Genomic DNA, 56,844 nt, shown 5'->3' on the forward strand with positions numbered 1-56,844 from the left:
CCGACTCGCTGACCCCGCCGTCTCGGCTGGCGCGGACCGGGTGGGTGTCCTGCCTGGCCCAGGACGGTGCCACCAGGACGGTCGTCGGACCGGGCTCCACCAGCGCGCCGGCCACGGGCCGCGCCACGGTGGTGCGCACCGCCGACGGCCTGTTCGTCGTCACCGGCCGGTACCGGCTCCCGATCTCCGGCAAGGACGCGGCGGCAGTGCTGCGCCAGCTGCGCCTGGACGCGGCCACCCCCGTGCCCGCGCCCGCAGCCTGGACCGGCCTCTTCCCTCAGGGCCCGACCCTCGGCCCCCTCCGGGTGGACGGGGCGGGCAAGGCCCTGCCCGACCTCCCTCCGGGTGCGGTCGTCGGCTCGGTCCTCGCGGTCAAGGACTCGGGCGAGACGCCCCGCCGCTACGTCGTGACGCCCACGGGCGAGCTGGCCCTGCTGTCACCGTTCGCCTACGCGCTCTACCAGATCGGGTCCGGTCGAGCGCTGGGCGCGGACCTGCAGGTCACCCCGGCCGAGATCGCCGCCCTCAAGACCACCGACCGGTCGATCGTGCCGTCCCAGTGGCCCGAGGAGCTGCCCGCCCCGGTCGACGGGCAGGCCTGCGCGACGCTCACGTCCGGTCCGAGCACGCTGCCCACCACGGCCCTCAGCACGTCGAAGGACGTGCGCGCGACCGACGGCACCGTGACCGAGGTGGCTGCCGGGTCCGGGGCCCTGGTCCGAGCCATCGGCGACAACATCGTCAACCGCGGCCCCGTCTTCGTCGTCGACCCGACGGCCACCGCCTACAGCGTCGACGGCGGTGACGACACCCTGGGCCGACTCGGGTACGCCGCCGCCGACGTCGTCCCCGTCCCCCAGGCGTGGGTGGACCTGTTCCGCTCCGGCCCGACCCTCAGCGTGGCGGCGGCCCAGCAGGCCGTCACCACCGGGAAGAAATGACCCGCGCCCGGCTGGCCGCCGCCGTGGTCGCCGGCCTGCTCGGCGGTGCGGGGCTGGTCGCCACCTCGGCGGCACCGGCCGCCGCGGCGAGCTGCGACAAGGACAAGACGACCTATGTCAACGAGGAGCCGCAGGCACTGCAACGCCTCAACGCGCGCTTCGCCTGGACCCTGGCCACCGGCCGTGGAGTCACGGTGGCCGTGGTCGACTCCGGCGTGGAGGCGAAGAACGCCCACCTCGGACCGGTCCTGGTCGGTGGCAGGTCGTTCGTGCCTGACCTCGGGGCCCGCGGTGACGCCGTCGGCCACGGCACGGCCATCGCCGGGCAGATCGCGGCCCGGCCGGTCAAGGGGTCCGGGGTCATCGGGCTCGCCCCCGACGCACGCATCCTGCCGGTCCGCGTCTTCTACGCCGACGACGAACAGTCCCGCAGCGCCGGGGTCGGGCCGCGACCCGACCGGATCGCGGCCGGCATCCGGTACGCCGCCGACCAGGGCGCCAAGGTCATCAACGTCTCGATGAGCACCCCCTCGGACGACAGCCGGTTGCGGGACAGCGTCGCGTACGCCACGAAGAAGGGCTCGCTCGTCGTCGCCTCCGCCGGCAACCGGAACGTCTCGGAGAACAAGTCCGACGGGCCCCGCTACCCCGCGGCCTACCCCCAGGCCGTCGCCGTCGCCGCGGTCGACACCGCGGACCAGGTCGGCGAGGGGTCGATCCACGGACCCCACGTCGACGTCGCGGCACCGGGCACCCGGATCCTCACCACGTTCTACGCCGCCGGGGACTGCCTCCTCGAGGAGGAGGCGGAGTCGACCAGCTTCGCGACGGCATACGTGAGCGCCGCGGCGGCGATGCTCGCCGAACGGTTCCCGGGCGAGGGGCCGGCCGGGTGGAAGCACCGCCTCGAGGCCACCGCCTCCCGCGACCAGCGCGACACCCGCGACGACTCCGCGGGCTGGGGACTGATCCAGCCCTACGAGGCCCTCACCGCGCTGACCGACGGGAGCGTCAGCGGTCCCGTCGCACCGGGCGCCACCAGGCCGCCCGTGGTCGCCGCGCCGGCCACCCGGCTCGACCTCACCCCGGCGTCGGACCCCCGCGCACCGGAACGCACCGCCGCCACGTGGTGGTCCCTGCTCGGGGTCAGTGCACTGGTCGCCCTCGCGCTGGGTGGCGTCCTGCGCCCGGGTCGGCGCCGCGCCGCCACCTGAGGGTCCGCGGCGGGCACTGCCCCGCGGCAACCGGTTGGTCAGCGCACGAGCCGGGATGGGAAGATCACGCCATGACCGACGCACCCTCCACGCCCCGCGCTGCCACCATCCCCGACCGGCCCTCCATCGACGGGCTCGAGGACACGTGGTCGCAGGTATGGCGCGAGCAGGGCACCTACGCGTTCGACCGGGCGTCCGCCCACGAGCGCGGCCGGTCCTCGGTCTTCTCCATCGACACCCCGCCGCCGACCGCGTCGGGTTCGCTGCACATGGGGCACGTGTTCTCCTACACGCACACCGACTGCATGGCGCGCTACAAGCGGATGGCCGGGTTCGAGGTCTTCTACCCGATCGGCTGGGACGACAACGGCCTGCCCACCGAGAAGCGCGTGCAGAACTACTACGGCGTCCGCGGCGACGCGACGCTCCCCTACGCGCCGGACTTCGAGCCGCCGCACCGCGGTGACGCCAAGAGCCTCAAGGCCGCCGACACGATGCCGATCTCGCGGCAGAACTTCATCGAGCTGTGCGACGAGCTGACCGTCAAGGACGAGGAGGCGTTCGAGAGCCTGTTCCGCCGGATGGGCTTCTCGCTCGACTGGGACATCTCCTACCGCACCATCGACGACCACTCCCGAGCCACGGCCCAGCAGGCGTTCCTGCGCAACCTCGCCCGCGGCGAGGCCTACCAGTCCGAGGCTCCCGGCCTGTGGGACGTCACCTTCCAGACCGCCGTGGCCCAGGCCGAGCTCGAGGCCCGTGACTACCCCGGCGCCTACCACCGCGTCGCCTTCCACGGCGCCGACGGCCCGATCCACATCGAGACCACCCGCCCCGAGCTGATCCCGGCCGTGGTGGCGCTGATCGCCCACCCCGACGACGAGCGGTATGCCGCGCTGTTCGGCACCACGGTCACGTCACCGTTGTTCGGGGTCGAGATCCCCGTCGTCGCCCACCCGGCGGCCGAGCCCGACAAGGGCGCCGGCATCGCCATGTGCTGCACCTTCGGCGACCTCACCGACGTGCTGTGGTGGCGTGAGCTCCAGCTGCCGACCCGCTCGATCATCACCCGCTCCGGCCGGATCCAGGCCGAGGTCCCCGACTGGGTCGCGGGCGGTCCCGGCGAGGCACTGTTCGCCGACGACGTCGCGGGCAAGACGACCTTCAGCGCCCGCGAGGCGATCGTGGCCGCGCTGCGCGAGTCCGGTGACCTCGACGGCGAGCCCAAGGCCACCCAGCGCAAGGCCAACTTCTACGAGCGCGGCGAGAAGCCGCTCGAGATCGTCACCTCCCGCCAGTGGTACATCCGCAACGGTGGACGCGACCGCGAGCTCAACGCCGAGTTCATCGAGCGTGGGCGCCAGGTCGAGTTCCACCCGGCGTTCATGCGCGCCCGGTACGAGAACTGGGTCAGCGGTCTCAACGGCGACTGGCTCGTCTCGCGTCAACGGTTCTTCGGCGTCCCGATCCCCGTCTGGTTCCCGCTCGACGACGCCGGCGACCCGGTGTACGACAAGCCCCTGGTGCCCTGTGAGGACGAGCTGCCGGTCGACCCGGCGGCGCAGGCGCCCTCGGGGTACGACGAGTCGCAGCGTGGCGTGCCCGGTGGGTTCGTCGGCGACCCCGACATCATGGACACCTGGGCGACGTCGTCGCTCACGCCGCAGATCGCCGGTCGCTGGCGCGACGACCCGGAGCTGTTCGCGGACGTCTTCCCCATGGACGTCCGCCCCCAGGGCCACGACATCATCCGGACCTGGCTGTTCTCGACGATGGTCCGCTCGCACCTCGAGTTCGACTCGGTGCCGTGGCACAACGCCGCGCTCTCGGGCTGGATCCTCGATCCCGACCGCAAGAAGATGAGCAAGTCCAAGGGCAACGTCGTCACGCCGGAGGACGTCGTCAAGGAGCACTCGGCCGACGCGGTCCGCTACTGGGCGGCCAGCGGCCGACTGGGGGCCGACGCGGCCTACGACACCGGGCAGATGAAGGTCGGCAGGCGCCTGGCGATCAAGGTCCTCAACGCGACCAAGTTCGCCCTGAGCTTCGGGGAGGTCGAGGGCAATCTCGCTGCGGCAGTGACGAACCCGCTCGACGTCGCCATGCTCGCGGAGCTGCGTGACGTCGTGGGCAAGGCGACGGCCGGGTTCGAGTCGTGGGACCACACCCGCGCGCTCGAGACGACCGAGACGTTCTTCTGGACGTTCTGCGACGACTACCTCGAGCTGGTCAAGGACCGCGCCTACGGCGGCCAGGGCGACGAGGCCGCTGCGTCGGCCCGCGCTGCTCTGCGCATCGCCCTCGACGTGCTGCTGCGGCTGCTCGCGCCGTTCCTCCCCTACGTCACCGAGGAGGTCTGGTCCTGGTGGCACGAGGGCTCGGTCCACCGTGCGGCGTGGCCGACCACCGACGACGTGGCCGTCGGTGCCGGTGGCGACCCGGCCGTCCTCACCGCGGTGGGCGAGGCCCTCGCCGGCGTCCGGAAGGCCAAGTCCGAGGCCAAGGTCGGCATGCGTGCCGAGGTCGCCTCGCTCGTCCTCGCCGGCCCCGCGGAGTGGGTGGCCCGGGTCCAGCTCGCCGAGACCGACCTGCGCGCCGCCGGCCGCATCACGGCGACGCCGACCTATGCCGAGGCAGAGACCCCGGAGGTCCGGGACGCCGAGCTCATCCCGGTGGAGAAGCCGAAGGCCTGAACCCTGCGCAGCCCGTCGGGCTGGACGGCGACCCACGGGACGTCCCAGCCCGACAGGCGCAGGGCCCGGCCTGCGAACCGGTCCTCGTCGAGCAGGGTGACCTGCCCGGTCGCCGGGTCGTAGACGTCGAGCACCCGGTCGCCATCACCCGGCAGCACGAGGGTCACGTGCCGGGGCAGGGTGGTGCTGCCGATGTAGAGCAGTGCCGGCTCCCCCTCGGCCACCACCTCGAGCAACCTGGCGTGGGCGGTGCGGAGCCCGGCGGTGGTGAGCGGGCGCACCACCCGCAGCTCGTAGCTCGCGCCCTTGCGGGCGGCCCCGAACTCCAGCTCCTTGCGGGCGCCCCACGGGGGCGTGCCGAGGGCCCGGGGCCACGGGAGGTTCAGTCGGCGTCCCCCGGCGAACAACCGGTTGGTGCGTGCCATGACCACCCGCTCGTATGCCGCGAAGCGCTCCTTCTCGGTCGCGCCCGCAGGGGCGTCACCCCGCGGCTCCTGGCCCGTGGTGATCCACCGCGCGAAGGCGGGGTTGACGAGCATCCGGGCCACGGTGAGACAGGCCGACCCGCAGGTGACCGGACTCTGCTGCACCGGTCCCACGTCGCCGCTGCCCAACCGGTACCCCATGGCCATGGGCCCATCCTGTCCGCTCGGCCCGGTCCCGTCCACCACGCCCGGGGACCGGACCTCAGCGCACGGTGGCGCGCCGACCCGCCTGAGCCAGGAGCAGGGTCGCCGGGGGTGCGAAGTCGGGGACCTGGGGCGGTGGCGCGAACCGGCTGGGACGGTCTTCGTCGGTGATGTGGTCCCTCGCCCAGGGCCACAGGTCCATCGCCAGGGTCGGGGGGATGGGCCGGTCGAGCCCGAGGGCCGTGGCCACGTCCCAGCCGTGCAGCGTGATCTCCAACGCCCCGACCGCACCGAGCGTCTCGCGGGCGAGCTCGAGCGGACCGAGCACCACCATCGGCTCCGCGGGAGGGATCCAGGCGGCGACGAGCCCGCAGGCCCGCTGCCGGATGCTGACGAGCAGGGCCCCGGCATCCACAGGGCCGGGCTCGGGGGCGAGGGCCAACGAGGAGGACCGGGCCGCCTCCCCCATCGCTGCCAGCGAGTCGTCCATGTGCAGGAGCAGGTCCAGCAACGACCACCGCGCGCAGGGCGTCGGCCGGTGCAGGGACTCGGGCGTCACGTGGGCCAGGCAGCCGCGGGTGTAGCCGACGGCCCGGTCCAGCAGCTCGACGGCGCTCGGGGTCGGTGGGGAGGAGCCTGGCAAGGACATGGTGGTCAGCGGGTGACGAGGTGGTCGGCCGGCAGCGTCGCCGGCAGGCCGAACTTCGCGAACAGCTCGAGGTCGAAGAAGGCCGCGACGTGCTCCACCTGCGTGCCGCGCAGGGTCAGCACCTGCAGGTGGAACGGGGCGAACGTGCCGTCGGGCTGGCGCATGTAGAGGCCGAACGCCGGCTGACCGTTCGCCGTCGTCGCCACCATCGGCATGTCGTTGGTCCCGCCGGGGCACTGGGTGTCGATGAGCCGGCCGATCGCCTCGGCCCCCGAGTACCACCCGGTGAACGGAGGCATCTCCCACACCGCGTCGGCGGTGAGCATGCCGACGATCGCGGTGATGTCCTTGTCCCAGAACGCCTTCACGTAGCGGTCGAGCATCGCCTGCTTCTCGGCGTCGAGGGTCGTGTCGAGGGTGTCCTGGCTGAGGTCGGCCTTGGACAGCTGGGCGTGCGCGCGCTGGAGGGCGCTGTTCACGGCGGCCTCGGTGGTGTCGAGGGCTGCTGCCACCTCGGAGGCCTTCCAGCGCAGGACGTCGCGCAGGATGAGGACCGCGCGCTGCCGGGCCGGGAGGTGCTGGAGGGCGGCGATGAAGGCGAGGCGGATGCTCTCACGCTGACCGACGATGCTCGCCGGGTCGCACGACTCCCCGGCGACCATGGGGTCCGGCGCCGGCTCCAGCCAGGAGATCTCGTTCGAGGACGCGAGGGCGTCGCCGGGCTCGCTGGCCGGGGCCCCCAGCCCCGTCGGCAGCGGCCTGCGGTCCTTGCCCTCGAGCGCGGTGAGGCAGACGTTCGTCGCGATGCGGTAGAGCCACGTCCGCACCGACGACCTCCCCTCGAAGCCACCGTAGGCGCGCCACGCGCGGAGGTAGGTCTCCTGGACCAGGTCCTCGGCGTCGTGGATCGACCCGGTCATCCGGTAGCAGTGGGCGGTGAGCTCGCGCCGGTAGCCGTCGGCGAGCGCCGGGAACGCCTCGGTCTGCGGCACCTCGGTGCCGGCTTGGGTGTCGCTCAGCTGGGTCATCGGGATCCTCCTGGTCGGCCACTGCGGTGCTCGCCCCACCTTAGGCACAGGGGGGTCGTACCGGGACAGACCCGCACGCCGACCAGAACTCATCGCCCGGGTAACAAATCGCCCTCGATTTGTCGCCGTACCCGTCGACGGGCCACCCCGCTGTCTAGGGTCGTGGACCGTGACCGGACGCGGGCGGGTGCTGCTGGGCGGGGGCGGGCTGACGCTCCTGCTCGCTGCCTGGGTGTCGGCCACCGGCCCGGTGGCCATCTTCGCGCGCCGGGACCTCACCCGTGCGCCCGTCCCGGTCCCCGGCATCGACTACGGCGTGGACGGCGGCGCAGGGTCCGAGGGGCGCCGGAGCTCGAACGTCCTGCCCGGCCCCGACCAGCCCTTCCTGGTGGGGCTCGTGACCTGGGCGGCCAAGATCGTCCTCGCCGTCATCGTCCTGGCCCTCCTGGTCGCGGCGGTCCGCGAGCTGCGGCAGTGGTGGGACACCCGGACCGGTGCCGAGCCCCAGGTCCCCGACGACGTCGTCGTCCCCGAGGTGCTCCTGCGCGGTGCCCGCGAGGGCGAGGAGCTGCTGGCCACCGGCACGCCCGCGAACGCCGTGATCGCCGCCTGGGTGGCGCTGGAGGCGGCAGCGCGCTCGATCGGCGTGCGCGACGACACGACCCGCACCTCGGAGGAGCTGGTCACCGCCGTCCTGCGCTCCTGGTCGGTCGACCGTGCCCCGCTCGACGTGCTGGCGGCCCTGTACCGCGAAGCCCGCTTCTCGACCCACCCCGTGGGCGAGGAGATGCGTACCAGCGCCCGCGAGGCGCTGCAGCAGGTCCAGGTGGAGCTGCGCAACGCCGTCCCCAAGGGCCAGCGCCCGGGCGCCTCGATGTCGGCCGGTCCGGGCGGGAGACGATGAGGGCGCGCCTCGTGGCCCTGGGCCCCGTCCGCCAGCTCGTCCTCGCGCTCGTGGTGGCGCTGGTCGTCGGGACCGTCACGGTCGCCGTCCCGGTCCTGGCCAGCCCCGGGCTGCTGCTCGCCTGCGCCTCCCTCGTCGCGGCCATCGCCGTGCTGGCGCAGTGGCTCTGGCAGTCCCGCGGGTCGACCGACTGGACGCACACGTTCACCTCCACGACGCCGGCCCGGGGCACCGACCTGCGCATCGCCCGCATCGCCGGCGACATCCGGGCCACGACCTCGGGGAGCGACCCCGTCGCCGCGCAGCACCTCCACGACACCTTGACCTCCCTCGCGTCCGACCAGCTGCGCCTGCGCCGGGGGATCTCGCTCGCCGACGCCCCGGACGAGGCCCACGCGGCGCTCGGACCCGACCTCACGGCATACCTGACCCAACCGCCTCCGTCGCGCCTGACCGGCGCGCGCCTCGAGGCGTTCACCACCACCCTGGAGGAGCTCTAAGTGACCCAGCCCGTGACCCCAACGGTGACCCTGACCCTCGACCAGGTCTCGGCCCGTGCCGAAGCCATCCTCAGCGAGGTGGAGCGTGCCGTCGTCGGCAAACGCCGCAGCCTGGAGATCGTCCTCGCGGGCGTGCTGGCCGGTGGCCACGTCCTCATGGAGGACTTCCCCGGGCTGGGCAAGACCCTGGCGGCGCGGTCGTTCGCGCAGGCGCTGGGGCTCGACTTCGCCCGGGCCCAGTTCACGCCGGACCTGCTGCCGAGCGACCTCACCGGGTCGTTCCTCTACGACCAGCGCACCCACGAGTTCGCCTTCCGCAAGGGGCCGCTGTTCACCGGGCTGCTGCTTGCCGACGAGATCAACCGCACTCCCCCCAAGACGCAGTCGGCGCTGCTCGAGGCGATGCAGGAGGGGCAGGTGACCGTCGAGGGCGAGACGTTCGCCCTCCCGCGCCCCTTCCACGTCCTGGCCACGGCCAACCCGGTGGAGTACGAGGGCACCTACCCGTTGCCCGAGGCCCAGCTCGACCGGTTCCTGCTCCGGGTCAGCTTCGGCTACCCCACGGCCGCCGAGGAGTGGGACGTCCTGCAGCGCCGGATGGCCCGCCGGCAGGAGGCCCAGGAGGTCACCCGCGTCACCGACGCGGCCGGCCTGCTGCAGATGCAGGCGGCCGTCGAGACCGTCGCCGTCGACGAGGGCGTGGGCCAGTACTGCGTGCGCCTCGCCGCCGCGACCCGCACCCACCAGAACCTGCTCATGGGCGCCTCACCGCGAGGCTCGCTCGCGCTGCTGCTGACGTCACGGGCGTATGCCGTGCTGCGCGGCCGCGACTACGTCACCCCCGAGGACGTCAAGGCCGTCGCCCACGCCTGCCTCGACCACCGCGTCACCGTGCGCCCAGAGCTGTGGATGAACGACGTGTCGGCGGCGAGCGTCGTCGAGGCCGTCCTCTCCTCGGTGCCGACACCGTCGGCCACGGTGGCCGGATCGGCCCGGACGGGCTTCGAGCGCCCGTGAGCGACCTGCGGGCCGGGGTCGGCGGCCGGGTGCTGGCCGGCCGGTGGCGGGCGACCCCGGCGCACGTCCGCTCCCTGGCTCTCGGCCTGGTGCTGGTGGCCGCGGGGGTCGTCCTGCGCCGTCCCGACGCTGTGGTGCTCGGGGGGCCGCTGCTGCTCGTGGCGCTGTGGGCCACCACGCGGCGGCCGACGACCGACCCCGCCGTGCACGCCCGGGTCGGCCACCCGCTCCTGCGCGAGGGGCAGGCCACCACCTGGCGGGCCACGGTGGAGCCGCACCCGGACGTCGAGGAGGTGGGCCTGACCCTGCTCCCCACGCCATACACCGCCTACTCCCCTTCGTCCCGCTCCCTGTCGGCCACCACCGACGGGACGGAGCCGACCACGGTCTCCCTGGTCTGCCGCAGCACCCGTTGGGGACGCAGGCCCCTCGGTCCGGCCACGGTGGCGCTGACCAGCCCCCTGGGGGCGTTCCGCTGGGAGCCCGAGCCCGTCTCGCTGGCGCCCATCCCGACGGTGCCGCTGCCGGACAGCTTCACCGCGCGGGTCGCTGTTCCCCGCCCCGACGGGCTGGTCGGCCAGAACCGGTCCCACCACCCCGGTGACGGCGGGGAGCTCGACCAGGTCAGGCCCTTCCGGTTCGGTGACCGGCTGCGCCGGGTCCACTGGCCCGTCTCGGTCCGCACCGGCGAGCTGCACGTCACCGCCACCCACGCCGACCAGGACAGCGAGATCCTCCTGCTCGTCGACGCCATGAACGACCTCGGGCAGAGCGAGGGTCTCGGTGGGTCCAGCAGCAGCCTCGACAACGCCGTCCGTGCCGCGGGCGCGATCGCCGAGCACTACCTGCGAGCCGGCGACCGGGTGGGCCTCATCGTCCTGGGCGCCCGCGACCTTCCACCCGTCACGGCGGCGGCCGGACCGCACCACCTGCGCCGCCTGCTCGACGCCCTCGCGCGCACCACCGTGGCCGACGGCACGGTCAGCGACGAGAAGCGCCTGCGCTCCCAGCTGCGGCACCACGTCCCGGCCGGGACCCTCGCCGTCATCCTCACGCCCGCCGTCTCCCCCGACGTCCTCGCCCACGCCGTCGGGCTGTCGCGACGCGGCATCTCGGTCGTCACGGTCGACACGCTGCCGGCGCACCTCGCCACCGGCGACATCCCGCTCGAACGCCTGGCCGAGGTCGTCGCGACGAGCGCCGACCACCCGGCGGAGAGCCGTCTCGCATGGCGGTTGCGGCTGCTCGAACGCAACCGAGAGATGGCCCGCGCCCGTGAGGCGGGTGTGCCGATCGTCCCCTGGGCCGGTCCCGGCACCCTCGACCTCGTGCTGCGCGACCTCGGGCGACGTTCGCGGTCGCCACGGGTGGTCAGCCAATGAGTGCGTCAGCCGGCACCCCGCACCAGCCCCGGGCCGGTTCCCGCACCAGCATCCTTGGCCTCTCCGCGTCGCAGGCCGCCGTCCGCGGCGTGCTGCTCGGCGCGTCCGTGGCACTGGTGGCGACGACGCTCGTCGCCGCGCCGGACGGACTGCTCCCCGCCGCGATCCTGCTCGTCGCCCTCGCGTCGTGGGCCGCCTGGCGCCCGGAGTCCGCCGCGGCGTCCGCGCTCGTCGCCGCCCTGGCCCTGTTCTGGGTGGGCACCGTCCCCGTCCCCGCCACGACGCAGGGGTGGCTGCTGCTGCTCGTCGCCGCGTGGCTCCTCCTGCTGGTCCACCTCGCCGCCGCGCTCGCGGCGAGCCTGCCCCCGGGCGCCCCGGTCCCGGCACGATCCCTGCGTCGCTGGTCCCGTCGGACCGCGGTCGTCGCCGCGGGCACCGTGCCCCTGTGGGCGCTGTCCTCCACGGCCGGTCGCGAGGTGGTCGCCGGCCAGGTCTCCCTGACGTATGCCGCGATCGCCGCCGTGGCGATCCTCGCCCTGGCCGTGTGGCTGCTGTCGCGCGACCCGCGCCCCTGACCGGGGACCCGCCCACGACATGAGGGGCCGCCCGGACAGTCCGGGCGGCCCCTCACGGGTGGTTCGTGATCAGGCGGAACGCTTGCGCGCGCGCTTGGGCTCCTCGTCGCGGCGGACGATCGTCGGCAGGACGTTGTCCTGGACGACCTCCCGGGTGACGACCACGCGGGCGATGCCGTCATCGCTGGGCACGTCGAACATGACCGGCATGAGCACCTCCTCCATGATCGCGCGCAGGCCGCGGGCACCGGTACGGCGCTCGTTGGCCTTCTCGGCGATGGCCGTCAGGGCGTCCTCGGTGAACTCGAGCTCGACCCCGTCGATCTCGAACATCTTCTTGTACTGCTTCACCAGCGCGTTCCGGGGCTCGGTGAGGATCTTGACGAGCGCGTGCTTGTCGAGTCCCTCGAGCGCGGTGATGACCGGGACACGGCCGATGAACTCCGGGATGAGCCCGTACTTCAGCAGGTCCTCGGGCATGACGTCGGCGAAGCTCTGCGCGTCGTCCTTCGGGAGGTGCAGGGCCGCACCGAAGCCGAGCCCCTTGGTGCCCGAGCGCGCCTCGATGATCTTGTCCAGGCCCGCAAAGGCGCCACCGACGATGAACAGCACGTTCGTCGTGTCGATCTGGATGAACTCCTGGTGCGGGTGCTTGCGACCGCCCTGTGGCGGGACCGAGGCGGTCGTGCCCTCGATGATCTTGAGCAGCGCCTGCTGGACCCCCTCGCCGGAGACGTCGCGGGTGATGCTGGGGTTCTCGCTCTTGCGGGCGATCTTGTCGACCTCGTCGATGTAGATGATGCCCGTCTCGGCCTTCTTGACGTCGTAGTCGGCGGCCTGGATGAGCTTGAGGAGGATGTTCTCGACGTCCTCGCCGACGTAGCCGGCCTCGGTCAGGGCCGTCGCGTCGGCGATGGCGAAGGGCACGTTGAGCATGCGGGCCAGGGTCTGGGCGAGGTAGGTCTTGCCGGACCCGGTGGGGCCGATGAGCAGGATGTTCGACTTCGCGATGTCGACCGACTCGACGTCCTTCTTCGCGGTCGCCTCACTGGCCTGGATGCGCTTGTAGTGGTTGTAGACCGCGACGGCCAGCGCCTTCTTGGCGACGTCCTGTCCCACGACGTAGTTCTCCAGGAAGTCGAAGATCTCCCTCGGCTTGGGCAGCTCGTCCAGACCCAGCTCGGAGGACTCGGCGAGCTCCTCCTCGATGATCTCGTTGCAGAGGTCGATGCACTCGTCGCAGATGTAGACACCGGGGCCGGCGATGAGCTTCTTGACCTGCTTCTGGCTCTTGCCGCAGAACGAGCACTTCAGCAGGTCGCCGCTCTCTCCCATGCGTGCCACTCGCGGTCCTCCGGTCTGTCCGTGCGAACACTGCCCAGTGCGGGCAGCAACGGTCCGACGCTACAACGCCGCATACCTCCGTGGCTCCATTGAAACCGCCGAGTCGGGCTCCCGTCGCCCTTGTCCGCTGAGGGCGGACAAGCCTCCGAGTTGGTGACCGTCCCGCACCCCCGGTATCCTTTGAGCACGAGGGGAGTACTTCCCACAGTCCGTCCGGTCAGTACGAGCACCCCATGGTGCTTCCGGGCGGCGCCGCATTTCCCAGGCGGTGAAGGAGACCTCGGACGACTAGCCATGAGGTCATCCATGTCTTCGTTCTCCTCCCCGTCCCTCCTCACCGCCGCGGCCGATCCCGCCACCGGTGACTCCATCGGCACCCCGCTCCTGTGGGCGGTCAGCATCGGCGCCGTCGTCGCCCTCGTGGTGATGGACTTCCTGCTCACCCGACGCCCGCACGAGGTCTCCATGAAGGAGGCGCTCGGCTGGTCGGCGTTCTACATCGGCCTCCCGGTCGCCTTCGGTGGCTACATCTGGTCGCAGCACGGCAGCACGATCGGTGTCGAGTACTACACCGGCTACCTCGTCGAGAAGTCGCTGTCGGTCGACAACCTGTTCGTCTTCATGCTCCTGCTCGCGGCTTTTGCCGTGCCCAAGGAGCTGCAGCAGCGGGTGCTGCTCATCGGCGTCGTCGGGGCCCTGGCCCTGCGCGGGGTGTTCATCGCCCTGGGCGCCCAGATGCTCAAGACGTTCGACTGGACGTTCCTGCTCTTCGGGGCGGTGCTGCTGGTCACCGGGCTCAAGCTGCTCAAGGACGCCGTCCAGGGCAACGACCACGAGATCGACATCGACCGGATGCGCACGGTCCGCCTGCTCCGCAAGGTCATGCCGGTCAAGGACGAGTACCACTCCACCGCCATGACGATCCGCGAGAACGGCCGTCGCGCCCTCACCCCGCTGGCCCTCGTGACGGTCGCCATCCTCGCCACCGACATCGTCTTCGCGGTCGACTCCGTGCCCGCGGTCTACGGCATCACCGGCGACCCGTACCTGGTGTTCGCGACCAACGCCTTCGCGCTGCTGGGCCTGCGCGCCCTGTACTTCGTCCTCGAGGGGGCGTTGTCGCGGCTGGTGCACCTGGGCTACGGCCTCGCCGCCATCCTCGGCTTCATCGGCGTCAAGCTCGTCCTGCACTGGGCGCACGGCGTGTGGCCCTCGACGCCGGAGATCCCCACCCTGGCCTCGTTGGGCGTGATCGTCGGCATCCTCGCCGTGGTGACGGCCACCAGCCTGGCCGCCACGCGGGGCGACGAGGCCGACCACGGGGACGACCGCTCTAGTGGTCAGGCCGACCCCGAGCCGGAGCGCGCCGCCCTGCGCTGAGCCCCACCGGTCAGAGCCGCCGCCGCCGCACCAGCAGGACCGCGGCGGCGGCAGCCGCCAGGGTGCCGATCCCCGCGAGGGAAAGGACCCCCGCGCCCAGGCGCTGCCCGAGAGGCCCCGGGGCGTGAGCGGCCCCCACCGACCGGCCGCTCGACCTCGCCGAGGGCGCGGTGCCCGACGCCGGCGGTCCCGGGGTGCGCACCGGTGGGTGCCCCGCCCCCGTCACGGCGACCACCCCGGCCTGGAGCTCGGCGCTCGCGGGCGCGGTCCCGCCGCAGAGCCCGGCCTCGAGGGCGCCGCCCCGATCGGTCGCGAAGAGCAGGTACTCGCGCCCCGGCACCACCTCGAGGCCGCACGACGCGCCGTCACGAGGGCTGCGCACCTCGACGGTGCGCGGCGGCGTCCCCTTGAACGCCACGGTGACCTCGACAGGGTAGGTCACGACCGTTCCGTCGCCTGCCGGCTCTCCCACCGTCCCGAGGACGACGAGGTCGGCTCTGGTGACCTGGTCGGCCACCGGTGGCGCGGCGCAGGAGCAGGCGAACGCGGCCGTCCCGGGGACGACGACCAGGGCAACCGCGAGGACCAGGACGAGCAGCGCTGCGCGTTTCATGGCGCTGGGACGGGACGGCCACCGCCGCCGTTCCCACCACCACGCACAGGTATGCCGCCCGCTCCGGGTCCCACGCGGTGCGTGGGCGGTGAGCGGACGGCATACCGGACGTGCGGGGCGACTCAGTCGTCCAAGGTGCCCTTGCGCGAGGCGAGGACCTCGTCGATCAGGCCGTACTCCTTGGCCTCCTGCGCGGACAGGATCTTGTCGCGCTCGATGTCGTTGCGAACCTGCTCCGGCGTGCGACCGGAGTGCTGGGCCCACGTCTCCTCGAGCCAGGTGCGCATGCGCAGCACCTCGTTGGCCTGGATCTCGATGTCGGACGCCTGGCCACCCATGCCACCCTCGAGGGCGGGCTGGTGGATGAGGATCCGGGCGTTCGGCAGGGCGAACCGCTTGCCCTTGGCACCCGCCGACAGCAGCACCGCGGCGGCCGAGGCCGCCTGCCCGATGACGAACGTCTGCACGTCGGGGCGGATGTACTGCATCGTGTCGTAGATCGCGGCCATCGCGGTGAACGAGCCACCGGGGCTGTTGATGTACATGAGGATGTCGCGGTCGGGGTCCTGGGACTCCAGCACGATGAGCTGGGCGATGACGTCGTCCGCGGACGCGTCGTCGACCTGCACGCCGAGGAAGATGATGCGGTCCTCGAACAGCTTCGTGTAGGGGTCGAGGCGCTTCATGCCGTAGGAGGTGCGCTCCTCGAACTGCGGCAGGATGTAGCGGCTCGACGGAGCCGGGACGTGGAGCCCGCCGTGCATGGCGGGGTTGGTGTTGTAGTTCATCTGTCCGTCCCTCACTTGTCCCCGGTGACCGGGTTGTCGTCGCTGGCGCCCCGACCACCGGCCTGGGCGGCACTGCTGAACACGTGGTCGACGAAGCCGTACTCCTTGGCCTCGTCGGCACTGAACCAGCGGTCGCGGTCGGAGTCCTTCTCGATCTGTTCCTTCGACTGGCCGGTGTGCTCGGCGATCAGCTCGGCCATCTGCTTCTTGACGTAGAGCATCTGCTCGGCCTGGATCTTGATGTCCGACGCGGTGCCGCCGATGCCACCCGAAGGCTGGTGCATCATGACGCGGGCGTGCGGGGTGGCGTAGCGCTTGCCGTGGGTGCCGGCGGAGAGCAGGAACTGGCCCATCGAGGCCGCCATGCCCATGGCCACGGTCGCCACGTCGTTGGGGATCCACTTCATCGTGTCGTAGATCGCCATGCCCGCGGAGATCGATCCGCCGGGGCTGTTGATGTACAGCCAGATGTCCTTGCTGGGGTCCTCGGCGGCGAGCAGCAGGAGCTGCGCGCAGATCGCGTTCGCGTTGTCGTCGCGGACGTCCGAGCCGAGGAAGATGATCCGCTCCTTGAGCAGACGGTTGTAGATGTGGTCGTCCAGACCACCCTGCGGCCGCTCGGCAGCGGCGACGATCTCGTGTGGTGTGCTCACCATGTCTCCATCGCTCGGGGTTGTGCTTGTCAGTGACCCTAACGCGGAGGTGGCGGGCGGAAGTCCCCGATCCACCGCATGTTCGCCCTGAGCGCACAGCCGTGCGTGTGGCGCCCGGCCGCCGGGCGCCGCACGCCTGCGTCAGGAGCGGGTTGCGGGCTCCCGCTCGACGACCGCGGCCTCGGGCTCGCGCGTCGCCGGGATGACGAGCATCGCGGCGGCGACCATGACCGTGACGGCCATGAGGGCCTTGAGCACCGTGAAGTGGTCGCCGAGGAATCCGAGCAGCGGGGGCCCGGCGATGAAGGCGGTGTAGCCGATGGTGGCGACGACCGACATGCGGGCGGCTGCGCGGGCCGGGTCGTCGGCCGAGGCGCTCATGCCGACGGGGAAGCCCAGCGAGGCGCCCACACCCCAGACGGCGGTGCCGAGGTACGCCACCCAGACGTTGCCGAAGATCACCATGATCGAGCCGACGGCAGCCATGGCGAAGGTGACCTGGAGCACCGGGACGCGGCCGTACTGGTCGAGCAAGCGGGTGCCGACGAGGCGCCCGACGGTCATGAAGGACAGGAAGGAGGCGAAGGCCAGCACGCCGGCCCAGGCGGGGAGGTCGTGGCCCTCCACGAAGCCGACCGCGATCCAGTCGTTGGCGGTGCCCTCGGTGAAGGCCGCGGCCAGCACGACCAGCCCGATCATCAGGGTGCGCGGCTCCAGCCACGCCGAGCGCGGCTTGGTCGCGACGGCGCCGCCCTCGGCGGTCGACGCCTCGTCGCTCACCTCGACCTCACGGGGGAGGAAGGACTTCAAGGCCCACAGGCCCAGGGCGGCCGAGACGACGATGGCTGCGACGAAGTGCACCAGCAGCGGCACGCTCCCCCACGACATACCGGCGCCGATGAGGGCGCTGAGCACCGTGCCCCCGGAGAAGGCCGCGTGGAAGTGCGGCATGACCGTCTTGCCGAGCAGCCGCTCCACCGCGGCGCCCTCGAGGTTCATGGCGACGTCCCAGAGACCGACACCCATCCCGACGAAGTACAGGCCGGCGGCCATCAGCCAGCGCGACTGGGCGACGTCGACCGCGAGGGCCACGACGAGCAGCCCGGCGAACCCGAGCACCATGCCGACGACGATCGTGCGCGCGGCCCCGATCCGACCGGCGACCCGCCCTGCGGACGGCAGCGCCGTGAGCGACCCCGCGGACGCCGCGAACAGGGTGAGACCGAGCTGGCCGGCGCTGAGGCCGAGCTCGGCCTTGCTGTCGGCGATGCGGGACGCGAAGGACGCGAAGGTGACGCCGGCGAGGGCGAAGACGATGAAGACGGCGTTGCGGGCGGAGACGACCCGGGCACGGTCGAGGGAGGTGTGGTTCACGGTGGCTTCCTGCGCGACGCGCGGGTCTGGTACGGAGGTCGAATCGATTCGATCGAATCGTTTCGATAGTCTGTCCCGCATGACCACTCCCCGTCAACCTCGGGCGACGCTCCGCGCCGTGGCCCAGGCCGCCGGAGTGTCCACCTCCACGGCGTCGCTCGCCTTCAGCGGCAAGGGACCCGTGGCGCCCGAGACGGCCGAGCGGGTGCGGGCCGCGGCGGTCGAGCTGGGCTACACCGGACCCGACCCCCTCGCCTCCTCGCTGCGCAACGGTCGCTCCGGGGTCGTCGGTGTCATCGTCGAGGGCCGGCTCCTGCACGCCTTCCGCGACCCGTTCGCGGTGAGCGTGCTGGACGGCCTGTCCCAGGTGCTGGACGAGATCCCGGCCGGGATGCTCCTCATCGCCCAGCACGCGGGGCACCCGGAGAAGGCCGTCCCCCAGCTCGGGGCGACCGCGCTCGACGCCGTCGTCTTCTCGCTCTGCGGCCCCGACGACAACCCGGCGGTCGACCACCTGGCGGCCCGCGGCATCCCCATGCTCGGGGACGGCTCGCCGGCGGACCCGCGCGTGGTCCAGCTCGCGCTCGACAACCGGGGGGCCAGCGCCACCATCACCCGACACGTGCGCGACCTCGGCCACCAGCGGGTGGCCCACCTGATGATGCCCCTGCGCCCCGACTCCACGACCGGCCTCGTGGACGTGTCCGCCCTGCGCGAGGCGACCTTCACCGACAGCCGGGACCGGGCCCTGGGCTTCCTCGACGTGTACGACCTCGCCGGCCGACCCGGCCTCCTCGCCGCCACGTCGCTGCCCGATGTCGAGCAGGGGGCCGCCGCCGCCCGGCTGCTCCTCGACCGGCCGGTCGGTCAGCGTCCCACGGCCGTCGTCGCCCAGTCCGACCTCCTGGCGATGGGCGTCGTGCGCGCCGCCGACGAGCTGGGCCTGCGCGTCCCCGAGGACCTGAGCGTCACCGGCTTCGACGGGGTGGAGCTCCCCTGGTTCGCCGGCACGCTCACCACGATGGACCAGCACGGCGAGCGCAAGGGACGCAGCCTCGGCGAGCTGCTGCGCCGCCTGCTCGACGGCGAACGCCCCGACGACCAGGTGGCCCCGGTGACGCTGCGCGTGGGCACCACCACGACGCCCCCGCCCGCCTGAGGCGGACGGGGGCGGGGGCACGAACCGGTCCAGGGGGGATGGACCGGTCGGCGATCTGGGGCGGCCACGAGGACCGCGCCGGGCGGCTCGCAGGAACGCACCGCTGCACGGCCGGGGTCGACCCGCGCCGGGGAGGCGCCCTCGTGCCGGTCGGTCAGGCGTCGATCGTGGCGCTCCGCGGCGGCGGACCGTCGGTGCCCTCGGTGACCGACTGGGCCTGCGTCGGGTCGGGGACGCGAGCCGGCTCGGCGACCAGGTTGACGGTGACGTACCGCCCCTGGGCGTCCGTGGTCACGGCGCCCTCGAACTCCATGTAGCCGTCGTTCGCGGAGACGAGGTGGATCTCCCAGCGGGTGTCCAGAGCCGCCACACCCCACAGTCGCTCCACGCCGACCCCGGCCTCCCAGGGCGCGACGTCGTCGGCACAGCGGCAGATGCCGATGATCATCCGGTCCACGTCCTGCGTGCGGCCGAGCTCGACCTCGGCGAACAGGCGGCTGCCGACCAGGCCCTTCTGGAGGGTGGCCTGCAGCGCCGCGACGTGGTGGTCGTCCGCGGGGTTGGCGTTCTCCTGGACCGCCAGCCGCAGCTTGTGGAACGAGGCCCTGTCCATGGGACAAGACTCAGGGGCGGGCCCCTGTCAGCAATCCGGCAAATGACGTATGCCGTGTCCCGAATTCCGGGACACGGCATACGTTTGCCTGCGCTTGGCGGTCGTTGACCGCCGTTGACGTCAGTGGTCGTGACCCTCGTGGTCGTGGTCGTGACCTTCGGGGTCGTGGTCGTGACCCTCGTGGTCGTGGTCGGCGAGCTCGGACGCGACGTCGGTCGCGGTGACCTCGCTGAGGTCGATCGTCGCGCCGGTGGTGTCGACGACCTTGGCCTGCTCGAGCACGCTGGCGAGCGCCTTGCGACGGGCGACCTCGGCGACCATGGAGGGCACCTGGCCCTGCTGGTCGATCGCCTGGGCGAACTGGTTGGGGTCCATGCCGTACTGCTGGGCCGACATGACGAGGTACTCGATGAGCTCGGGCTGCTCGACCTTGACGTCGGTCTTCTCGGCGATGGCGTCGAGCAGGAACTGGGCCCGGAGCGCCTTGCGGGTGCTCTCGTCGACCTCGGCGCGGTGCTCGTCGTCCTCGAGGCGGTTCTCGCCCTCGAGGTGGGCGTTGACCTCGGCCTCGACGAGCGCGTCGGGCACCGGGATCTCGATGGTCTCGAGGAGGTGCTCGAGCACCTTGTCGCGGGCCTGGACGCCCTGCTCGAACTTCTTGGCCTGCTCGGCCTGCTTGGTCACGTCGGCGCGCAGCTCACGCAGCGTGTCGAACTCCGAGGCCAGCTGGGCGAAGTCGTCGTCCAGCGAGGGCAGCTCGCGCACCTTGACGGACTGGACGGTGACCGTGACGGCCGCGTCCTCGCCCTCGTGGTCGCCACCGGCGAGCGGGGCGGTGAAGTTCTTGGTCTCGCCCGCGGTCATGCCGGCGAGGGCGTCGTCGAGGCCGTCGAGCATGTTGCCGGAACCGACCTCGTAGGAGATGCCCTTGACCGAGTCGATCTCCTCGTCGCCGATGGAGGCGTCGAGGTCGATGGACACGAAGTCGCCGGTCTCGACGGCACGGTCGACACCGGTGAGGCTGCCGAAGCGCTCCTGGAGCGCGATGAGACGCTCCTCGACGTCCTCGTCGGACGCCTTGGCCTCGTCGACCTCGACCGTGATGGCGCTGAAGTCCTCGGGGAGCTCGACCTCGGGACGGACGTCGACCTCGACGGTGAACTTGAGGTCCTGGCCGTCCTCGGCGGGGACCTCGGTCACGTCGACCTCGGGCTGGCCGATCGGCCGCACCTTGTTCTCCTCGACGGCCTGGCCGTAGAACTGCGGGAGAGCCTCGTTGACGGCCTCCTGCAGCACGGCACCGCGGCCGACGCGCTGGTCGATGATGCGGCTGGGGACCTTGCCCTTGCGGAAGCCGGGGACCTGGATCTGGGAGCCGATGGTCGCGTATGCCGCGTCGAGGCTGGGCTTGAGCTCCTCGAACGGCACCTCGACGGTCAGCTTGACCCGGGTCGGGTTGAGGGTCTCGACGGCACTCTTCACTGCGGGGTACTCCAGGTTCAGGTGGGGAACGGGCGGGGCAAAGGAAGGGCCCTGCACACCGGCGGTGGGCGCGCGCGGGCCAAAAACCCATCGTAGCCGCTGCCGGACGTGCCACCGAACCGAGGCCGCCGGCACCGCCGGGAGGCGCCACGCGCCATACGCGGGGAGCGCCCGGCCGGACCCCGCGCGGACGGTGCGGCTATCGGTGCGGGCCGGGTGGGCACCCACGACATCTGTCACGAATCCGGGCAAAGTCTTCGGCTCACTGCCGTCATTTCTTCGTCAGGTGGCTCCGACGATGACGAATGTCACGGTTCGTCCCCCGGTGGCCGGTGAGAGTCCGACCAGGGACGGCAGCCGCCGACCTCTCCCCCCACACAGGAGAACCCACGCATGCGCAAGCAGATCCTCGCCGTCGCCCTCGCGGCCTCGGCCTCGCTCGGGCTCGCCGCGACGACGGTCACCGCCGCCGGAGCGGCCCCGTCGGCACGCGGACACGCCACCCGTGTCTGTGCCACCCCGTCCTCCCCCACCGTCGCCGCGTGCTCGGCCGAGAAGCTGGTCGACGGCTCCGGCGCTGCCGTGAGCCCCTCGGGCAAGCCGGTGACGCCGCAGGCGATCTCCGGGAAGACCCCCGCCGACATCCAGAGCGCCTACAAGGTGACCGGGCTGTCCGCCGGTGGCCGCACCGTCGCCATCGTCGACGCCTACGGCTACCCCAACGCCGAGCGCGACCTCGGCGTCTACCGCAGCCAGTGGGGCCAGTCCGCCTGCACCACCGCGAACGGATGCCTGCGCATCATCAACCAGACCGGCGGCACCTCGCTCCCGCGCTTCAACGCCGGCTGGGCCGGCGAGCAGGCGCTCGACCTCGACGCCGTCTCGGCCACCTGCCCCTCCTGCAAGATCGTCCTCGTCCAGGCCAACAGCGCCAGCCTGGCCGACCTCGGCGCCGCGGTGAACACCGCCGCCAAGCAGGCCGGAGTCGCGGCGATCTCCAACAGCTACGGCGGTGGCGACCTCGCCGACAGCTCCTACGGTGCGGCCTACAACCACCCCGGCATCGCCGTCACCGCCTCGACCGGTGACAACGGCTACCAGGGCGGCAGCTTCCCGGCCTCGTCGCACTACGTGACGGCCGTCGGTGGCACGTCCCTGTACAAGGACACCAGTGCCCGCGGCTGGAACGAGTCGGCGTGGAGCGGCGCCGGTTCGGGCTGCACCACCCTCAACGCGGCCCCGGCCGGCCAGACCTCGGCCATGACCGCCTGCAGCGGTCGCGCCATCGCCGACGTCTCCGCGGTCGCCGACCCCAACACGGGCCTGGCCACCTACGCCCCGACCACGCAGAGCTCCTCGTCGTGGGCGCAGTACGGCGGCACCAGCCTCTCCTCGCCGATCGTCGCCTCGGTCTACGCGCTCAGCGGCAACACGGCCGGCTACGCCAACACGCTCCCGTACGCCAACCAGGCGGGCCTGTTCGACGTGACGTCGGGCTCCAACGGCACCTGCGCCTCGTGGTGCACCGCCAAGTCGGGCTGGGACGGCCCCACGGGCCTGGGCACCCCGAACGGCACGTCCGCGTTCTGATCCACCTGCGCCACCGACGGTCCCCGAGGCACCTGTCTCGGGGACCGTCGTCCGTCCGTCGGGCAGGACCGCGCGGGCCCACCTAGGTTTGAACCATGAGCAGCGAGCAGCAGCCCCTGGAGTTCGACGTCGTCGTCATCGGTGCAGGGCCGGTCGGCGAGAACGTCGCCGACCGCGCACACAAGGCCGGCCTGACCGTGGCGATCGTCGAGAAGCACCTGGTCGGTGGCGAGTGCAGCTTCTACGCCTGCTCCCCCAGCAAGGCGCTCCTGCGCCCGATCCACGCGACGCGGGCCTCCCAACGCGTGCAGGGGTCGGACGGCGCGCACCTCGACCCCCAGGGCGTCCTCGACCGCCGCGACTCCTGGATCAACCACCTCGACGACAGCGGCCAGGTCGGCTGGCTCGACCACGTCGGCATCACCCTCCTGCGGGGCGAGGGCCGCCTAACCGGCAGCAAGGCCCTGGAGGTGGACGGCCGGGAGGTGCGTGCCCGCCATGCGGTCGTCCTCGCGACCGGCACGACGCCCGCCATGCCCCCGATCCCGGGGTTGCGTGAGGCGAAGCCGTGGACCAACCGGGAGGCGACCACGACGCGGCGCCTCCCCGAACGTCTCGCCGTCCTCGGCGGCGGGGTCGTGGCCTGCGAGCTCGCCCAGGTCTTCCAGGCGCTGGGCTCCGCAGTGACCGTGGTCGAGCAGGCGCCCGGGCTCCTGGGTCGCAACGAGGAGTTCGCGGGCACGGCGGTCGAGGAGGCCCTGCGGCGTGACGGCGTCGACGTGCGCACCGGCACCAAGGCGGAGGAGGTCTCCCGGCTCGGTCCCACCGGCGAGGTGACCGTCCACCTCGAGGGAGGCGGAACCGTCGTGGCCGACGAGCTGCTCGTCGCCGTGGGGCGCACCCCGGCCACGCACGGGCTGGGACTGGACTCCGTCGGCGCCGAGCTCACCGAGGCCGGCTACGTCTCGGTCACCGAGCGCATGGAGGTCGAGGGGCTCTCGGACGAGACGCCTTGGCTGTATGCCGTGGGTGACGTCAACGGCATCGCCCTCCTCACCCACATGGGCAAGTACCAGGCCCGCGCCTGCGGTGACCTCATCGGCGCCCGCGCCGCGGGTCGCGAGCCCGACGCGGGAAAGACGACGCCGTGGGCGGACGACCTCGGCTCCCCCCAGGTCGTCTTCACCGACCCCGAGGTCGCGGCGGCCGGCCTCACCGAGGCGCAGGCCCGCGAGCGCGGGCTGAACATCCGCGTCGTCGACCTGCCGATGGACAAGGCGTCCGGGTCGGGCCTGCAGGCCGAGGGATACCAGGGGCAGGCGCGGATCGTCGTCGACGAGGACGCGGGGGTGCTCGTCGGGGCGACCTTCGTCGGCCAGGACGTCGCCGAGCTCATCCACCCCGCGACCGTCGCCATCGTCGGCAAGGTGCCGCTCACCACGCTCTGGCACGCGGTCCCGTCCTACCCCACGATGAGTGAGATCTGGTTGCGGCTGCTCGAGGAGTACGGCCTCTGAGCGGTCAGCGGGACGACGAAGGGCCCCACCACCGGTGGGGCCCTTCTGCTGAGCGGGCGACGAGAATCGAACTCGCGTAGCTAGTTTGGAAGACTAGGGCTCTACCATTGAGCTACGCCCGCATGGACCGGGACAGCCCCTCGGAGGCGCTGCAGATCCGAGGCGTTAGCCTAATGCCCGCGATCGTGTGAGCCGAAATCGGCTCGCCGTCCACGGGGTATGGCGCAGCTTGGTAGCGCGTCCGCTTTGGGAGCGGAAGGCCGCCGGTTCGAATCCGGCTACCCCGACGAACGGCCAAGCTTGCGCAGGCCGTCGGCGGGGGTGCCGGATGACTGGAACCGGAGCGCACGGGCGACGAAGGAGCCCGGACGCGACGGCGGCGTCCGGCTACCCCGAGACCCCGAGACAGCAGGACCACTCGGCACGGCCCTGACCCCGCGACCGGAGTCATCAGGGTGCTGGCAGTCAGTCGAGCAGGACGGCCCGGAACTCCGTGGTCGACCTTCCGGCGCGGTGCCCCTTCTCCTCGAACCCGTCGGTGGGCCGCCAGTCCGGCCGCTCGCCCTCCGTCACCTCGAACCGCGCGTCCGCGCCGAGCTCCACGCGGGCGTGGGCGGCGTGCACGGGGTGGTCGGTGGCCACGAGGAGGTGCCCGCCGGGCACGAGGCGGGAGGCAACCAGGTCGAGGTTGTACGGCGCGAGGAAGCGCCGCTTCACGTGCTTGCCCTTGGGCCAGGGGTCGGGGAAGAACAGGTGCACGGCCGTGAGCGTGTCGGGGAGCAGTCGTTCCTCGAGCAGCTGGACCGCGTCGCCGCGGTGCATCCAGAGGTTGCCCACGCCCCTGCGTTCGGCCTCGGCCAGCATGCGGGCGAGCGCGGGGGTGAACACGTCGACGGCGAGGAGGTCGTGCTCGGGGTGGGCGGCGGCATACGCCAGCGCCGCCGCGCCGTGGCCGCAGCCGATCTCGAGGACGACGGGGGCCGTGCGCCCGAACGCGGTGGCCGGGTCGAGGACGCCCTCGGGGATCCCGTGGAGGGGCACGAGCCGCTCGAGCCGGTCCAGGGTGAGGGCGGACAGCCGGCCGCGGCGAGCGCCGTACGACCGGACCCGGCCGGTGTCGCGCATGGGCTCCATGGGCCCAGCCTAGGAGGACCGGCGCCGCGGCCGGGATCGCGGCACGGACCGAGGGACGGGACGCTGGCGATAACTGTTGCTTATGTGATCCATAATGTGTCCATGCGCATCTCCCGCTTCCCCAACATCGTCGACGAGATCGCCGTGCGCCTCATCGCCGGAGTCGTCCTCGTGCTCGCCGTGGTCGCCCTGGCCACGCAGCAGTGGTGGCTCTACGGCGTCCTCGCCGTGGACTTCGTGCTCCGTACCGGGTGGGGGCCGTCGGCCAGCCCGATCGCGCAGCTCGTCCGCCGCGTCATCCGGCCCCGGGTGGCGACGCCGCCGCGCTGGACCGCAGGACCGCCCAAGCGGTTCGCGGCGGCGATCGGGGCCGTGTTCACCGTGGCAGCCACCGCCCTGTGGCTCACCGGAGCCATCGTCCCTGTGGTCGTCATCGGCGTGGTCATGGTGGTCTTCCCGGCGCTGGAGTCGCTGGCCGGCGTCTGCGTCGGGTGCATCGTCTTCGGCTGGCTGATGCGGCTGGGGATCATCCCGGAGTCGATCTGCGTCGAGTGCGCCGACATCGGCAAGCGCGCCGCCCAGCGCCAGGCGGCCTCCCCGGCCTGAACGGACGGAACAGTCTGAGCGGTCAGCGGCGCCAGACCAGGACCGCAGCCCGGTCGTCGGTCTCGCCGGCCCGGGCCGCGGCGCACATCTTCGCCGCCATCCCCTCGAACCCGCGCCCGATCATCTGCTCGGCCGTCCCGAGCATGCGGTCGATGCCGTCGCGCAGGTCGCGGTTGCGCACCTCGATGACCCCGTCGGTGTAGAGCAGCAGGGCGTCACCGCGGCGCAGCGTGCCCCGCACGCGCGGGAAGCCGACGGCGTCGGTGACCCCGAGCACCGGGCCCTCGTCCCCCTCGAGGACCTTCCAGCGACCCGAACCCGCGGAGAACCTCACGGCCGGGGGGTGTCCCGCCGAGGCGAGGCTGTACTCGCCAGTCTCGAGGTTGATCCAGGCGTGCGCGGCGCTCGCGAACCCCTCGTCCCACTGCTGGCGCAGGAGGTAGGAGTTCGCAGCCGTCAGGAACTGGTCGTAGGGCAGTGACCCGAGCAGGCCGCCGAACGCACCGGACAGCAGCAGCGACCGGGTGCCGGCTGCGATGCCCTTGCCGGAGACGTCGACGAGTGCCAGCTCGAGGATGTTGTCGGACTTGTTGGTCACGAGGAAGTCACCGGAGAACGAGTCGCCGTAGGCGGACAGGACCGACAGCTCGGCGCCCCAGCCCGGCGGCATCGGCGGCAGCTCTCCCTGGGTGCGCAGCCGGTCACGCAGGTCGACCAGCATGGTCTCGCCCAGGTTGCCCTGGACCCCGAGCCGGGCCCGGGACGCGGCGACCCAGAACATGATCACCATGACGACGACGAGGACCGTGTAGGCACCGTAGTAGGGCGGACCACCACCCCGGTTGACGAGCGTCAGCGCAGCGGTGAGGAGCACGAGCGCGTCCCCCGCCGCGAGGACGCGGGGAGCCAGGAAGAGACCGGCGAGCACGGCGACGAGGACGTACCCCGAGAACGGGATCGAGGTCCCGATCGCGGCCATGGCCCAGAACAGCAGGAGGTCGGCCACGACGAGGAGCGCGAACGTGCTGCCGGTCCCCCACCGGCCGAAACGGCTCCGGGTCCGCTGGAACCGCGTCATGAGGGACCGACGCGCGAGGACCGACCTGCCAACGTCCACCAGTGCGAGTTCCTTCGGGCCGGTCGGGGGTGCAGGGCACCCCGAAGGGTCATTGGGGGCGGACTGGCCCCGTCTCCAGCCCTGCCTCAGCAGCCTAGTGGGCTGACCTCTCCGGGGCCGAGAAATCCACAGATCACGGCTGGTCGGGCAGTGTCCCGTCCTGCTCGTAGGCGCTGACCATGTCGATGCGACGCGCATGTCGCTGCGCACCCGAGAACGGTGTCGCGAGGAACGTCCGCACCATCGCCTTGGCCTCGTCCACGGTGTTCATCCGCCCACCGATGGAGATGACCTGCGCGTCGTTGTGCTCACGCGCGAGCCGGGCCAGCTCCTCGTTGTAGCAGAGCGCGGCGCGGATGCCGGCGACCTTGTTGGCGGCCATCTGCTCGCCGTTGCCCGAGCCGCCGAGCACCACGCCGAGCGAGTCCGTATCGGCTGCGACGGCGCGGGCGGCGCGCAGCACGAACACCGGGTAGTCGTCCTCGGCGTCGTAGGTGTGCGGACCGTGGTTGGTGACCTCGTGGCCCTCGGCCTCGAGGAACGCGACGAGCTCACCGAGCAGCTCGTATGCGGCGTGGTCGCCGCCGATGTGGACGCGCATCGCAGGCCTCTCAGTCGAAGATGGGGCCGACGGTGCGGCTGCGCTTGAGCTCGAAGAAGCCGGGCGTGCCGGCAACGAGCACGCAGCCGTCCCACAGCTTCGCAGCGGCCTCGCCCTTGGGCGCCGGGCTCACGACCGGGCCGAAGAAGGCGACCCCGTCGACCGCGATGACGGGGGTGCCCACGTCGTCGCCCACGAGGTCGATGCCGCGCTGGTGGCTGGCCTTGAGGCGGTCGTCGTGCGCGTCCGTGTCGGCGAACTCGGCGAGCTCGACCGGCAGGCCGACCTCCTCGAGCGCCGGCACGATCACCTTGGCGTAGTCCTTCTCCCCACCGAGGTGGATGCGGGTGCCCATGGCGTCGTAGAGGGGCTTGATGACCTTGTCGCCGTGCTCGGCCGCGGCGGCAAGGATGACGCGCACGGGGCCCCAGGCGCGGTCCATCATCTCGCGGTACTGCTCGGGCAGGTCGCGCCCCTCGTTGAGGACGGCCAGGCTCATGACCGACCAGGTCACGTCCACCGGGCGGACCTTCTCGACCTCCATCATCCAGCGCGAGGTCATCCAGGCCCACGGACAGAGCGGGTCGAACCAGAACTCGGCGGAGGTACGGGTCTGGGCAGCGTCGGAAGCAGTCACCCGACCAATCCTGCCACTGCCCCCGCGCCGACCGCACCCGAGGCCCGGAGGAACGCTCCGGGGCCGGGCTGGTTGACGTCACGGCAACCTGACCGGGGCCGCGACGCGGACCCGGGAGGCGACGCGGCGCCATACCCACCGTTGCGGGAACACCCCTCCGCGCGTGCGAGGATTGGCGCCGAAACGTGGACCAACCCCTGCAGGAGATTCAGTGCCCGGCACAAACCTGACCCGCGACGAGGCGGTCGCCCGCGCGGCCGTCGTCGCCGTCGACCACTACGACGTCGCGCTCGACCTGACGACGTCGGAGGAGACGTTCCGGACCACCACCACGGTGACGTTCACGAGCGCCCAGGTCGGGGAGTCCACGTTCGTGGACCTCATCGCCCCCTCGGTGGAGGCGATCACCCTCAACGGTGAGTCGCTGGACCCGGCGACCCACTTCGACGGCGTCCGCATCACGCTCCCGTCGCTCGCGGAGCACAACACCCTGACGGTCGACGCGACCGCCGCCTACATGAACACCGGCGAGGGGCTGCACCGCTTCGTCGACCCGGTCGACGACGAGGTCTACCTCTACTCGCAGTTCGAGGTGGCCGACTGCCGTCGCATGTTCACCGTGTTCGAGCAGCCCGACCTCAAGGCGACCTACGCCTTCACCATCACGGCTCCCTCGCACTGGGAGGTCGTGTCCAACTCCCCCACCCCGGAACCGAGCCCCGTGCGTGACGGCGTCGCCCGCTGGGAGTTCGCCGCGACGCAGCGGATGTCCTGCTACATCACCGCGCTCGTCGCCGGCCCGTACGCCGTGGTCCGCGACGAGGTGCAGACCCGCAAGGGTGCGGTGCCCCTCGGCATCTTCTGCCGCAAGTCGATGCTCGAGCACCTCGACGCCGACAACATCTTCGACTGCACCAAGCGCGGGTTCACGTTCTTCGAGAACGAGTTCGACTGCGAGTACCCGTTCGAGAAGTACGACACGCTCTTCACGCCCGAGTACAACATGGGCGCGATGGAGAACGCCGGCGCGGTGACCGTCAACGAGACGTACGTCTTCCGCGCCAAGGTCACCGAGGCCATCGTCGAGCGCCGGGCCCTCACCCTCCTGCACGAGCTGGCCCACATGTGGTTCGGCGACCTCGTGACCATGAAGTGGTGGAACGACCTGTGGCTCAACGAGTCCTTCGCTGAGTGGGCGTCGACCACCTGCCAGGCCGAGGCCACCGAGTGGGAGTCCGCGTGGACGACCTTCGGCATCAGCGAGAAGGCCTGGGCCTACCGCCAGGACCAGCTGTCCTCCACCCACCCGATCGTGGCCCCGATCCGCGACCTCGAGGACGTCGAGGTCAACTTCGACGGCATCACCTACGCCAAGGGCGCCTCGGTGCTCAAGCAGCTCGTGGCCTACGTCGGCCGTGAGCCGTTCGTCGCCGGCCTGCGCGCCTACTTCGCCAAGCACGCGTGGGGCAACACCACCCTGCAGGACCTTCTCGGAGAGCTCGAGACCACCTCGGGCCGCGACCTCGGCACGTGGTCGAAGCTCTGGCTGGAGACCGCGGGCGTCAACACCCTGCGCCCCGTCGTCGAGGTCGACGACCGTGGCCTGATCTCCTCGGCGACCATCGAGCAGACCGGCGCCGAGGGCTACGCCACCCTGCGTCCGCACCGCCTCGCGGTGGGTCTGTACTCCGTGCAGGAGCAGGCCGACGGCCCCGTCCTGGTGCGCACCGACCGGCTCGAGCTCGACGTCGACGGGGCGTCCACGGCCGTCCCCGAGCTCGTCGGCCGGCCCGTGCCGGACCTGCTGCTCGTCAACGACGAGGACCTGGCCTACGCCAAGATCCGCCTCGACGAGCGGTCCCTCGCGACGGCGCTGGCCCACCCGCGCGGTTTCCAGGACAGCCTCCCCCGGGCCCTGGTCCTGGGTGCCGCCTGGGACATGACCCGCGACGCGGAGATGTCGGCGCGTGCCTTCATCGACCTCGTCCTGGCCTCCCTGCCCGGCGAGACCAACTCGACGATGCTGCGCACCGTGCTGGCCCAGCTCCAGAGCGCGGCGCGCCTCTACGTCGCCCCCGACCACCGCGACGCGGCCCTGACCACCGTCACCGCCGGACTGCGCGCCCTCACCGAGGCCGCCGAACCCGCCAGCGACGCCCAGCTCCAGCTCCTGACCGCGTATGCCGCCGTGCAGCGCGGCGGCGCGGACGCCGACTTCCTGCGCGGTCTGCTCGACGGGACCGGGTCGCTCGAGGGCCTGGCCGTCGACACCGAGATGCGCTGGATGCTGCTCACCGCGCTCGCCGCGGTGGGGTCGGCCACCGAGGAGGAGATCGCCGCCGAGCAGGCGCGCGACAACACCTCCACCGGTCGCGAGCGCGCAGCCCGCGCCCTGGCAGCCCGCCCGACGGCCAAGGTCAAGGCGCAGGCGTGGCACGACGGCGTCGAGGACGCGTCACTGCCCAACTCCGTGGTCGAGGCCACGGGGCTGGGCTTCACGCAGGCGCTCGACACCGAGCTGCTGCGCCCGTACGTCGAGCGGTACCACGACGCGCTGCTCGACATCTGGGAGTCGCGCACCCACGCGATCGCCGAGTCGATCCTCGTGACCTACTACCCGACGGTCCTCGCCGACCAGGGCCTGCTGGACGCCTCGCAGGCGTGGCTGGACAGCCACCCGGACGCTCCCGCCGGGCTGGTGCGCCTCGTGGCCGAGAACCGCGACGGTGTCGCCCGTGCCCTGCAGGCCCAGTCCCGGGACGCCGATGCCTGAGTCGTTCCTGCACAGCCTCGTCACGCTCACCCCCGAGGGGGTGTGGCACTGGTTCCGTGGCGCCCCCCTCCAGGTGGTCGTGACGATCCTGGCGGGCGTGGTCCTGCGTTGGCTGGCGCTGCGCTCGATCAAGCGGGTCGTCCGGATCACCCTGGCCAAGTCCGACGCACGGCGCTCGCACGAGCCGGGGCGCGTCGGTAGGGCCGGCAACGCCCTGGCCGCGGCGGCGGGCATCGACCGTGAGCGGCACCGCCAGCGCACCCTGACGATGAGCTCGTTGCTGCGCAGCAGCGCGACCTTCGTCATCGCGCTGGTCACGATCCTGACCGTCATGTCGGCCGTAGGGCTCGACCTCGCCCCGCTGCTCGCGACTGCCGGCGTCGGCGGGGTGGCGCTCGGTTTCGGGGCGCAGAGCCTGGTCAAGGACTTCCTCTCCGGGATCTTCATGATCCTCGAGGACCAGTACGGCGTCGGTGACGTCGTCGACACCGGTGAGGCCATCGGCACCGTCGAGGAGGTCTCGCTGCGGGTCACCCGCCTCCGGGACGGCAGCGGCGTGGTCTGGTACATCCGCAACGGCGAGATCATCCGGATCGGCAACAAGAGCCAGGGCTGGTCGACCGCCATCGTCGACCTGCCCGTGTCCTACGCGGAGAACATCGAGCGCGCCGTCGCGGTCATCCGCACGGTCATGAAGGAGCTGGACGAGGACCCGGCGTTCGCCGACCTCCTCCTCGAGGAGCCCAACGTCGTCGGCGTCGAGTCCATCACCGGCAACGTCGTCACGATCCGCGTCATCGCCAAGACCGCGCCGGAGCAGCAGTACGGCGTCTCCCGCGAGATCCGCGAGCGCGTCAAGACGGCGTTCGACGAGCACGGCATCAAGGCTCCCGTCATGACGCCCTTCGGCCCGGCCGGGGGCACCCCGTGAGCACCTCCGGCCAGTTCGGCAGCTTCTTCGACGAGGTCGGCGGGCACGAGACCTTCCGCAAGCTCGTCCACGAGTTCTACCGCGGCGTCGCGACCGACGACGCGCTGCGCGCCCTCTACCCCGAGCAGGACCTCGGTCCGGCCGAGGAGCGGCTGCGCCTGTTCCTCGAGCAGTACTGGGGCGGCCCGACGACCTACTCCGAGCAGCGCGGTCACCCCCGGCTGCGGATGCGCCACCACCCCTTCAAGGTCACGCCGACCCAGCGGGACCGGTGGCTCCTGCACATGATGGCGGCCGTCGACACCCTCGACCTGCCCCCGGCGAACGACCTGCTGCTGCGCGACTACCTCGAGCGCGCCGCGTTCAGCCTGGTCAACAGCCTCGACGAGGACTGAGCCGACGCCCGATCCGGCACCCCGCGCCATACCGGGCGGTGGTCGTCCGACCGCCCACAAGGCAAGACGGCGGGAACCCGGTTTCGTCCACGGGTCGTGATGCCTCACCATGGTTTCCCGTGACTGACACCCTCTCCACGACGTCCGACGCCACCCTCGGCGGGACGCACCCCACCCACCTCCTCCACCCCGCAGACTCGGCCGACGCCGCCTGGTGGCGCCACGCGGTGATCTACCAGATCTACCCCCGCTCCTGGGCGGACGCCGACGGTGACGGCATCGGCGACCTGCCGGGCGTGACCGCGCGACTGCCCTACCTGAAGGCCCTGGGTGTCGACGCGATCTGGTTCAGCCCCTTCTACACCTCGCCCCAGGCCGACGCCGGCTACGACGTCGCCGACTACCGCGACATCGACCCGCTGTTCGGCACCCTGGCCGACGCCGACGAGCTGGTGGCCAGGGCACACGACCTCGGCCTGAAGATCATCGTCGACCTCGTGCCCAACCACAGCAGCGACGAGCACGTGTGGTTCCAGGCGGCGCTGGCCGCCGGCCCCGGCAGCCCCGAGCGTGCCCGCTACATCTTCCGTGACGGCAAGGGCGAGCACGGTGAGCTCCCGCCGAACGACTGGCGCTCGGTCTTCGGCGGCGACGGCTGGACCCGGGTCACCGAGCCCGACGGCACGCCCGGCCAGTGGTACCTGCACCTGTTCGACACCAAGCAGCCCGACTTCGACTGGGACAACCCCGAGGTCGGCGACGAGTTCGAGTCGATCCTGCGCTTCTGGCTCGACCGCGGCATCGACGGCTTCCGTGTCGACGTCGCCCACGGCCTGGTCAAGGAGAAGGGGCTGCCCGACTACGACGTGGAGCAGCACCTGCTCGACGGCGAGCTCAAGCCCGGCTCCCCCGTGCCCCCGATGTGGGACCAGGACGCCGTCCACGACGTCTACCGCCGCTGGCGCAAGGTCCTCGACGGCTACGGCACGCCCGACCGCATCCTGTGCGCCGAGGCCTGGGTCCGTCCGCAGGAGCGCGCGGTCCGCTACGTCCGCCCCGACGAGATGCACCAGGCGTTCAACTTCGACTTCCTCAAGGCGCAGTGGACGGCCGAGGAGCTCCGCTCAATCATCGCCTCGTCCCTCGAGGCCGCGGACTCGGTCGGCGCCCCGAGCACCTGGGTGCTGTCCAACCACGACGTCGTCCGGCACGCCTCGCGGCTCGGCCTGCCGGTCGGCGAGCGCCAGCCGAACGGCATCAGCGCCACGGACCCGCAGCCCGACCGCGCGCTGGGCCTCAAGCGGGCGCGGGCGGCCACGGCGCTGATGCTCTCGCTGCCGGGTGGGGCGTACCTCTACCAGGCCGAGGAGCTCGGCCTGCCGGACTCGACCGACATGCCCGGCGAGTTCCGCCAGGACCCGACGTTCATCCGCACCGAGGGCGCCGAGATCGGCCGTGACGGCTGCCGGGTGCCCATCCCGTGGGAGAAGGACGCCCCGGCGTTCGGGTTCGGCCCCTCGGACCAGACGTGGCTGCCCCAGCCCGAGGTCTACGGCGAGTACGCCGTGGACCAGCAGGACGGCGTCGAGGGCTCCACCCTCGAGCTGTACCGCTCGCTGCTGCGCATCCGCCGCGAGCGCGCGCTCGGCACCGGTGGCCTGCAGTCGGTGGACGGCTTCGGCGACGACGTCGTGGCCGTGCTCAACACTGGTCAGCACGCCGGCGACACCCTGGTCCTCACCAACTTCGGTGCCGACGCCGTGCGGCTGCCTGCCGGCGCGACCGTCCTCGTCGCCTCGGGCCCCCTCGCCGACGACGGCGCGGTTCCCACCGACACGACGGTCTGGGCCGCCGTCTGAGCCGGCCAGCGGCACGCACGGCAGACTGGTGCCGTGCGTGCCGCTGACTTCGCCTACCTCGATGCGCCGACCCCCATCGGGCTGGCGCACCGCGGCGGTGCCAAGGTGGCGGCCAACCTCCACCTCGAGAACACGCTCGCCGCGTTCCGGCACGCCGTGGACCTCGGCTACCGCTACCTCGAGACCGACGTCCACGCGACGAGCGACGGGCAGCTGCTCGCGTTCCACGACCATGTGCTGGACCGGGTCACCGATGCGCGCGGCACCATCGCCCACCTCCCATATGCCGCGGTGCGCACCGCCCGCGTCAACGGCACCGAGCCGATCCCGCTGCTGTCCGAGCTGCTCGAGGAGTTCCCGCAGGCCCGGGTCAACATCGATGTGAAGGCCGACGGTGCCGTCGAGCGGCTCGCCGACGTGGTGCGGCGGCACGACGCGTTCGACCGGGTCTGCATCGGGTCGTTCTCCCGCCGCCGGCTGCGGGCCGTGCGGGCGCTGCTCGGTCCGGCCGTGGCCACGGCCGCCGGCCCGTCGGAGGTGGCGGTGCTGCGGTTCGCGCCGTCCGTCGTCGCCGACTGGCTGCGCTCCCCCGCGCCCGTCCTGCAGGTCCCCACCGGGCACGTCGTCGGCGGCCGTCGTCTCGACCTCGTCACCCCGGCCCTCGTCGAGCGGGTGCACGCCATGGGCAAGCACCTGCACGTCTGGACCATCGACGACGCCACCGAGATGCACCGACTGTTCGACCTCGGCGTCGATGGCATCGTCACGGACCGCACCGACACGCTCGCCGAGGTGCTCGCCGAGCGCGGCGTACCGTTGGGCCGGTGAGCTCGCCCAGGCCTGCACCGGAGCAGGTTGACGTCGGTGACGCACCCACGCGGGTCGCGCCGCCACGGCCCGGCGTCTTCGCGCCCGCCTACGCCCTGCTGTCCGTCGCCCTCGTCGCCCTCATCACGGTGATCGCCTTCGAGGGCATGGCCGTGTCCACCGCGATGCCCGAGGCGGCCCGTGAGCTCGACGCCGTGCGGTCCTACGGGTTGGCCTTCTCGGTCATGCTCACCACGCAGCTGCTCGGCATCGTGCTTGCGGGGGTCTGGGCCGACCGGGCGGGTCCCCTTCCCTCGTTGTATGCCGGCCAGCTGCTGTTCGGCATCGGCTGCGCCGTGTGCGGCTCGTCAGGCTCGTTCGGCCTGTTCCTGGCGGGCCGTGGCGTGGCCGGTCTGGGTGCCGGGCTCATCATCGTCGCCGGGTACGTCGTGATCGGCCGCGCCTACCCGGAGTCGTTGCGCCCCAAGGTGTTCAGCGTCATCTCGGCCGCCTGGGTCCTTCCCTCCCTGCTCGGCCCACCGGTCGCCGCGTGGGTGACGACGACGTGGTCGTGGCGCTGGGTGTTCTGGCTCGTCGTGGCACCCGTCGTGGTGGCGCTGCTGGCGGTGGTGGCCCGGCGTGGGCAGATCGCCGCCGCCGACGAGGGGGTCGCTGCCTCGGGCCGCGACCACCGCCAGCACGCCCGGGCCGCCTGGCTCGGGGTCGCCATCGCCGCCTCCGCGGGCGCCGTGCAGTGGGGCACGCACTCGCTGGAGCTCCGGTGGTCCGCGCAGACCCTCGTGGCGCTGGTGGGCGTGGTCGGGCTGGGGCTGAGCGCGCCGCTCCTGCTGCCGCCGGGCACCTGGGTCATGCGCCGCGGGCTGCCGTCGGTGATGGTGGCGCGGTTCCTCCTGACCTGCTCCTTCTTCGGCACCATCACCTACATCCCGCTCATGCTCGTCAACGAGCGCGGCCTGTCGCTCGGTGCGGCCGGCACGATCCTGGCCGTCGGGTCCCTCGGCTGGTCGGCGGGTTCGTGGGTCCAGGGCCGCGACCGTTGGGCCGGCCGTCGCGAGCGACTCGTCTCCGTCGGTGGCGCGCTCCTGTCCACGGGGCTCGTGGCCGTCGTCGCGATCACCCACTTCGCGTGGAACCCCTACCTCATCGCCCTGGCGCTGGTCGCCTGCGGCACCGGCATGGGGCTCGGCACGGCCAGCCTGTCGGTGCTGTCGCTCACTCTCACGTCGCCGGCCGACCACGGCTCCACCTCGTCCTCCCTGCAGCTCGCGGACGTCCTGGGCTCGGTCCTCGGGATCGCGGCGGCCGGCGCCGTGTTCGCCGCCCTGCACACGGTCGCGGGCCGGGACGTGCCGGTGTACGTGACGATGTGGCTGGGCCTGACGGTCGTCGCCGCCCTGGTCGTCGTCGCCGGTCGGCGCATCGCGCCGCGACAGCCCTGACCACCGCCGCCCTCGAGCCGGTCGCCCTCGACCCCCTTGACCTGCGCGGATGCCGTCCTAGCATGGGTGGTGGGCCCCGCGGTCCGGCCGTGGGGCGGTGGCCGAGGGGTGGTCGCGATGGGCGACAGGACGACGGGACCGGGCGACAGCGCCGAGATGTCCGTCCGCGAGCTGATGGCGGCGCTCGCCGTGGTGGAGGAGCAGCTGCGCCAGGCGCCACTGCTCGTGACGCTCGGGGGCACGACGGCGGTGAACCCCGAGGTCGCGCCCCTGCTGAGGAGGCAGCGCCAGCTCGTGGCGCGGTTGCGCGCGCGACGCACGTCCTGGGTCAGGTTCGGCAGCGGTGAGGCGCGTCAGCCGTCGGCCGCGTGGCCACCGCCGCCCTGGGCCGGCTAGTCCGGCCCCGGCTGACCGAGCAGGTCAGGCGGGGATGCCGCCGCGGATGAGGACGTGCCCGGCCGTCGTCGACAGCCGCGTCCAGCGGCCGTGGGTCCAGACGGTCACGTCCGACCCCGGTGCGGCGAAGCCGAGGGCGTAGGCCGCGAACGCACCGCCCGCCGGGACTGGCGGCGTCGTGGTGGTGAGTCGGCCCCAGACGTGCCGGCGCAGCGCTGCGACCGCCTGACCGCCGGCGTCCGAAGGCGCACCGGAGGCGACCTGCGAAATCCCTTCTCGCGCAACGGCATACACCTCGTCGGCCGTGACCGAACCCACCCGCTCCCAGCCGCTCCGCGGAGGCGCCATGGCGGCCCATCCGACGCTGACCGTGGTCGGCGGCAGCGACAACGTCCTGCCGTCGCCGCGAGCGAGCCGGTCGGTCACGGACGCGAGCGACACGGTGGTGTCGACCTCCACGGCCTCGGCGAGGGGCATGGCCCGCAGACCGATGACCGCCCCCTCCCCCATCAGGCCGCTGCCGGGCAGGACACCGACGTAGGCGGCCAGGGTGGTGCCGGACGCCTGGAGCCGGATCGCGCCGTCGTCGTCGGCGGCCTTGGCGCGGGCGACGTAGGTGCGCAGGTCGTCCAGCCCCTGCGCATCGGGGAAGTGCAGGTCCATCATCGCCGCCGCCAGCGGAACGGCACGGGCTCACCGGAGTGCACCTCGAGCAGGGCCTTGAGGTCGGGCGCCATCCGGCGCGGCGTCGAGGTGGCGAAGTCGTAGAGCACGAGCGTGGTCTCGGCCCGGGCGTAGACGGTGTCGTCGGAGGCGAGCCCGTCGCGCACCTCGTAGGCGAGGTCGAACCCGGCACCCCCGATCTTCGTCGCCCACATCTGCACGACGATCGGGGGCACCCGGAACAGCAGCGGCGCGAGGTACTCGATCTCGTGGCGGGCCACGAGGATGCCCTCGGCGAGCACGGAGCGGTCCTGCCCGAACCACTCCTCGAACCCGATCACCCGGGCGTCCTCGAGCAGCCGCAGGAACTGCACGTTGTTGACGTGGCCGTAGGCGTCCATGTCGCTCCACCTCAGGGGGACGTTGACGCAGTAGCGCTCGGGGAGCTGCGGGGCCGCGTCCGCCTGCACCGGTGCCTGCTCGTCTGCCATGGACCCATCCTGTCAGGGGTGTCGGGCCGGCGGCATACGGTGGTCACCATGGAGACGACCGCTGCGGCCACCGACCTGCACACCCTCGCCACGGGGGTGCTGCGCAGGCTCGTCGGCCGCGACGACGTCGACTTCCGGGACGGGCAGTTCGAGGCCGTGCAGGCGCTCGTGGGCGACCGGCGTCGCGTCCTGGTCGTCCAGCGCACGGGATGGGGCAAGTCCGCGGTCTACTTCGTGTCGACCGCGCTGCGCCGCGAGCAGGGCGCCGGACCCACCGTGATCGTCTCCCCCCTGCTGGCGCTGATGCGCGACCAGATCGCCGCCGCCCAGCGCGCCGGCATCAGGGCCGTCACGATGAACTCCGCCAACGCCGACGAGTGGGGCCGGGTCTCCGCGGCGCTGGCGGCCGACGAGGTCGACGTCCTGCTGGTCAGCCCCGAGCGGCTCAACAACCCGCGGTTCCGCGACGAGCAGCTGCCCGACCTCGCCCGGCGCTGCGGGCTCCTGGTCGTCGACGAGGCGCACTGCGTGTCCGACTGGGGCCACGACTTCCGTCCCGACTACCGCCGCATCCGCGACCTGCTCACGACGCTGCCCTCCGACACCCCCGTGCTGGCGACGACGGCGACCGCGAACGCGCGGGTCGTCACCGACGTCGTGGAGCAGCTCGGTGCCGGTGGTCACGACGTCCTGACGCTGCGGGGCGGCCTGGCTCGCGAGTCGTTGCGGCTCGGGGTCATGAGGCTGACCTCGCCCGAGCAGCGCCTCGCCTGGCTGCTGGCCCACCTCGACACGCTGCCCGGCAGCGGCATCGTCTACGCCCTGACCGTCTCGGCCGCCGAGGACGTCGCCGTGGCCCTGCGCGAGGCCGGCCACGAGGTCCGTGCCTACACCGGGCGCACCGACCCGGCCGACCGCGAACGCCTCGAGGCGATGCTGCGCGACAACCAGGTCAAGGCCCTGGTGGCGACGAGTGCGCTGGGCATGGGGTTCGACAAGCCCGACCTCGGGTTCGTGCTGCACCTCGGGGCACCGTCGTCGCCGGTCGCCTACTACCAGCAGGTCGGTCGTGCCGGCCGCGCCACCGAGCGCGCCGACGTGCTGCTCCTGCCGGGCCCCGAGGACAAGGACATCTGGGCCTACTTCGCGTCGGCGTCGATGCCGCGCCAGGAGCAGGCCGACGCCGTGCTGACGACCCTCGCCCAGTCGCAGAAGGCCCTCTCCACCGCAGCCCTCGAGGCGGTCGTCGACATCCGTCGTACCCGCCTCGAGCTGCTGCTCAAGGTGCTCGACGTGGACGGTGCGGTCCGCCGGGTCCCCGGGGGTTGGACCTCCACGGGGGTGCCGTGGACCTATGACGCCGAGCGCTACGAGCGGGTCAGCGCCGCCCGGGTCCGCGAGCAGGACCTCATGGTCACCTACGAGCAGACCGGCGAGTGCCGCATGGCGTTCCTCCAGGAGTCGCTCGACGACGACACCGCCCTGCCGTGCGGCCGGTGCGACTCGTGCGCCGGGGTGTGGTTCCCGACCGAGATCCCCGACACCGCCGTCACCACGGCACGCGGCCGGCTCGAGCGGGCCGGCGTCGAGCTCGAGGCCCGCGCCCAGTGGCCGTCCGGCATGGACCGCCTGGGCGTCCCCCTCAAGGGCAAGATCGCCCCCGACGAGGGTATGGCGCCGGGCCGGGCCGTCGCCCGGCTCACCGACCTCGGGTGGGGCCAGCAGCTGCGCACCCTGCTGCGGGCCGGCGACGGGCCGGCGCCCGCCGAGCTGCTGCGGGCCTGCGTCCCGATCCTGCGCGACTGGGACTGGGCCGAGCGCCCGGTGGCGATCGCCTCGGTCCCCTCGCGCCGCCGCCCCCAGCTCGTCGAGTCGGTCGCACAGGGCCTGGCCGAGATGGGTCGGTTGGAGTGGCTCGGACCGATGGACCTGGTCGAGGGCGGCCCGACCGGCGAGTCCGGCGGGAACAGCGCGTTCCGCCTCGCGGGGGTCTGGGGACGCCTGGCCCCGTCGGCGACCCAGCGCGAGGCGCTCGCCCGTCTCTCGGGGCCGGTGCTGCTGGTCGACGACGTGGCCTCGTCGCGCTGGACGCTGACCGTCGCCGCCCAAGAGCTGCGGCGGGCCGGGGCGCCCGGCGTGCTGCCCTTCGTCCTCGCGCTAGAAGCCTGAGCCGGCCTCGTTCGGCACCTCGGCAGGGGCCTCGGGTACCGGCTCGGCGGACCGGTGCGGTGCCGTGCGGGCGTCGGCCGGGGCCTCGAGCGGAACGGTGAACAGCGGCAGGAACAGCTGCACGGTGGGGCCGATGAGCACGGCATACAGGATCGTGCCGATGCCCACGACGCCACCGAGGGCGAACCCGACGACCAGGACGGTCACCTCGATCGTGGTGCGCACCAGGCGGATGCTGCGCCCGGTCCGGCGGACCAGTCCGGTCATCAGCCCGTCGCGCGGTCCGGGACCGAACTGGCTGCCGATGTAGAGCGCGCCGGCCAGCCCGTTGAGCACGATGCCGCCACCAAGGAGCAGCACGCGGAGCACCATCGCCGACGGCCGGTCGAGCAGCGCCAGGGTCGCATCGGTGACCAGGCCGATGACGACGACGTTCGCGATGGTCCCGAGCCCCGGCACCTGCCGCAGCGGGATCCACAGGAGCAGCACCGCCACCCCCACGATGATGGTCACGGTGCCGAAGCTCACGGGCAGGTGACGGGCGATGCCGTAGTGGAAGACGTCCCACGGGTCGAGCCCGAGTCCGGCCCGGATGAGCATGCCCATCGAGACCCCGTAGAGGGTGAGCCCGACGAACAGCTGGGCCAGGCGGCGGGTCGTGTGTCCCGCGCGGAGCTGCTGCAGCGGCGTCATCGGGGTGAGGGTGGTGCGCGTCATGGTCCCCATGGTGGTCCTTGCTGGTCTGTTTTCCGATAGCCAATTGTGTCAAAGTGGTCTGCATGTCTCCTCGTGCGCTCACCGCCGCCCGGCTCCGCCCGCTGCTCGGTGCGGCCCTCGACACGAGCCCGGCCTACCGGGGCCTCGCCGACGCCCTGCGCCTGCTGGTCGCCGACGGCCGGATCCCGGCCGGCACCCGGCTGCCCAGCGAACGCGACCTGACCGCCGCCCTCGGCGTCAGCCGGACCACCGTGGGCCGCGCGTACGCCGAGCTGCGGGACCGCGGGTACCTCGAGTCGCGGCAGGGGTCGGGCAGCGTGGCCGTGCTCCCCGGTGCGGCGACCGGCCGCCGGCAGAGCGGGCCGCTCCAGCCCACGTCCGACCAGCTCGACGGCCCGGTCATCGACCTGACCTGCGCCTCCATGAGTGCGCCGGTCGGGACCGTCGCCGCCTACGAACGCGCGCTCGAACAGCTCCCCCGCTACCTCACCGGCACGGGCTACCACCCGCTGGGCCTGCCGGCGCTGCGCGAGCAGCTGGCCGCCGACCTCACGGAGCGCGGGCTGCCCACCGACGCCGAGCAGGTCATGGTGACCGGCGGCGCGCTCGCCGGCGTGGCCATCGCGGCCCGGGCCCTGCTCTCGCCGGGCGACCGCGTGCTGCTCGAGAGCCCGACGTACCCCAACGCCATCGAGACCCTCAGCCGCTCCGGCGCCCGCGCGGTCGCCCTGCCGATCGGGGCCGAGGGCTGGGACCTCGACACCGCCGAGGCGACGCTGCGCCAGACGGCGCCGCGGGCGGCCTACCTCGTGCCCGACTTCCACAACCCCACGGGCGCCCTCATGCCCGAGGAGCACCGCGCCCGGCTGGGCCGGGCCCTGGGGCAGACCCGGACGGTGGCGATCGTCGACGAGACGCTCGTCGAGCTCGCGCACGACCCGGGTCTGGTGATGCCGTCTCCGCTGGGGGCGCACCACGCGCGGACCGTCACCGTGGGCGGGGCGAGCAAGACGTTCTGGGGTGGTCTGCGGGTGGGCTGGCTGCGGGCGCCGCGTGACCTCATGCCCGCGCTGGTCACGGCTCGGCTCACGCTCGACCTCGGCAGCCCCGTGATGGAGCAGCTCGTCCTGCTGGACCTGCTCGAACACCGGGACACCATCCTGCCGGTACGGCGGGAAGCGATCGTGGCGACGCGTGACGCGCTCGTCGGGGCCCTGCACAGTCGGCTGCCGGACTGGCGCTTCACCGTGCCGCAGGGCGGGTTGTGCCTCTGGGCGGAGCTGCCCGAGGCACTCTCGACGCCTTTGACCGTCGCGGCGGACCAGCGTGGGGTCGTCCTTGCACCGGGGTCGCAGTTCGCGGTGGACGGGGGCATGGAGCGGTTCCTGCGCATCCCGTTCACCGGCCACACCCCAGAGGTGGTCACCGACGCCGTGGAGCGGATCGCCCTGGCCTGGGAGGACGCCGTCGCGAGCCGACCGGCCGGCCGGCGACGTCCACCGCTGGTGGCGTGAGCGCCGACCGCACCGTCGAACTCGCCTCGAGCCGGCATCGGCACGCCCCCTAGGCTTCCGCTGTGACCGACGACAGCACCGCACCCACCGAGCCCCTCGCCGACCTGCTCGCCACCCTCGACCTCGAGGAGCTGGGGACCGCCCGCATCACCGTCGAGGGCGTCGACGGCGCGGAGTCCATCGACCTCGGCGAGTCCGGTGCCTCGGTGTTCCTGGGCCGCAGCCAGAAGACCCCGCACGGCCGGGTCTTCGGCGGTCAGGTCCTGGCCCAGTGCGTCATGGCTGCCGGTCGCACCGTGGCCGACATCGACGACGGCGACGGCCCGCGCCACATCCACTCGCTGCACGGCTACTTCATGCGGCCGGGCGACGACACCAAGCCGATCCGGTTCGCCGTCGAACGGATGCGTGACGGCCGGTCGTTCTCGACCCGCCGCGTCCACGCCATCCAGGACGGCCTGCCGATCCTGTCGATGATCACGTCGTTCCAGGAGCAGGCCGACGGCCTGGACCACCAGGACGCCATGCCTGACGTCCCGGGGCCCGAGACCCTGCCGTCGCTGCAGGACCTGTTCGGCGCCGTCGACCACCCGCAGGCCCGGCACCTGCTCAACCGTCCCGTCGAGCACCGGCACGTCGAGGGTGACGTGTTCGCCGCGCCCGGCCCGGAGCACGTCGCCCACCAGAGCGTGTGGCTCAAGGCGATCGGCGAGCTCCCCGACGACCCGCTCGTGCACGCCGCCGTCCTCGCCTACGCCTCCGACTACACGCTGCTCGAGTCGGTCATCCGCCGCCACGGTCTCGCGTGGAGCGACCGCAGGCTGCGACCTGCCAGCCTCGACCACGCCATGTGGTTCCACCGGCCAGTGAACGTCGACGACTGGATCCTCTACACCCAGGAGTCGCCCTCGGCGTCCGGCGGCCGCGGCCTCGGCATCGGCCGCATGTTCGGTGCCGACGGCACCCTCGTCGCGACCGTCGCCCAGGAGGGCATGGTCCGGGTGAAGAAGTCCTGATGGTCGAGCGCGAGGCATCCCGGTGGGTGGTCGACGCGCTGCGCGCCGAGGACCACGAGACGTGGACGGCGCTGCACCGCGGGTACCTCGACTTCTACGAGGTCACCGACCCCGAACGGGTCTCCCCCGCGATCTGGGCCTGGTTGACCGACCCCGACCACGAGCTCGAGTGTGTCGTCGTCCGCCCCGCCCCGGGCGCGCCGCCGGTCGGTATGGCGCACTTCCGCCCCTTCGTGCGACCACTCGCCGCCGCGACGGCCTGCTTCCTCGACGACCTGTTCGTCGCCCCGGCCGCCCGCGGCTCGGGCGCCGTGGACGCGCTGCTCGCCGCCCTTCAGCAGGTCTCCCGAGACCGGGGCTGGACCCAGGTTCGCTGGATCACCAGGGAGAGCAACGCCCGGGCGCGGTCGACCTACGACCGGCTGGCCAGGCAGACCGACCTCGTGACCTACGAGCTGTCCGTCTGACCGCGCACGACTCGCAGGAGGTCAGCCGACGCGGACGATCGCCGCGGTGCGCGGCGGCAGGTGGACCGACTGCTCCTTGAGCTTGGTCTGGCCGGGCTCCCACGCCAGCACGACCCCGGTGGGTGCCGCGTCGAGCGGCACCGTCCAGCGCGAGCCAGCCAGGTTGACCACGGTGCGCAGGGAGCCACGGCGCATCACGAGCCACTGGCCGCGCTCGTCGAAGTCCACCTCGACGAGGTCGAGCCGCCCGTCGCTGAGCGCGAACTCCTTGCGCCGCAACGCGATCAGGTCCCGGTACCACGCGAGCATGCGCGCGTGCGGTGCGAGGCGGACCTCGTCCCACCGCAGCTGGGACCGGCGGTAGGTGGCCTCGTCCTGCGGGTCCGGGACGTCGTGCGCCGCCCAGCCGTGCGACTCGAACTCCCGGCGACGCCCCTCCGTGACGGCCTGCGCCATCTCCGGCTCCTCGAAGTCGGTGAAGAACTGGAACGGTGTCGTGGCTGCCCACTCCTCGCCCATGAACACCATCGGCGTGAAGGCTGACGTGAGGTAGAGCGCGGCGCCGATCGCCTGCTGCGAGGGACTGACCAACGCCGAGATGCGTTCTCCGACAGCGCGGTTGCCCACCTGGTCATGGGTCTGGAGATAGGCGACGAAGCGCCGCGCGTCGACCTTCTCGCGATCCACCTCGGCACCCCAGTCGTGCCCGCGGAAGCTGGACCAGGTGCCGTCGTGGAGGAACCCACGAGTCAGCGTCTTCGCCAGGACGGCGAGCGGCCCACCGTCCGGAAGTGCGCGGCTGTGCCCGGCGAAGTCGGCGTAGTAGCCCTGGGTCTCCCCCGTGAGCGACACGTGGAGGGCGTGGTGGACGTCGTCGTCCCACTGGGCGTCCATGCCGCGGCCACCGGCACCGGTCGGCGTCACCATCATCGCGTCGTTGAGGTCGCTCTCGGCGACCAGGTGCAGGGGCCGTCCGAGGGTGCGACCGAGCTCGGCCACCTCGTCGGCCAGCTGGGCCAGGAGGTGGGTCGGGGAGTCGTCGCGCAGCTCGTGGACGGCGTCGAGGCGCAGCGCGTCGACGTGGAAGTCGGCGAACCACCGCAAGGCGTTGTCCACCATCCACCGGCGCACGGCCTCGCTGTCCGGACCGTCGAGGTTGAACCCGGCCCCCCACGGCGTCGGGTGCGCGTCGGAGAAGTAGGGCCCGAACCGGGACAGGTAGTTGCCGACCGGCCCGAGGTGGTTGTACACGACGTCGAGGCAGACGCCGAGCCCCAGCCGGTGGCACTCGTCGACGAAACGCTGCAGCGCCGCGGGGCCGCCGTAGACGTCCTCGACGGCCCACGGGCCCACCCCGTCGTAGCCCCAGTTCCATCGGCCGGGCCACGCCGAGAGCGGCATGAGCTCGACGACGTCGACGCCGAGCTCCACCAGGTGGGGCAGCCGCGCCTGAGCGGCGTCGAGCGTGCCCTCCTTGGTGAAGGTCCCCACGTGCAGCTCGTACACGACCGCACCCAGGACACCGAGCCCTTGTTGCGGACCGGCCCAGGTGGCGTCGTGCCACAGGTGCTGGGAGGCGTCGAACCACCGACTCGTCCCGTGGACTCCGTGCGGCTGGTGCGCCGACCGGGGGTCAGGCGTCAGGTCACCGCCGTCCACACGGAAGCCATAGTCCAGGGCCGGGTACGGCGCCATACCGGGGTCACCGCCGGCGGTCACCGCACCCGTGGTCGGGCCGTCGGCAGGAACCACGTCTGCGGGGAGCTCCCAGGCCCACCAGCCCCCGTCCTGCCGCACCAGTGGTGCGGTCGTGGCAGGGCGGTCGCCGAGGGTGAACTCGACGTCGACGCGTTCGGCGACCGGCGCCCAGACGGTGACGGTGCGTGCGGAGCTCATGCGTGGTCCAAGGGTTGGGGCTCAGGCGATCTCATCGCGTCCCAGCGTGCCATGACGGACGAGCAGGGCGACGGGGAGGTCGGTCAGCAGACGTGCCAGCCGGACGCCGGGACGGCCCTCGAGCGAGACGACGGCCCGGCCGGTGAACAGGTCGTGCCACTCCCCCTCCGGCAGGGCGAGGTGGGCGTCGCCCCAGCCACCGGACGCGGCGAGCTTGTCGCTGAACCGGGTCACGACGGCGACGACCTGCAGGCCGCTCTCGTCGCCGCGACCGACCGCGAGCGCGTGGTCGCTGGTCGTCGCCACGCGCTCGTACGTCGCGTGGTGACCGGTGAACCACTGCGCGTGGTGGTGCCGCAGCCGCAGGGTGCGGGAGGTGACGAGCAGCTTCTCGTCGTCGAGGTCCGCCGGTTCCCCGCCCTTGTCGAGGCGGGCCAGCCGGGTGCGGCGCTGCCCGTAGTCGACGGGTCGGCGGTTGTCCGGGTCGACGAGCGACAGGTCGACCAGCTCGGTCCCCTGGTAGACGTCGGGGACGCCGGGGACGACGAGCTGCAGGAGCTTCTGGCCGAGGATGTTGGACCGGGACGCGGCTGCCGCGCGGTCGACCCAGGCCTGGCAGTGCGACACGAGCGCGGGTTGCCCCAGCAGGGCCGCGACGTACCGCTGCACGTCGGCCTCGTACGCGTCGTCCTGGTCGGTCCACGTCGTGTGCTGCTTGGCCTCGCGAATCGCCTTGGTGGCATAGGCCTGGAGGCGCTCGACGCTGATCGGCCAGGCACCCACCGCGGTCTGCAGGAGGAAGTACTCCGTCGCCGGGTCGAGCTTCTTGCCGCGGTGGTCCTTGGCCAGTCGGCGCGCGGTCCCGACCCACGCCTTCCACTCGGCCGAGAGCTCGGACACCACGGCCAGCCGGGCCCGGACGTCCTCGGACCGCTTCGTGTCGTGGGTCGACAGGGTCGTCATCGTCGTCGGCCAGGAGGCCAGCTGGCGCGAGGCGAACTCGTGCAGCTCCTCGGGGGCGATGCCGACGAGGCCCGGGTCACCGCCGACCTCGTTGAGGGAGGTGAGCCGGGAGTAGCGGTAGAACGTGGTGTCCTCGATCCCCTTGGCCATCACCGGCCCGCAGGTCTGCTGGAAGCGCACCACGAACTCGCGCTGCGCCGACTCGGTGTCGGCGTGCGCCTCGGGGAGGCGGCCACCGCGGGCCAGCTGGGCGATCGTGCTCAGGCTGAGCTGGTCGGGCCCGGCGATCACTGCCATGGCGCGCGACTCGGCGGCGTTGAGGACGGCGGCCTGGCTCGGGTCGGCCTCGCTGCCGCCGACGTACGCGCGGTAGCGGTCCATGGCGACGAGGAGCTCACCCAGTGCGCGCTTCAGCGAGGCCTGGTCGTGCCACGGCAGCACCTGCTCGACCAGCCGCATCAACCGGTTGACCTCCGCGGCCTGCACCTCACGCACGACCTGCCGCTTGGCGTCGACGACCATGGCGTCGAGGTCCTCCTGGTGCCCGACGACCTGGTTCAGCAGGTCGGTGAGCGGTCCCTTGCCCGCGGGGTCGACGAAGACGCCGCCGACCCGGAGGAGGGTGTCGTACCCCGTCGTCCCGGCACAGCGCCAGGTGTCGGGGAGCTCCTCGTGCCCCTCGAGGATCTTCTCCGCCACCACCCACGCGTCGTCCGTGGCCTCGGCCAGCCGGTCGAGGTAGCCACCGGGGTCGGCGAGGCCGTCCGGGTGGTCGATCCGGAACCCGTCGACGAACCCGGACCGGTAGAAGTACAGGAGCAGCCGGTGGGTGGCGTCGAAGACCTCGGGGTCCTCGACCCGCACGGCGGCCAGGGTCGTCACGTCGAAGAAGCGTCGGTAGTTGAGCCGCTGCGCGCCTTCGCGCCAGTCGCACAGCAGGTACCACTGCGCCTCGACGAGCTCGGCCACCGGGAGGTGCTCGGTTCCCGGGCGGACCGGGAACTCGTGGTCGAAGTACCGCAGCACCGCCTCGTCGCCGCGCGGACCGCCGTCCCGGTGGACCGCCAGCTCGCCGGCCGACAGGGCCGAGGAGAGGGGCCCACCGAGGACCGGCACCAGGACCCGGTCGTCCTCGGCCGCCCAGTCCACGTCGAACCAGTGTGCGTACTCCGAGTTGTGACCCTCGCGCAGCAGCGACCACCACTGGCGGTTGAGGTGCGCAGGGGTGGGCGTCGTCATGTGGTTCGGGACCACGTCGACGATCACGCCGAGGCCGTAGAGCGACAGGGTGCGCGACAGCCTGGCCAGCTCGGTGCCGCCCCCCGCCTCCTCGTTGATGAGGTCGTGGTTGACGACGTCGTAGCCGTGCGTCGAACCGGGCGCCGGCTGCAGGACCGGCGACAGGTAGGCGTGCGACACCCCGAGGGCGTCGAGGTAGCTCGCCTGCTCCGCCGCGTTGTCGAAGGTGAACCCGCCGTGGACCTGCAGGCGGTACGTCGCGGTGGGCACCACTCGCCCCTCCGCCGGCCGGTGCGGTGGCGTCCCGCGCTGCATACCCGTCTCCTGCATCGTCATCGAACGGTCACTGTGGTCGTCGTCGGTCGGTCCTCGACACCCCTGACGGGGAGATCATCGCCGGGCGACGGCCGCTCCTGCGGGAGATCCGGAGGGAAGCGCACGAGGACACCGCAGGACCACGACGCTACGCCCTTCGGCCTTGACCTTGGCGTCCGGCTTGTACTCCTTTGCCTGGACCTCCTGGGCCGACGTGTCGAGCTCGGTGACCCAGCGGTCGCCGTACTCCTTGCCGGGCAGGACGAACGGGAGCACGTCGTGGTGGCCGTTGAAGATCACCAGGAAGTGGTCGTCCAGCGTCTGCTGTCCGCGCGTGTCCGGCTCGGGGATCGTCTGCCCGTTGAGGAAGACCATCATCGAGCGGGCGTAGCCGTTGGCCCAAGACTCCTCGTCCATGTGGTTGCCACCGGGCTCGAACCACGCGATGTCGCCCACCGCGCTCTCGCCACCGTGGTCGGCCGAACCCGCGAAGAAGCGGCGACGACGGAACACCGGGTGGTCGTGACGCAGCTCGACGAGCTTCTGGGTGAAGGCGATGAGGTCGAGCTGGTCCTGGTCGAGGCTCCAGTCGATCCACGAGATCTCGTTGTCCTGGCAGTAGCCGTTGTTGTTGCCACCCTGGCTGCGGCCGAGCTCGTCGCCGTGCAGCAGCATCGGGACGCCCTGGGAGAGCAGGAGGGTGGCCAGCATGTTGCGCTGCTGGCGCAGGCGCAGGGCGTTGACCTTCTTGTCCTTGGTCGGGCCCTCGACGCCACAGTTCCAGGAGCGGTTGTGGCTCTCGCCGTCGTTGCCGTCCTCGCCGTTGGCGTCGTTGTGCTTGTCGTTGTAGGACACCAGGTCCCGCAGCGTGAAGCCGTCGTGCGCGGTGACGAAGTTGATCGACGCGATCGGCTTGCGGCCGCTGTGCTCGTAGAGGTCGCTCGAGCCGGTGAGCCGGGACGCGAACTCGCCGAGCGTCGCGCTCTCGCCACGCCAGAAGTCGCGCACGGTGTCGCGGTACTTGCCGTTCCACTCGGTCCACAGGGGCGGGAAGTTGCCGACCTGGTAGCCGCCGTCGCCGACGTCCCAGGGCTCGGCGATGAGCTTGACCTGGCTGACCACCGGGTCCTGCTGCACGAGGTCGAAGAAGGCCGACAGCTTGTCGACCTCGTGGAACTGGCGCGCCAGCGTGGCCGCGAGGTCGAACCGGAACCCGTCGACGTGCATCTCGGTCACCCAGTAGCGCAGCGAGTCCATGATGAGCTGGAGCACGTGCGGGTGGCGCATCAGCAGGCTGTTGCCGGTGCCCGTGGTGTCGTAGTAGTGAGCCTTGTCCTCGTCGACGAGGCGGTAGTAGGCCGCGTTGTCGATGCCTCGGAAGCAGATCGTCGGGCCGAGCTGGTTGCCCTCGGCGGTGTGGTTGTAGACCACGTCGAGGATGACCTCGATGTCGGCCTCGTGGAGGGCCTTGACCATCCCCTTGAACTCGGCCACCTGCTCGCCACGCGTGCCGTAGGCCGCGTAGCCGTTGTGCGGGGCGAGGAACCCGATCGTGTTGTAGCCCCAGTAGTTCGACAGGCCCTTGTCACGCAGGGTGAAGTCGTTCACGAACTGGTGGACCGGCATGAGCTCGATCGCCGTGATCCCCAGCTGCTTGAGGTGGTCGATGATCACCGGGTGGGCGATGCCGGCATACGTGCCGCGGATCTCCTCCGGGACGTCGGGGTGGGTCTCCGTCAGGCCCTTGACGTGCGCTTCGTAGATGACGCTGTTGTGGTACTCGTGGCGCGGCAGGCGGTCCTGGCCCCAGTCGAAGAACGGGTTGATGACGACCGAGAGCATCGTGTGGCCGAGGCTGTCGTCGGTGTTGATCTTGTCCGGCTCGTCGCTGGGGTCGTCGAAGCGGTACGAGAAGAGGGACTCGTCGCCGTCGGGCTGGCCGTCGATGGCCTTGGCGTACGGGTCGAGGAGCAGCTTGGCGGGGTTGCAGCGGTGGCCCTGGGCCGGGTCGTACGGGCCGTGGACGCGGTAGCCGTAGCGCTGGCCGGGCTGCACGCCGGGGATGTAGCCGTGCCACACGAAGCCATCGACCTCGGGCAGCGGGTACTTCGTCTCGACGCCCTGGTCGTCCACGAGGCAGAGCTCGATGTTCTCGGCGACCTCGGAGAACAGGGCGAAGTTCACACCGGTTCCGTCGTAGGTCGCGCCGAGCGGGTAGGCCTTGCCGGGCCAGATCTCCATGAATCGCCTTCGTGTTCTTGTCGTGTCCCGGGCCACGAGGTGGTCGGGGACAGGATCTGCTGGTGAGGGCGGCATTGGCCTCGCGTGGAGCCCATTGTGCCGGAGGTGGGGGTCACGTGCTGACGAGACGCGACGCCGTGCCGCCGTGACCGGCCGCGGACCGACCCTCGGACGGCCGTCGCGACCGGCCGCGGACCACGGTAAGCGCTTGCTCAGTAGAGTGCAGGGCGTAGCACGACCCCACCCGACCCGTCCCACCCCTTGGAGGACCTCCATGACCACCCAGCGCGTCGCGATCGTCACCGGAGCAGCCCGCGGCATCGGTGCCGCCACCGCCAAGCGACTGGCGGCCGAGGGGCACGCCGTCGGGGTGCTCGACCTCGACGAGGGGTCCTGCGCCGAGACCGTCGCCGCGATCACGGGTGCCGGCGGCCGCGCCGTCGCCGTGGGCGTCGACGTCGCGAAGGCCGACCAGGTCGAGGCAGCGGTGCAGCGGGTGGCCGACGAGCTGGGCGCGCCGACGATCCTGGTCAACAACGCCGGGATCACGCGCGACAACCTGCTGTTCAAGATGACCGAGCAGGACTGGGACTCGGTCATGGACGTGCACCTGCGGGGCTCGTTCCTCATGACCCGCGCCGTCCAGAAGCACATGACCGAGGCGAAGTACGGCCGCATCGTCAACCTCTCCTCGACGTCCGCCCAGGGCAACCGTGGCCAGGTCAACTACTCGGCGGCGAAGGCGGGCCTGCAGGGCTTCACCAAGACCTTGGCCATCGAGCTCGGGAAGTTCGGTGTCACGGCGAACGCCGTGGCGCCCGGCTTCATCCAGACCGAGATGACCAAGATGACCGCCGAGCGCATCGGGGTCTCCTTCGAGGACTTCATCGCCCACTCGGCCAAGGAGATCCCCGTGGCACGCGTCGGCCAGCCGGAGGACATCGCCGCGACCATCGCGTTCCTCACCTCCGAGGAGGCCGGCTTCGTCTCCGGCCAGGTCATCTACGTCGCCGGCGGACCACAGGACTGATGCCGCCGACCGAGTTCGTCGACACCCCCCGCCCCGCTCGGACGATCACCTGCGACGGCAGCCTGGTGCGGCCGATGGCTGCCGAGGCGTGGAAGGCCACCTTCCCGCCCGCCAACATCGCCCTCCGGTATGCCGTGACGGCCGTGCTCGGCGTGGTGGTCTGGTTGTCGACGCACTCGGCGTTCCTCACGGCCGCGATCGCCGTCCTCGCGCCGACGGTGGTGCTGCTCGTGTCGCGCCTGCGCCTGCACCAGTCGATCCGGGCGGTCGTGGGGGCGGGCCGGGTGCTCACCTCCGGCTACGACGCGCAGGGGCGGTTCGTCGTCGACCGGGCGACCGGTTCGCTGGACTTCGCCGCAGGGGCGGCCAGGGCCGTCACGCGCGTCGGAGAGGTCACGGTGGTCCGATCCCGGTCCCGCCAGCCGGCGTTCGTCACCGCCTCGGAGCTGCTGACGGCCGACGACGCGGACTTCCTCACCTCGACGTCCGCGAACGGTGACCTGGTCGAGGGCTTCCGGGCCGCTCACCCCGAGGTCACGTCGCCGCTGCTGGTCACCCCGGCTGTGCAGCAGGCCACCGTGCGCCTCATGCGTCGGGCGTTGGTCCGTCACCCGTTCCTCCAGGTGGCCGTGGCCGCCTCCGTGCTCACCGTCGCCATCTCCGACCACCGCCTGCTGGCCGCCGCGGTCGTGGCCACCCTCGGGCTCGCCGTGGTGGTCATCCTCGAGTTCGGGCTCGTCCGCACCGGGACGAAAGCGCTGTTCTCCGAGGGAACGGTCGTCGGCGCCGCGCTCCTCGACGACGGCCTGGTGCTGCACGTCCCGGGTTATCCGTCCCACCTCGGCACCGACGAGCTGCGCACCGTGCGCGCCGACGACGACGGGGTCGTGATCCGCACGCGTCGCCAACGCGTCCACCTCCTGCCGCTCGGCACCCTGGACGCCGACGGCACCGCCCGCCTGCTCGGGCTCGTCGCGCGCTGACGCCGCACTGCCCCGTCCCCTCAAGGGCGACCTGAGCCCGTTCCTGCACGAATCGCCCCCACCCACCCGGATCGAGGGCGATCCGTGCACGAAGCGGCACGACTCGTCCGAACGTCCACGAGCCGCGCCAACCACCCGTCGGCCTCCTGTCCTCGCACCTACACTCCGTGGCCGTGGGGGACGAACGACAGACCGAGCCCGTGGCAGCCGACTGGGCGGGTGTGCTGCCCACGACGGCTGCTCTGCCGAGGGCATCGATCGAGGTGTCCTGCGACGAGGCCCTGGTCCGTCGGGCGACGCGCTCCGCGGTCGTGCTCACCGTGGTGGGGCCGCGCAGCCTGTGGGCCGTCGTGGTCGCCGTCGTCGCGAGCGCCTGCGTCCTGGCCCAGTTCGACGCGATCCCGTGGTGGGTCTTCGGTGTCGTCACGGCGGGGTACTACGCCCTCCAGGTCGTGGCCACCTCGGCGCGGCTCACGCGCGCGTTCCGCCAGATGCTCCCCCTCGGGACGACCGTGCGGTCCTGGTATGCCGCTCCGGAGGTGCTCGTCATGGAGACCGGCAACGGGCGCACGGAGTTCCGGGCCGGATCCCTGGCCTCGGCGCGCCGACGCGGCTCCGTCCTGCAGCTGCGGCTGCGCCGCAACCGGCGCCGGGGCTTCGTGCTCGGCGCCATGCTGACCGACGCCGACCTCGGGTTCCTCCTCACCCCGCCGTCCCCCGGCCACCACCCCCTTCCCGCCATGAACGGAGCCGACCTTCCCATCGTGGTCGTCGTGACCGCCCCCGTGCGGCAGGCCATCCGACGAGCGGTCCTCGTCTTCCTGTGGCGCCGACCCAGCGTCGTGGTCCTCCTCGCCCTCTCCGCCCTCCTGCTCGCTGCCGCGGTCCTGCTGGACCCTGCCTATGCCGCCGCGCCGGCCTTCATCCTCGGCATGCTCGGTCTGAGCACGGTGGTGACCCTGAGAGGGATCCAGCGGACCTACCCGCCCGGACTGGTCATCCAGGCAGCGATCACCGACGGCGGCCTGCGGTTGCGCACCGGCGACGACCTGGAGGACACCTTCGTGCTGAGGTCTGCCCGTCGGTGCGTGGTCGGTCGGCGGGTCGTCCGCATCGACCGGCAGCAGGGTCAGCCCTCGATCTTCCTGCCGCGCGACCTGTTCCCCCCGGCGGAGCTGGCCCGGTTGCAGCGCGCCGTCGGCGCCTGAAGCGCAACGCAGGTTCGGCCGGTCGGCTGGTCCGTTGGTCGCCCAGCCCTTCGGTGGCTGCCTCGAATCCCGGGACACCCGCCTGCCCCGGATGGCACACTTCGTCCCGGTATCTCGGGGAGGGGTTGGTCGTCATGGGGTCTGCACGTTCGAGGCGCATCGCGATGGCGGGAGTTCTGGCGGCACTGGCCGGGACGCTCGCCCTGCCCGGGGCCGCGGCGACGCCCCAGGTCGTACCCTCTCTGACGGCCCCCTTCCAGTCGGGGGCGATCGGCAACACGTTCCGGGGGACGGTGTTCGCGTCGAGCACGGAGTACACCGAGCCGGTGAGGCTCGACCTCGTCAGCGACAACGGGGACACGGTGTGGACCCGCACCCTCCCGCCCGCGGCCCCCTCCGACGGCACCAGTCAGCCCCGCAACTTCTCGGTGTGCGGCGACTCCATCACCTCGACGCACTACACGCAGGACCCGGCCACGGGGCGCTCCTCCGCGACGGTCGACTGGTGGTCGGTCACCAGCACCGCCCACGGCACGGCGGACGTCGGCGAGGTGCAGGTCGTCTCAGCGGCAGCCGGGGGATGGATCACCTCCTCCACGACCACCACGGACTCCGCCACCAGCACGACGCTGAGGTTGCACGGCCGCAACGGTCTGACCCGGTTCCTGGCGACCGTCCCGGGGCGCCTCACGGGCTCCACTGCCTGCGGCGGCGCCTCACTCATCGTGGCGACCCACGACTGGGCCAAGGACACCCGACTGGTGCAGGTCCCCCTCGACGGGACCGCTCCGGTCACGTTGGACCAGCGCCCGGCGACGGCTGACGCCTGGGAGGACCTCACCCCGTTGGGTGTCTCGGGGAACCTGGTCGCCTGGACCCGCATGGCCACGGACTCCAACTTCACGCAGTCCCCTCGCGAGGTGTTTCGATCCTCGCCCCAGGGACCTGTACGCGTCGCCATCGCGCCTGACGCCGAGACCCCCATCGAGGGTGGGGCGATCGGGCCGCTCGGTGTGCTCGTCTGCTGGCCCAAGGCCGACCGGTCCCAAGGATGCGATGCGGTCCTCTACCCCGAGACCGGCGCACCCGTGCACGTAGAGACGCCGCAGACGGGCTCCTTCTGGGCGAGGGAGAACGGTTTCGTCGCTGCGTGCAGCGGCACCTACGGCGGCTGCGTCGGGCTGCACACCATCATCTTCCCCGGACCCACGGTGCGCCAGGTGTGGACGCCGCGCCAGCCGATCAGCATCCAGCGGTGGTCGGGCAAGAACCGGTACGGCACGTCCGCGGACATCATCATGAACAACTACGGACCACTGACGAGCAGCAACGGGATCCTGGCCTCGGGCGAGTCCTTCCCCGACGTCCTGGGTGCCGGGGCCGCCGCCGGGCGCTTCCAGATCCCCCTCTTCCTCACCTCCCGCGACCGCCTCCCCACGGAGATGATCCAGCCCCTGACCGTGATGAAGCGCTACCGGCTCTACGTCGTCGGCGGACCGGGCGCCGTCTCGGAGGCGGTCGTCACCGAGGCGAAGAAGTATGCCGTGCAGGTCGTCCGCATCAGTGGGACCGACCGGTACTCGACCGCGGCCGCGCTGAGCGCGGCGTTCAACCCGCAGGGCAACGCCACCGCCTACGTCGTGTCGGGCGAGAACTACCCGGACGGGCTCGTGGCTGCGCCGCCCGCGGCCAAGGACTATGCCCCCGTCCTGCTCACGGCCCGTGCGAAGCTGCCGAGGAGCACGCGCGACGAGCTGGTCCGGCTCAAGCCGAGCCACATCGTCATCGTCGGTGGCACCGGTGCCGTGTCCACCGCCGTGCAGGCCCAGCTGGCAGCCCTCGTGGGACCGTCCGGGTCGGTGGAGCGGCTGTCGGGCTCCGACCGCTACGCGACCGCCGTGACGGTGAGCCGGAGCCGGTGGCCCGACGGGGCGAGTGCGGCCCTCGCCTCCGGTGCGAACTTCCCCGACGCCCTCTCGCTCGGCCCGTCGACCCGAGGCTACGAGCCCCTGCTCCTCACCGGACCCACCCGGCTGCCGGACCCGACCCGGCGTGAGCTGCAACGGCTGCGCCCGTCGGGGGTGACCATCGCCGGCGGCACCTCGGTCGTCGGCACCTCAATCGAGCGAGAGATCCGCGATCTGCCCGACCTGCCCTGAACCGCTCTGGCTGACGCCCCCGGCGGGGCGTCAGCGGGCCATGACGACGAGGCGTCCGGTGGTCCGACCGGCGCCGAGGCTGGTCAGGGCGGTCGGTGCGTCCCCGAACGCGACCCGCTCGGAGACGACCGGCCTGATCTGGCCGGCATCGGCCATCGCGGTCAGCGCCGCGTGTGCCTCCCGCGCCACGGCGGGGTCCCGCTGGAGGTACAGCCCCCAGTGCAGGCCCAGGATCGAGTAGTTCTTGACCAATGCGTGGCCGAGCGCGGGTGCCGGGATGGTGCCACTGGTGAAACCCACCACCACGATGCGTCCCTCGAACGCGACCACCTTGGTCGAGGCGTCGTAGGACGCCCCACCGACGGGGTCGAACACCACGTCCGCTCCGGAGCGACCGAGCGCGTCCTTCAGCCCCGCGACCAGGTCGCCGGCGGTCCGGTCGACGACGACGTCCGCACCAGCCTCGCGGGCCACCGCAGCCTTCGCCTCGCCGCCGACGACCGCGACGACGCGCGCCCCGAGGGCCTTCCCGACCTGGACGGCGGCGCTGCCCACTCCTCCGGCGGCGGCATGGACGAGCAGCGTCTCGCCCCGGCGCAGGCCGGCCCGCCGGACGAGCCCCACGTATGCCGTCTGGTAGCCGATGGTGAGGCAGCTCGCCGCCGCGTCGTCGAGGGAGGACGGTGCGGCGAAGGTGCCACCGAGTGGCAGGAGGGCCTCCTGCGCGAGGCCGCCGTGCGGCATCGCGGTCGTGCCGACGACCCGGTCGCCCACCGACACGTGCGGGTCGGTCGTGACACCACCGTCACCCGGCCCGACCTCCAGCACCTCACCGCAGACCTCGACCCCTGGCACGAACGGCAGCTCCGGCCGGACCTGGTAGTGGCCGCGCGCCATCAGCACGTCGGGGAAGTTCAGCGCCGTCGCCAGCACCCTGACCCGGACGTGCCCGGCCGGCACCTGCGGGCTGGGCACCTCTGCGAGGGCGAGGACGTCAGCGGGCTCGCCCAGC

General features: G+C 72.2%; 49 protein-coding genes and 2 tRNA genes (2 of these 51 cut by a window edge). 29 read left to right on the forward strand and 22 right to left on the reverse strand.

Features of this window, described 5'->3' with window-relative positions; translation table 11 throughout:
- The 3 genes from eccB to valS form a co-directional block, all read left to right on the forward strand.
- Nucleotides 1-941: the 3' portion of a type VII secretion protein EccB gene (gene eccB / locus ASD62_RS18890; RefSeq protein ID WP_056917751.1), read on the forward strand. The gene continues 400 nt to the left of window position 1, outside the view; 941 of the gene's 1,341 nt are visible here — the last part of the coding sequence; the start codon falls outside the window, past its left edge; its stop codon occupies nt 939-941.
- Complete coding sequence (locus ASD62_RS18895) at nt 938-2,155, forward strand: S8 family serine peptidase (protein ID WP_056917752.1); 1,218 nt, start codon at nt 938-940, stop codon at nt 2,153-2,155. Before eccB ends, ASD62_RS18895 begins: the two co-directional genes overlap by 4 nt.
- A 71-nt stretch (nt 2,156-2,226) precedes the next feature.
- On the forward strand, nt 2,227-4,848 hold the full coding sequence (gene valS, locus ASD62_RS18900) for a valine--tRNA ligase (RefSeq protein WP_056917753.1): 2,622 nt from the start codon (nt 2,227-2,229) through the stop codon (nt 4,846-4,848).
- Here valS and ASD62_RS18905 read toward each other — a convergent pair.
- From ASD62_RS18905 to ASD62_RS18915, 3 genes are read right to left on the reverse strand one after another with little or no spacing between them, the layout of a single operon-like run.
- Nucleotides 4,779-5,480, reverse strand: coding sequence for a hypothetical protein (locus tag ASD62_RS18905; RefSeq protein ID WP_235529279.1), 702 nt, complete (start codon nt 5,478-5,480; stop codon nt 4,779-4,781). The genes valS and ASD62_RS18905 overlap by 70 nt on opposite strands.
- Nucleotides 5,481-5,535: 55 nt before the next feature.
- The gene (locus ASD62_RS18910; RefSeq protein ID WP_056917754.1) at nt 5,536-6,126 is read right to left on the reverse strand and encodes a TIGR03086 family metal-binding protein; all 591 of its coding nucleotides are present in this window, start codon (nt 6,124-6,126) and stop codon (nt 5,536-5,538) included.
- Between the two features lie 5 nt (nt 6,127-6,131).
- Nucleotides 6,132-7,154 (reverse strand): sigma-70 family RNA polymerase sigma factor, encoded by a 1,023-nt coding sequence (locus ASD62_RS18915; RefSeq protein ID WP_056917755.1) that lies wholly within the window; start codon nt 7,152-7,154, stop codon nt 6,132-6,134.
- 169 nt (nt 7,155-7,323) lie between these two features.
- On the opposite strand from ASD62_RS18915, the gene ASD62_RS18920 reads away from it, so the two are divergent.
- From ASD62_RS18920 to ASD62_RS18940, 5 genes are read left to right on the forward strand one after another with little or no spacing between them, the layout of a single operon-like run.
- Nucleotides 7,324-8,058, forward strand: a complete 735-nt coding sequence (locus ASD62_RS18920; RefSeq protein ID WP_056917756.1) for a DUF4129 domain-containing protein — start codon at nt 7,324-7,326, stop codon at nt 8,056-8,058.
- Nucleotides 8,055-8,558 (forward strand): hypothetical protein, encoded by a 504-nt coding sequence (locus ASD62_RS18925; RefSeq protein ID WP_056917757.1) that lies wholly within the window; start codon nt 8,055-8,057, stop codon nt 8,556-8,558. Before ASD62_RS18920 ends, ASD62_RS18925 begins: the two co-directional genes overlap by 4 nt.
- Nucleotides 8,559-9,575 (forward strand): MoxR family ATPase, encoded by a 1,017-nt coding sequence (locus tag ASD62_RS18930; RefSeq protein WP_056917758.1) that lies wholly within the window; start codon nt 8,559-8,561, stop codon nt 9,573-9,575.
- Nucleotides 9,572-10,957 (forward strand): DUF58 domain-containing protein, encoded by a 1,386-nt coding sequence (locus ASD62_RS18935; RefSeq protein WP_056917759.1) that lies wholly within the window; start codon nt 9,572-9,574, stop codon nt 10,955-10,957. The genes ASD62_RS18930 and ASD62_RS18935 overlap by 4 nt, the downstream gene beginning before the upstream one ends.
- Nucleotides 10,954-11,532, forward strand: coding sequence for a hypothetical protein (locus ASD62_RS18940; RefSeq protein ID WP_056917760.1), 579 nt, complete (start codon nt 10,954-10,956; stop codon nt 11,530-11,532). Before ASD62_RS18935 ends, ASD62_RS18940 begins: the two co-directional genes overlap by 4 nt.
- A 69-nt stretch (nt 11,533-11,601) precedes the next feature.
- Here the strand turns inward: ASD62_RS18940 and clpX are convergent, their stop codons facing one another.
- A complete protein-coding gene (clpX, locus tag ASD62_RS18945; RefSeq protein ID WP_056917761.1) occupies nt 11,602-12,876 on the reverse strand; it encodes an ATP-dependent Clp protease ATP-binding subunit ClpX in 1,275 nt (424 codons plus the stop codon).
- A gap of 306 nt (nt 12,877-13,182) precedes the next feature.
- Here clpX and ASD62_RS18950 point away from each other — a divergent pair, with 306 nt between their 5' ends.
- On the forward strand, nt 13,183-14,256 hold the full coding sequence (locus ASD62_RS18950; RefSeq protein ID WP_056917762.1) for a TerC family protein: 1,074 nt from the start codon (nt 13,183-13,185) through the stop codon (nt 14,254-14,256).
- A 10-nt stretch (nt 14,257-14,266) separates the two neighbouring features.
- Here the strand turns inward: ASD62_RS18950 and ASD62_RS18955 are convergent, their stop codons facing one another.
- The 4 genes from ASD62_RS18955 to ASD62_RS18970 all read right to left on the reverse strand — a co-directional run bounded on the left by ASD62_RS18955 (nt 14,267) and on the right by ASD62_RS18970 (nt 17,684).
- The gene (locus ASD62_RS18955) at nt 14,267-14,869 is read right to left on the reverse strand and encodes a hypothetical protein (RefSeq protein ID WP_056917763.1); all 603 of its coding nucleotides are present in this window, start codon (nt 14,867-14,869) and stop codon (nt 14,267-14,269) included.
- A gap of 122 nt (nt 14,870-14,991) precedes the next feature.
- Nucleotides 14,992-15,657: an ATP-dependent Clp protease proteolytic subunit gene (locus ASD62_RS18960; RefSeq protein ID WP_056917764.1), complete on the reverse strand. Its 666-nt coding sequence runs from the start codon at nt 15,655-15,657 to the stop codon at nt 14,992-14,994.
- An 11-nt stretch (nt 15,658-15,668) separates the two neighbouring features.
- Complete coding sequence (locus ASD62_RS18965; protein WP_056917765.1) at nt 15,669-16,313, reverse strand: ATP-dependent Clp protease proteolytic subunit; 645 nt, start codon at nt 16,311-16,313, stop codon at nt 15,669-15,671.
- Nucleotides 16,314-16,451: 138 nt separating this feature from the next.
- On the reverse strand, nt 16,452-17,684 hold the full coding sequence (locus tag ASD62_RS18970) for an MFS transporter (protein ID WP_056917766.1): 1,233 nt from the start codon (nt 17,682-17,684) through the stop codon (nt 16,452-16,454).
- 79 nt (nt 17,685-17,763) lie between these two features.
- Between ASD62_RS18970 and ASD62_RS18975 the strand changes: the two genes are divergently transcribed.
- Entirely contained in the window at nt 17,764-18,843 is a 1,080-nt protein-coding gene (locus tag ASD62_RS18975) for a LacI family DNA-binding transcriptional regulator (RefSeq protein WP_056917767.1), read from the forward strand.
- Nucleotides 18,844-18,997: 154 nt separating this feature from the next.
- On the opposite strand, the gene ASD62_RS18980 is transcribed toward ASD62_RS18975, so the two are convergent.
- Both ASD62_RS18980 and tig read right to left on the reverse strand, forming a co-directional pair.
- Nucleotides 18,998-19,456 carry a hypothetical protein gene (locus ASD62_RS18980; protein ID WP_056917768.1) on the reverse strand — a complete coding sequence of 153 codons (459 nt, stop codon included), beginning with the start codon at nt 19,454-19,456 and terminating at the stop codon, nt 18,998-19,000.
- A 120-nt stretch (nt 19,457-19,576) separates the two neighbouring features.
- On the reverse strand, nt 19,577-20,938 hold the full coding sequence (tig, locus tag ASD62_RS18985) for a trigger factor (protein WP_056917769.1): 1,362 nt from the start codon (nt 20,936-20,938) through the stop codon (nt 19,577-19,579).
- A 393-nt stretch (nt 20,939-21,331) separates the two neighbouring features.
- Between tig and ASD62_RS18990 the strand changes: the two genes are divergently transcribed.
- Both ASD62_RS18990 and ASD62_RS18995 read left to right on the forward strand, forming a co-directional pair.
- Nucleotides 21,332-22,528 (forward strand): S53 family peptidase, encoded by a 1,197-nt coding sequence (locus ASD62_RS18990; protein WP_056917770.1) that lies wholly within the window; start codon nt 21,332-21,334, stop codon nt 22,526-22,528.
- A 95-nt stretch (nt 22,529-22,623) separates the two neighbouring features.
- Nucleotides 22,624-24,045, forward strand: coding sequence for an NAD(P)/FAD-dependent oxidoreductase (locus ASD62_RS18995; protein ID WP_056917771.1), 1,422 nt, complete (start codon nt 22,624-22,626; stop codon nt 24,043-24,045).
- A gap of 51 nt (nt 24,046-24,096) precedes the next feature.
- Here the strand turns inward: ASD62_RS18995 and ASD62_RS19000 are convergent.
- Nucleotides 24,097-24,167 (reverse strand) — tRNA-Gly (locus ASD62_RS19000).
- Nucleotides 24,168-24,258: 91 nt separating this feature from the next.
- Between ASD62_RS19000 and ASD62_RS19005 the strand changes: the two genes are divergently transcribed.
- Nucleotides 24,259-24,332 (forward strand) — tRNA-Pro (locus ASD62_RS19005).
- 178 nt (nt 24,333-24,510) lie between these two features.
- Here ASD62_RS19005 and ASD62_RS19010 read toward each other — a convergent pair.
- The gene (locus ASD62_RS19010) at nt 24,511-25,179 is read right to left on the reverse strand and encodes a tRNA (guanosine(46)-N(7))-methyltransferase TrmB (protein ID WP_056917772.1); all 669 of its coding nucleotides are present in this window, start codon (nt 25,177-25,179) and stop codon (nt 24,511-24,513) included.
- A 102-nt stretch (nt 25,180-25,281) separates the two neighbouring features.
- Here ASD62_RS19010 and ASD62_RS19015 point away from each other — a divergent pair, with 102 nt between their 5' ends.
- Nucleotides 25,282-25,785: a DUF4395 domain-containing protein gene (locus tag ASD62_RS19015; RefSeq protein ID WP_056917773.1), complete on the forward strand. Its 504-nt coding sequence runs from the start codon at nt 25,282-25,284 to the stop codon at nt 25,783-25,785.
- A gap of 22 nt (nt 25,786-25,807) precedes the next feature.
- On the opposite strand, the gene ASD62_RS19020 is transcribed toward ASD62_RS19015, so the two are convergent.
- The 3 genes from ASD62_RS19020 to ASD62_RS19030 form a co-directional block, all read right to left on the reverse strand.
- Nucleotides 25,808-26,902, reverse strand: a complete 1,095-nt coding sequence (locus ASD62_RS19020; RefSeq protein WP_162254796.1) for a PP2C family protein-serine/threonine phosphatase — start codon at nt 26,900-26,902, stop codon at nt 25,808-25,810.
- Between the two features lie 133 nt (nt 26,903-27,035).
- Entirely contained in the window at nt 27,036-27,503 is a 468-nt protein-coding gene (locus ASD62_RS19025; RefSeq protein ID WP_056917774.1) for a ribose-5-phosphate isomerase, read from the reverse strand.
- A gap of 10 nt (nt 27,504-27,513) precedes the next feature.
- A complete protein-coding gene (locus ASD62_RS19030) occupies nt 27,514-28,140 on the reverse strand; it encodes a DsbA family protein (protein WP_056917775.1) in 627 nt (208 codons plus the stop codon).
- A 211-nt stretch (nt 28,141-28,351) separates the two neighbouring features.
- Between ASD62_RS19030 and pepN the strand changes: the two genes are divergently transcribed.
- From pepN to ASD62_RS19065, 7 genes are all read left to right on the forward strand, one after another.
- A complete protein-coding gene (pepN, locus tag ASD62_RS19035) occupies nt 28,352-30,913 on the forward strand; it encodes an aminopeptidase N (protein WP_056917776.1) in 2,562 nt (853 codons plus the stop codon).
- The gene (locus ASD62_RS19040; RefSeq protein WP_056917777.1) at nt 30,906-31,844 is read left to right on the forward strand and encodes a mechanosensitive ion channel family protein; all 939 of its coding nucleotides are present in this window, start codon (nt 30,906-30,908) and stop codon (nt 31,842-31,844) included. Before pepN ends, ASD62_RS19040 begins: the two co-directional genes overlap by 8 nt.
- Complete coding sequence (locus ASD62_RS19045) at nt 31,841-32,239, forward strand: globin (protein ID WP_056917778.1); 399 nt, start codon at nt 31,841-31,843, stop codon at nt 32,237-32,239. The genes ASD62_RS19040 and ASD62_RS19045 overlap by 4 nt, the downstream gene beginning before the upstream one ends.
- 119 nt (nt 32,240-32,358) lie before the next feature.
- The gene (locus tag ASD62_RS19050) at nt 32,359-34,098 is read left to right on the forward strand and encodes a glycoside hydrolase family 13 protein (protein WP_056917779.1); all 1,740 of its coding nucleotides are present in this window, start codon (nt 32,359-32,361) and stop codon (nt 34,096-34,098) included.
- 33 nt (nt 34,099-34,131) lie between these two features.
- Nucleotides 34,132-34,926 carry a glycerophosphodiester phosphodiesterase family protein gene (locus ASD62_RS19055; protein ID WP_056917780.1) on the forward strand — a complete coding sequence of 265 codons (795 nt, stop codon included), beginning with the start codon at nt 34,132-34,134 and terminating at the stop codon, nt 34,924-34,926.
- Nucleotides 34,923-36,365 (forward strand): MFS transporter, encoded by a 1,443-nt coding sequence (locus ASD62_RS19060; RefSeq protein WP_082581067.1) that lies wholly within the window; start codon nt 34,923-34,925, stop codon nt 36,363-36,365. The genes ASD62_RS19055 and ASD62_RS19060 overlap by 4 nt, the downstream gene beginning before the upstream one ends.
- A 117-nt stretch (nt 36,366-36,482) precedes the next feature.
- Nucleotides 36,483-36,761, forward strand: a complete 279-nt coding sequence (locus ASD62_RS19065) for a hypothetical protein (RefSeq protein WP_157581643.1) — start codon at nt 36,483-36,485, stop codon at nt 36,759-36,761.
- Nucleotides 36,762-36,785: 24 nt separating this feature from the next.
- Here the strand turns inward: ASD62_RS19065 and ASD62_RS19070 are convergent, their stop codons facing one another.
- Together ASD62_RS19070 and ASD62_RS19075 are read right to left on the reverse strand one after the other, a co-directional pair.
- Nucleotides 36,786-37,427 carry a hypothetical protein gene (locus ASD62_RS19070; protein ID WP_056917782.1) on the reverse strand — a complete coding sequence of 214 codons (642 nt, stop codon included), beginning with the start codon at nt 37,425-37,427 and terminating at the stop codon, nt 36,786-36,788.
- A complete protein-coding gene (locus tag ASD62_RS19075) occupies nt 37,424-37,915 on the reverse strand; it encodes a thioesterase family protein (RefSeq protein WP_082553384.1) in 492 nt (163 codons plus the stop codon). The genes ASD62_RS19070 and ASD62_RS19075 overlap by 4 nt, the downstream gene beginning before the upstream one ends.
- A gap of 48 nt (nt 37,916-37,963) precedes the next feature.
- Here ASD62_RS19075 and ASD62_RS19080 point away from each other — a divergent pair, with 48 nt between their 5' ends.
- On the forward strand, nt 37,964-40,084 hold the full coding sequence (locus tag ASD62_RS19080) for an ATP-dependent DNA helicase RecQ (protein ID WP_056917783.1): 2,121 nt from the start codon (nt 37,964-37,966) through the stop codon (nt 40,082-40,084).
- On the opposite strand, the gene ASD62_RS19085 is transcribed toward ASD62_RS19080, so the two are convergent.
- Nucleotides 40,073-40,801: a hypothetical protein gene (locus ASD62_RS19085; protein ID WP_235530796.1), complete on the reverse strand. Its 729-nt coding sequence runs from the start codon at nt 40,799-40,801 to the stop codon at nt 40,073-40,075. The two genes, ASD62_RS19080 and ASD62_RS19085, sit on opposite strands and share 12 nt — an antisense overlap.
- A 62-nt stretch (nt 40,802-40,863) precedes the next feature.
- On the opposite strand from ASD62_RS19085, the gene ASD62_RS19090 reads away from it, so the two are divergent.
- From ASD62_RS19090 to ASD62_RS19100, 3 genes are all read left to right on the forward strand, one after another.
- Nucleotides 40,864-42,315: a PLP-dependent aminotransferase family protein gene (locus tag ASD62_RS19090; protein ID WP_056917898.1), complete on the forward strand. Its 1,452-nt coding sequence runs from the start codon at nt 40,864-40,866 to the stop codon at nt 42,313-42,315.
- 62 nt (nt 42,316-42,377) lie between these two features.
- A complete protein-coding gene (locus ASD62_RS19095) occupies nt 42,378-43,331 on the forward strand; it encodes an acyl-CoA thioesterase II (protein WP_056917784.1) in 954 nt (317 codons plus the stop codon).
- Complete coding sequence (locus tag ASD62_RS19100; RefSeq protein ID WP_082581068.1) at nt 43,331-43,798, forward strand: GNAT family N-acetyltransferase; 468 nt, start codon at nt 43,331-43,333, stop codon at nt 43,796-43,798. Before ASD62_RS19095 ends, ASD62_RS19100 begins: the two co-directional genes overlap by 1 nt.
- Nucleotides 43,799-43,819: 21 nt before the next feature.
- Here ASD62_RS19100 and treZ read toward each other — a convergent pair whose 3' ends face one another.
- The 3 genes from treZ to glgX form a co-directional block, all read right to left on the reverse strand.
- Nucleotides 43,820-45,694, reverse strand: a complete 1,875-nt coding sequence (treZ, locus tag ASD62_RS19105; RefSeq protein WP_056917785.1) for a malto-oligosyltrehalose trehalohydrolase — start codon at nt 45,692-45,694, stop codon at nt 43,820-43,822.
- Nucleotides 45,695-45,715: 21 nt separating this feature from the next.
- Nucleotides 45,716-48,166, reverse strand: a complete 2,451-nt coding sequence (gene treY, locus ASD62_RS19110; RefSeq protein WP_235530797.1) for a malto-oligosyltrehalose synthase — start codon at nt 48,164-48,166, stop codon at nt 45,716-45,718.
- Between the two features lie 120 nt (nt 48,167-48,286).
- Complete coding sequence (glgX, locus tag ASD62_RS19115; RefSeq protein WP_056917786.1) at nt 48,287-50,452, reverse strand: glycogen debranching protein GlgX; 2,166 nt, start codon at nt 50,450-50,452, stop codon at nt 48,287-48,289.
- 274 nt (nt 50,453-50,726) lie between these two features.
- Between glgX and fabG the strand changes: the two genes are divergently transcribed.
- The 4 genes from fabG to ASD62_RS19135 all read left to right on the forward strand — a co-directional run bounded on the left by fabG (nt 50,727) and on the right by ASD62_RS19135 (nt 55,832).
- The gene (gene fabG / locus ASD62_RS19120) at nt 50,727-51,482 is read left to right on the forward strand and encodes a 3-oxoacyl-ACP reductase FabG (protein ID WP_056917787.1); all 756 of its coding nucleotides are present in this window, start codon (nt 50,727-50,729) and stop codon (nt 51,480-51,482) included.
- Entirely contained in the window at nt 51,482-52,465 is a 984-nt protein-coding gene (locus tag ASD62_RS19125; protein WP_056917788.1) for a hypothetical protein, read from the forward strand. The genes fabG and ASD62_RS19125 overlap by 1 nt, the downstream gene beginning before the upstream one ends.
- A gap of 173 nt (nt 52,466-52,638) precedes the next feature.
- The gene (locus ASD62_RS19130) at nt 52,639-53,673 is read left to right on the forward strand and encodes a hypothetical protein (RefSeq protein WP_157581645.1); all 1,035 of its coding nucleotides are present in this window, start codon (nt 52,639-52,641) and stop codon (nt 53,671-53,673) included.
- A gap of 164 nt (nt 53,674-53,837) precedes the next feature.
- A complete protein-coding gene (locus ASD62_RS19135; protein ID WP_056917790.1) occupies nt 53,838-55,832 on the forward strand; it encodes a cell wall-binding repeat-containing protein in 1,995 nt (664 codons plus the stop codon).
- 30 nt (nt 55,833-55,862) lie between these two features.
- On the opposite strand, the gene ASD62_RS19140 is transcribed toward ASD62_RS19135, so the two are convergent.
- Nucleotides 55,863-56,844: the 3' portion of an NADPH:quinone oxidoreductase family protein gene (locus ASD62_RS19140; RefSeq protein ID WP_056917791.1), read on the reverse strand. Its footprint extends 23 nt past the window's final position; the window shows 982 of its 1,005 coding nt (coding positions 24-1,005); its start codon lies off the right edge, out of view; it ends in the stop codon at nt 55,863-55,865.

This window comes from Phycicoccus sp. Root563 (genome assembly GCF_001427915.1).
Taxonomy (GTDB): domain Bacteria; phylum Actinomycetota; class Actinomycetes; order Actinomycetales; family Dermatophilaceae; genus Pedococcus.

What these genes read in the sequence shown, in the direction of transcription:
- glgX (WP_056917786.1), bottom strand. Translation starts at nt 50,452, where the DNA reads ATGGAGATCTGGCCCGGCAAGGCCTACCCGCTCGGCGCGACCTACGAC.
- ASD62_RS18975 (WP_056917767.1), top strand. Translation starts at nt 17,764, where the DNA reads ATGACCACTCCCCGTCAACCTCGGGCGACGCTCCGCGCCGTGGCCCAG.
- treZ (WP_056917785.1), bottom strand. Translation starts at nt 45,694, where the DNA reads ATGAGCTCCGCACGCACCGTCACCGTCTGGGCGCCGGTCGCCGAACGC.
- ASD62_RS19065 (WP_157581643.1), top strand. Translation starts at nt 36,483, where the DNA reads ATGGGCGACAGGACGACGGGACCGGGCGACAGCGCCGAGATGTCCGTC.
- ASD62_RS19025 (WP_056917774.1), bottom strand. Translation starts at nt 27,503, where the DNA reads ATGCGCGTCCACATCGGCGGCGACCACGCCGCATACGAGCTGCTCGGT.
- ASD62_RS18950 (WP_056917762.1), top strand. Translation starts at nt 13,183, where the DNA reads ATGTCTTCGTTCTCCTCCCCGTCCCTCCTCACCGCCGCGGCCGATCCC.
- ASD62_RS18915 (WP_056917755.1), bottom strand. Translation starts at nt 7,154, where the DNA reads ATGACCCAGCTGAGCGACACCCAAGCCGGCACCGAGGTGCCGCAGACC.
- ASD62_RS19010 (WP_056917772.1), bottom strand. Translation starts at nt 25,179, where the DNA reads ATGGAGCCCATGCGCGACACCGGCCGGGTCCGGTCGTACGGCGCTCGC.
- ASD62_RS19125 (WP_056917788.1), top strand. Translation starts at nt 51,482, where the DNA reads ATGCCGCCGACCGAGTTCGTCGACACCCCCCGCCCCGCTCGGACGATC.
- ASD62_RS18980 (WP_056917768.1), bottom strand. Translation starts at nt 19,456, where the DNA reads ATGGACAGGGCCTCGTTCCACAAGCTGCGGCTGGCGGTCCAGGAGAAC.
- ASD62_RS19100 (WP_082581068.1), top strand. Translation starts at nt 43,331, where the DNA reads ATGGTCGAGCGCGAGGCATCCCGGTGGGTGGTCGACGCGCTGCGCGCC.
- ASD62_RS18990 (WP_056917770.1), top strand. Translation starts at nt 21,332, where the DNA reads ATGCGCAAGCAGATCCTCGCCGTCGCCCTCGCGGCCTCGGCCTCGCTC.
- ASD62_RS18955 (WP_056917763.1), bottom strand. Translation starts at nt 14,869, where the DNA reads ATGAAACGCGCAGCGCTGCTCGTCCTGGTCCTCGCGGTTGCCCTGGTC.
- ASD62_RS19090 (WP_056917898.1), top strand. Translation starts at nt 40,864, where the DNA reads ATGTCTCCTCGTGCGCTCACCGCCGCCCGGCTCCGCCCGCTGCTCGGT.
- ASD62_RS18905 (WP_235529279.1), bottom strand. Translation starts at nt 5,480, where the DNA reads ATGGCCATGGGGTACCGGTTGGGCAGCGGCGACGTGGGACCGGTGCAG.
- ASD62_RS19075 (WP_082553384.1), bottom strand. Translation starts at nt 37,915, where the DNA reads ATGGCAGACGAGCAGGCACCGGTGCAGGCGGACGCGGCCCCGCAGCTC.
- ASD62_RS18910 (WP_056917754.1), bottom strand. Translation starts at nt 6,126, where the DNA reads ATGTCCTTGCCAGGCTCCTCCCCACCGACCCCGAGCGCCGTCGAGCTG.
- ASD62_RS19015 (WP_056917773.1), top strand. Translation starts at nt 25,282, where the DNA reads ATGCGCATCTCCCGCTTCCCCAACATCGTCGACGAGATCGCCGTGCGC.
- ASD62_RS19040 (WP_056917777.1), top strand. Translation starts at nt 30,906, where the DNA reads ATGCCTGAGTCGTTCCTGCACAGCCTCGTCACGCTCACCCCCGAGGGG.
- ASD62_RS18895 (WP_056917752.1), top strand. Translation starts at nt 938, where the DNA reads ATGACCCGCGCCCGGCTGGCCGCCGCCGTGGTCGCCGGCCTGCTCGGC.
- ASD62_RS19135 (WP_056917790.1), top strand. Translation starts at nt 53,838, where the DNA reads ATGGCGGGAGTTCTGGCGGCACTGGCCGGGACGCTCGCCCTGCCCGGG.
- ASD62_RS18925 (WP_056917757.1), top strand. Translation starts at nt 8,055, where the DNA reads ATGAGGGCGCGCCTCGTGGCCCTGGGCCCCGTCCGCCAGCTCGTCCTC.
- ASD62_RS18960 (WP_056917764.1), bottom strand. Translation starts at nt 15,657, where the DNA reads ATGAACTACAACACCAACCCCGCCATGCACGGCGGGCTCCACGTCCCG.
- ASD62_RS18940 (WP_056917760.1), top strand. Translation starts at nt 10,954, where the DNA reads ATGAGTGCGTCAGCCGGCACCCCGCACCAGCCCCGGGCCGGTTCCCGC.
- ASD62_RS18995 (WP_056917771.1), top strand. Translation starts at nt 22,624, where the DNA reads ATGAGCAGCGAGCAGCAGCCCCTGGAGTTCGACGTCGTCGTCATCGGT.
- ASD62_RS18965 (WP_056917765.1), bottom strand. Translation starts at nt 16,313, where the DNA reads ATGGTGAGCACACCACACGAGATCGTCGCCGCTGCCGAGCGGCCGCAG.
- valS (WP_056917753.1), top strand. Translation starts at nt 2,227, where the DNA reads ATGACCGACGCACCCTCCACGCCCCGCGCTGCCACCATCCCCGACCGG.
- fabG (WP_056917787.1), top strand. Translation starts at nt 50,727, where the DNA reads ATGACCACCCAGCGCGTCGCGATCGTCACCGGAGCAGCCCGCGGCATC.
- ASD62_RS19085 (WP_235530796.1), bottom strand. Translation starts at nt 40,801, where the DNA reads ATGACGCGCACCACCCTCACCCCGATGACGCCGCTGCAGCAGCTCCGC.
- ASD62_RS19080 (WP_056917783.1), top strand. Translation starts at nt 37,964, where the DNA reads ATGGAGACGACCGCTGCGGCCACCGACCTGCACACCCTCGCCACGGGG.
- ASD62_RS19070 (WP_056917782.1), bottom strand. Translation starts at nt 37,427, where the DNA reads ATGATGGACCTGCACTTCCCCGATGCGCAGGGGCTGGACGACCTGCGC.